The sequence below is a fragment of the Wolbachia endosymbiont of Chironomus riparius genome, assembly GCF_918315375.1.
Window position 1 is genome coordinate 317,034 of sequence record NZ_OU906733.1, and the last position, 41,891, is coordinate 358,924.

At 30.1% G+C, this 41,891-nt stretch carries 32 protein-coding genes and 4 pseudogenes; 17 read left to right on the forward strand and 19 right to left on the reverse strand.

Features of this window, described 5'->3' with window-relative positions; all coding sequences use genetic code 11:
* From NL275_RS01600 to NL275_RS02715, 4 genes are all read left to right on the forward strand, one after another.
* On the forward strand, window positions 1-307 hold a 307-nt coding region (locus tag NL275_RS01600), incomplete at its 5' end, for a hypothetical protein (RefSeq protein WP_253299782.1).
* Window positions 308-377: 70 nt separating this feature from the next.
* On the forward strand, window positions 378-815 hold the full coding sequence (rnhA, locus tag NL275_RS01605) for a ribonuclease HI (protein ID WP_253299783.1): 438 nt from the start codon (window positions 378-380) through the stop codon (window positions 813-815).
* 52 nt (window positions 816-867) lie between these two features.
* A complete protein-coding gene (locus NL275_RS02710) occupies window positions 868-2,259 on the forward strand; it encodes a YhdP family protein (protein ID WP_370107054.1) in 1,392 nt (463 codons plus the stop codon).
* A 235-nt stretch (window positions 2,260-2,494) separates the two neighbouring features.
* Window positions 2,495-3,715, forward strand: coding sequence for an AsmA-like C-terminal domain-containing protein (locus NL275_RS02715; protein ID WP_370107056.1), 1,221 nt, complete (start codon window positions 2,495-2,497; stop codon window positions 3,713-3,715).
* Here the strand turns inward: NL275_RS02715 and NL275_RS02745 are convergent.
* The 5 genes and pseudogenes from NL275_RS02745 to NL275_RS01640 form a co-directional block, all read right to left on the reverse strand.
* A pseudogene (locus tag NL275_RS02745) lies at window positions 3,698-6,267 on the reverse strand (PD-(D/E)XK nuclease family protein). The gene NL275_RS02715 and the pseudogene NL275_RS02745 overlap by 18 nt on opposite strands.
* Window positions 6,268-6,413: 146 nt before the next feature.
* Window positions 6,414-7,706 (reverse strand): hypothetical protein, encoded by a 1,293-nt coding sequence (locus tag NL275_RS01625; protein WP_253299786.1) that lies wholly within the window; start codon window positions 7,704-7,706, stop codon window positions 6,414-6,416.
* A 98-nt stretch (window positions 7,707-7,804) separates the two neighbouring features.
* Window positions 7,805-8,962: a 2-octaprenyl-6-methoxyphenyl hydroxylase gene (ubiH, locus tag NL275_RS01630; protein WP_253299787.1), complete on the reverse strand. Its 1,158-nt coding sequence runs from the start codon at window positions 8,960-8,962 to the stop codon at window positions 7,805-7,807.
* A gap of 267 nt (window positions 8,963-9,229) precedes the next feature.
* On the reverse strand, window positions 9,230-9,439 hold the full coding sequence (locus NL275_RS01635) for a hypothetical protein (protein WP_253299788.1): 210 nt from the start codon (window positions 9,437-9,439) through the stop codon (window positions 9,230-9,232).
* Between the two features lie 47 nt (window positions 9,440-9,486).
* Window positions 9,487-9,846 (reverse strand): hypothetical protein, encoded by a 360-nt coding sequence (locus tag NL275_RS01640; protein ID WP_253299789.1) that lies wholly within the window; start codon window positions 9,844-9,846, stop codon window positions 9,487-9,489.
* Window positions 9,847-10,069: 223 nt separating this feature from the next.
* Here NL275_RS01640 and nuoE point away from each other — a divergent pair, with 223 nt between their 5' ends.
* The 4 genes from nuoE (at window position 10,070) to bamD (ending at window position 14,326) form a co-directional block, all read left to right on the forward strand.
* Window positions 10,070-10,570, forward strand: a complete 501-nt coding sequence (gene nuoE / locus NL275_RS01645; RefSeq protein ID WP_253300225.1) for an NADH-quinone oxidoreductase subunit NuoE — start codon at window positions 10,070-10,072, stop codon at window positions 10,568-10,570.
* A gap of 249 nt (window positions 10,571-10,819) precedes the next feature.
* Window positions 10,820-12,019: a tRNA guanosine(34) transglycosylase Tgt gene (gene tgt, locus NL275_RS01650; protein WP_253299790.1), complete on the forward strand. Its 1,200-nt coding sequence runs from the start codon at window positions 10,820-10,822 to the stop codon at window positions 12,017-12,019.
* 109 nt (window positions 12,020-12,128) lie between these two features.
* Window positions 12,129-13,442, forward strand: coding sequence for an ankyrin repeat domain-containing protein (locus tag NL275_RS01655; protein ID WP_253299791.1), 1,314 nt, complete (start codon window positions 12,129-12,131; stop codon window positions 13,440-13,442).
* A 206-nt stretch (window positions 13,443-13,648) separates the two neighbouring features.
* A complete protein-coding gene (gene bamD / locus NL275_RS01660) occupies window positions 13,649-14,326 on the forward strand; it encodes an outer membrane protein assembly factor BamD (protein ID WP_253299792.1) in 678 nt (225 codons plus the stop codon).
* Between the two features lie 7 nt (window positions 14,327-14,333).
* On the opposite strand, the gene NL275_RS01665 is transcribed toward bamD, so the two are convergent.
* Window positions 14,334-17,039, reverse strand: coding sequence for an FAD-dependent oxidoreductase (locus tag NL275_RS01665; RefSeq protein WP_253299793.1), 2,706 nt, complete (start codon window positions 17,037-17,039; stop codon window positions 14,334-14,336).
* Window positions 17,040-17,109: 70 nt separating this feature from the next.
* Here NL275_RS01665 and NL275_RS01670 point away from each other — a divergent pair, with 70 nt between their 5' ends.
* Window positions 17,110-17,712, forward strand: a complete 603-nt coding sequence (locus NL275_RS01670; RefSeq protein WP_253299794.1) for a hypothetical protein — start codon at window positions 17,110-17,112, stop codon at window positions 17,710-17,712.
* A 243-nt stretch (window positions 17,713-17,955) separates the two neighbouring features.
* Here NL275_RS01670 and NL275_RS01675 read toward each other — a convergent pair whose 3' ends face one another.
* The 7 genes and pseudogenes from NL275_RS01675 to NL275_RS01705 all read right to left on the reverse strand — a co-directional run bounded on the left by NL275_RS01675 (window position 17,956) and on the right by NL275_RS01705 (window position 23,919).
* Window positions 17,956-18,096 carry a hypothetical protein gene (locus NL275_RS01675; protein WP_253299795.1) on the reverse strand — a complete coding sequence of 47 codons (141 nt, stop codon included), beginning with the start codon at window positions 18,094-18,096 and terminating at the stop codon, window positions 17,956-17,958.
* Between the two features lie 140 nt (window positions 18,097-18,236).
* Window positions 18,237-18,416, reverse strand: a complete 180-nt coding sequence (locus NL275_RS01680) for a hypothetical protein (RefSeq protein WP_253299796.1) — start codon at window positions 18,414-18,416, stop codon at window positions 18,237-18,239.
* Between the two features lie 319 nt (window positions 18,417-18,735).
* Complete coding sequence (locus NL275_RS01685; RefSeq protein WP_253299797.1) at window positions 18,736-20,331, reverse strand: ankyrin repeat domain-containing protein; 1,596 nt, start codon at window positions 20,329-20,331, stop codon at window positions 18,736-18,738.
* A 505-nt stretch (window positions 20,332-20,836) separates the two neighbouring features.
* Window positions 20,837-21,246 (reverse strand): annotated as a pseudogene (locus NL275_RS01690) (hypothetical protein); the annotation flags it as partial.
* 379 nt (window positions 21,247-21,625) lie between these two features.
* Entirely contained in the window at window positions 21,626-21,772 is a 147-nt protein-coding gene (locus NL275_RS01695) for a hypothetical protein (RefSeq protein ID WP_253299798.1), read from the reverse strand.
* A gap of 333 nt (window positions 21,773-22,105) precedes the next feature.
* Window positions 22,106-23,005: an Rpn family recombination-promoting nuclease/putative transposase gene (locus NL275_RS01700; protein ID WP_253299799.1), complete on the reverse strand. Its 900-nt coding sequence runs from the start codon at window positions 23,003-23,005 to the stop codon at window positions 22,106-22,108.
* Between the two features lie 104 nt (window positions 23,006-23,109).
* Window positions 23,110-23,919 carry a hypothetical protein gene (locus NL275_RS01705; protein ID WP_253299800.1) on the reverse strand — a complete coding sequence of 270 codons (810 nt, stop codon included), beginning with the start codon at window positions 23,917-23,919 and terminating at the stop codon, window positions 23,110-23,112.
* A 317-nt stretch (window positions 23,920-24,236) separates the two neighbouring features.
* Between NL275_RS01705 and mutL the strand changes: the two genes are divergently transcribed.
* On the forward strand, window positions 24,237-26,057 hold the full coding sequence (mutL, locus tag NL275_RS01710) for a DNA mismatch repair endonuclease MutL (RefSeq protein ID WP_253299801.1): 1,821 nt from the start codon (window positions 24,237-24,239) through the stop codon (window positions 26,055-26,057).
* A gap of 4 nt (window positions 26,058-26,061) precedes the next feature.
* Here mutL and NL275_RS01715 read toward each other — a convergent pair.
* A pseudogene (locus NL275_RS01715) lies at window positions 26,062-26,685 on the reverse strand (patatin-like phospholipase family protein); the annotation flags it as partial.
* On the opposite strand from NL275_RS01715, the pseudogene NL275_RS01720 reads away from it, so the two are divergent.
* From NL275_RS01720 to NL275_RS02655, 5 genes and pseudogenes are all read left to right on the forward strand, one after another.
* Window positions 26,682-27,051: pseudogene (locus NL275_RS01720) on the forward strand (phage tail protein); the annotation flags it as partial. The pseudogenes NL275_RS01715 and NL275_RS01720 sit on opposite strands and share 4 nt — an antisense overlap.
* 290 nt (window positions 27,052-27,341) lie before the next feature.
* Window positions 27,342-27,905 (forward strand): hypothetical protein, encoded by a 564-nt coding sequence (locus NL275_RS01725; RefSeq protein WP_253299802.1) that lies wholly within the window; start codon window positions 27,342-27,344, stop codon window positions 27,903-27,905.
* A gap of 224 nt (window positions 27,906-28,129) precedes the next feature.
* Window positions 28,130-28,213, forward strand: a complete 84-nt coding sequence (locus NL275_RS02720; protein ID WP_370107218.1) for a hypothetical protein — start codon at window positions 28,130-28,132, stop codon at window positions 28,211-28,213.
* Between the two features lie 100 nt (window positions 28,214-28,313).
* Window positions 28,314-28,604, forward strand: a complete 291-nt coding sequence (locus NL275_RS01730; RefSeq protein WP_253299803.1) for an ankyrin repeat domain-containing protein — start codon at window positions 28,314-28,316, stop codon at window positions 28,602-28,604.
* Window positions 28,605-28,637: 33 nt separating this feature from the next.
* The gene (locus NL275_RS02655) at window positions 28,638-28,772 is read left to right on the forward strand and encodes a hypothetical protein (RefSeq protein WP_256468530.1); all 135 of its coding nucleotides are present in this window, start codon (window positions 28,638-28,640) and stop codon (window positions 28,770-28,772) included.
* A 119-nt stretch (window positions 28,773-28,891) separates the two neighbouring features.
* Here the strand turns inward: NL275_RS02655 and NL275_RS01735 are convergent, their stop codons facing one another.
* The 5 genes from NL275_RS01735 to NL275_RS01755 all read right to left on the reverse strand — a co-directional run bounded on the left by NL275_RS01735 (window position 28,892) and on the right by NL275_RS01755 (window position 39,784).
* Window positions 28,892-30,271, reverse strand: coding sequence for a PleD family two-component system response regulator (locus tag NL275_RS01735; protein ID WP_253299804.1), 1,380 nt, complete (start codon window positions 30,269-30,271; stop codon window positions 28,892-28,894).
* Entirely contained in the window at window positions 30,243-30,533 is a 291-nt protein-coding gene (gene tatB / locus NL275_RS01740; RefSeq protein WP_253299805.1) for a Sec-independent protein translocase subunit TatB, read from the reverse strand. The genes NL275_RS01735 and tatB overlap by 29 nt, the downstream gene beginning before the upstream one ends.
* On the reverse strand, window positions 30,526-35,199 hold the full coding sequence (locus NL275_RS01745) for an NAD-glutamate dehydrogenase (protein ID WP_253299806.1): 4,674 nt from the start codon (window positions 35,197-35,199) through the stop codon (window positions 30,526-30,528). Before NL275_RS01745 ends, tatB begins: the two co-directional genes overlap by 8 nt.
* A 28-nt stretch (window positions 35,200-35,227) precedes the next feature.
* A complete protein-coding gene (gene clpB / locus NL275_RS01750; protein WP_253299807.1) occupies window positions 35,228-37,789 on the reverse strand; it encodes an ATP-dependent chaperone ClpB in 2,562 nt (853 codons plus the stop codon).
* A 903-nt stretch (window positions 37,790-38,692) separates the two neighbouring features.
* Complete coding sequence (locus NL275_RS01755) at window positions 38,693-39,784, reverse strand: OTU domain-containing protein (RefSeq protein ID WP_253299808.1); 1,092 nt, start codon at window positions 39,782-39,784, stop codon at window positions 38,693-38,695.
* Between the two features lie 134 nt (window positions 39,785-39,918).
* Here NL275_RS01755 and ychF point away from each other — a divergent pair, with 134 nt between their 5' ends.
* Window positions 39,919-41,013 (forward strand): redox-regulated ATPase YchF, encoded by a 1,095-nt coding sequence (gene ychF, locus NL275_RS01760; protein ID WP_253299809.1) that lies wholly within the window; start codon window positions 39,919-39,921, stop codon window positions 41,011-41,013.
* 367 nt (window positions 41,014-41,380) lie between these two features.
* A partial coding sequence (locus NL275_RS01765) for a dihydrodipicolinate synthase family protein (protein ID WP_253299810.1) occupies window positions 41,381-41,891 on the forward strand: 511 nt, incomplete at its 3' end.

Below are 41,891 nucleotides of genomic sequence, written 5' to 3' on the forward strand. Positions count from 1 at the left end.
AGATAAATTAAATTTACCTAATCAAGATAAATCTACTGTTGTTACTGTAGGTAATATGCAAAAATATTGCGAGAACGCACCAAAATTAGAAATAGATTATACACAAAAACAGAAATGTCCTCAAAATATTTTAAGGGAACGTCAGAATCAAAAATATTCTTCATTTCCTGTGAAAACAGTAATGGGAGAGCAAAAAAAAGGTTTAAATGATAAAAAGCCCAATGATCAAGGTCAGACCGTTAGTTGGGATAGTTGGACTAGAAAATCTAATGAACAGAAAGGTACAACCTTTATTTTCAGAGGATAAATAAGTTAATTGATATTGTAATTGTACTTAGTATAATTTTAATGTTATTAACTTAGTTTTTATTACAAGAGTGGTCAAGAAGGAAGTAACAATATACACCGATGGAGCATGTTCAGGTAACCCTGGTCCTGGAGGGTGGGCAGCGGTTATATTACTCCCAACACAAAGAGAGAATATTTTTGGTAGTGAGGAAAATACTACAAATAATAAAATGGAATTGATGGCAGTAATTAATGGGTTAAAAGCATTAAAAACTTCTTGTAATATTAATCTTTACACGGATAGTACTTATATTAAAAATGGTATAACAGAATGGATAAATAAATGGAGAATAAATGGTTGGAAGACAAGTAATAAAAAGCCAGTAAAAAATACCGAGCTATGGAAGGAGTTATATAGTGTTTCTTTACAACATCAAATTAATTGGCATTGGGTTAAGGCTCATAATGGTGATAAATACAACGAGGAAGCCGATTTTCTAGCAAGAAAAGCCATTGGTAATGCTTAAAAAAATTGCCATATTATTTTTCACAATTTTTTTTCTAACATCTTGTCTTATATTGTACTTAAAAATTGATGATTCTACGGAAATCAATGTTAATTATATTAATTTTTACTTAAAGAATAAAATATCTAATAACTCTAATGTAGACATCAAAAATACTTCTCTTATCTTAAAGACGAATAATAAGGAATCATGTTTAATAATTACAGGTTTAGTAGTAAAAAATTCTGATTTTATTATCAAAATTCCTAAGCTTTTCATATATTTCAAAATGAGCTCTTTATTGAGAATGAAAGTTAATTTCTCTCAAATTTTGATTGATGAGGCATATGTACATGTGAATAAAAAAACTAACTTTAAAGCAGTAAAGTTTGATTTAAAAAATTCATTGCAGATTGCATCAAAATTTTTTTTAAAATTGAACCAAAATGCAAAGATTGAATTTACTAATGTTGCTATTAATAAAGGTACAGAAGATGAAATTTATATTGATAGATTTCATCTAAGTAAAAAAGAAAATTTAAGTATTAATATTCGTACACGAGATAATAAAGAAATACTAGATAACTTAGTAATTACAATAAAGAAGCACAATAATTTATTTCACTTGTATGGAGATTTTCACAACCTTAAATTAGGATTATTTAGTAATTTTTCTTCATTGATTGAAAGCAATAAATTAAGTAAAGACACAGAATTTAAAGGTGATTTTTTACTAAAAATTAATCAGAAAAATGAAATTTTAGCAGGGGATTTAAACATATTCAGTGCTAATACGAATCCAACAATATTAAATAATGTGAATGTAAAACTTACATATTACAATAATATTATTAGTGTAAAAAATTTTCATTTAAAATTAGCAGATATATATATTTCTTTAATAGGTAAAGTAAATCTTGGAACAGAAAATGCCTTACTTAGAGTTAATATTAATAAATTTACTATAAAAGATTTGTGTTCATATGTGCCAGATGAATTGCTAAGTAATGAATTTAAAAATTGGCTTTGTTATAATGTTGATGGTGATATTTTAAATACGATCATAGCCTTTAGCGGCAAAGTTAATAGCGGCAGTCTATCAGACGCTCAAGTAACTGCTGATGTAGAAAACGGTAGTATAAAATTTGATGATGATTTTGCACTAATAGAAAAATTAAATGGTAGCTTGAAGATAAAAAATAATAATCTTGATATTACTTTCGATCATGCTCAATTTCAGGGTTTTAATGTGATTGAAGGTGAAGTTCAAATGAATTCTTTCAACAAAAATGATGCATTATTAATTGTACGTGGTCAGGCGTTAGGTAGTGCATATTCATTATATGAACCCATTAAGTTTAAGTTAGATAAAGTTGTAGAAATTAAAGAAACTAATTTGAGTGGAAATGTAAATTCTAAATTCAATATTCAAGTTTTAACTTACACGCTGACAATAAAAAAGTAGAATTTTTGGCTAATTTTGACATAAAAATTGATGATTTGATTATTTATAATGGGAGTATTGGTAAACATGATGTGAAACTTAACTTTGGTAATGATTTTATAGACTTAAATAGTAGCGGTATAATAAACAATAAGCAGCTACTATTGATTTTAAAGAGCATAATAAAAATTTTTCTTATAAAATTAAAGGCGATTTACCAGCTCAGATATATCAAGATATAGATGGTTATATAAGTGTGAATATAGAATCAATGGTCGATTCAAATAATGTAGGGTTTATCAATGGTGATATAGATTTGTCTGATCTTATTTTACATTCAAGTTATCTAGGATGGAAAAATCGCTCTGAAGATCACAATAAAATTATATTTTCTGTGAATATGGTAGGTGAAGATAAATTTTTATTCAATAAATTAGATATTACAGGAAATGATATAGATATAAAGTTGAATGGAAAATTAGAAAATGAAAATTTATTTTTAAGATCTACTATCTTCAATTTACCTAATAATAATTTTAATATAGAGGTTGAGCTAAATAAAAAGAAAACTACTGTAAGTATCGATGGTGAAAAGATTCATTTGGGTGATATTTTAGGGTTTTTTACTAAGAGCAATAATGGTTCAGAGAGGGACATAGGAGTTAATATGCGTGTTGATACAATACTTATGAAAGATGATATTATCATTAATAATGCTGAATTAAATTTAACTTGTGTTCAAGGTAACTGTAATGGAAGTCATTTTACAGGAAAGTTTTTACAAGATGAAAACAGTAATATATTAGCAAAATATAGTGAAATAGGCTTCGAAATTTATGCAGATGATGCAGAAATGCTTTTTCGTTCTCTTGGTATCAGTAATTCAGTTAAAAATGGGAAACTATCTTTTTACCTATCCCCTCAAAGAGGCGATACAAAACACTATGGTATGGTATCTATTAGTAATTTCTACATTAAAGATGCACCTATACTTACCACTTTACTTTCTATGTCCTCACTTCCTGGTATTGTAAATACTCTTAAAAAAGAAGGTATATATTTTTATAGATGTAATATACCTTTTACATATAGCAATAGTATTGTTGAAATTGAGGAATCGTTGCTTGAGGGAACAGAGTTAGGTATGATTACTAGTGGTAATTTAGATATTAAAAATAGTAGATTTAATGTTACAGGTCAAGTTATACCAGCTTATTCAATGAATAAGTTTTTATTAAAAATACCTATAATTGGAAAACTTTTGACAGGTGGAAAAAGTAGAGGAGTTATCGGAATAGACTATAAAGCAAATGGAGATAGTAACAACAGTAATGTTTCTGTTAATTTTATTTCCTCTTTAACACCAAGTTTATTAAAAAGAATGTTGGGAATTTTTGACCGTATTATGATAAAGACTAATCAAAATATCAAAAGTTATATACAAAAGGAAAGTAAATCTTTACAACCACTCCTTTAATCTTTCTAGGTGTGTATAATTATTAAATTTGAGAAATTGATACCAGTATGGTGATGCAATAAATGCAGTATCTTCATTTAAATATTTAGATAAAAAAATAGGTATAATCTCTTGAAATTCTATCATTCTTTCTTTATATTTTTCTAATGAGGTGATTTTTATTTGATCATAATCGAACTTCCAATAAGCAAGTTCTGATGTTTCTTTTCTAGTTATATACTCCACTGCTAAAGCTTGCAAAATTAATTGTGGAAAAAATCCAGACATCACTTCATCATGAGAAGGTATTGCTCCAAATTTATAGTCTATTATTACTATTTGATCACCTGATAAATACTCAACCCTGTCACATTTTGCTGTAATTAAAATTTCCTTTAAAGCTGGAAAGGAAAATTTTTTTTCTACCTCGATATATTTACTTCTGGTTTTATTCAGTTCAATGAAAGATTGAACTATCTTTTGCAACCTTACCCACCACATACTTGAAAAGTTAAATTTACTAGAGAAAAATTCATTTTTTGCTATCTCCATGCAATCATTGCATGTGTTTTGTAAGTATTTTTCAAAGATACTATGCACCATAATGCCAAATTCTAATATAGATGGCTTAGAATTTAAGTTACGAAGTTTTTTAAGATTAAGTATGTATTCAATGTAAAATGAATAAGGGTTGCGAATTAACTTTTCTACTGCACTGCAAGACATTTCTTGCATTTTTTTTCTTCTTACTTGAGAACTTGGCTTTGGCATAGGTTGTTTGCATTGTAATACATATTCAGGTTTATGAAGCATTTTTACCCACTCTCTATAAGCTTGTTGCTCCCGAAAAAACATTTCAATGCGTTGTAAAAAAATTGATTTTCTCTGATTTATAGATCGTGTGATATAAACCTTATGTGTGCAAAATAAATTATATAAAGTGTATAAAAAATGCCCTTGCTCTTCTTGAGTAGAAGGAATTTCATTCATTAAAGAACATAAAAATGGATTTTTAAAATTGAGTGATTCATTAAAATCAGCAACTATAATAGTACTTGTTTTATGTAAACTAAATTTATTTATCTTGGAGAAAAAATTCTTTTAAGAAATAATGTAAGGATTTTGCTATATAAATCTAAAGAGCACCTAAAGTTTACATCTTCACATGCATTTATAAAGTTAGACATATAATTTCTCACTTCATTACTTAAATGTGAGCCAGAGAGCATTTCTATACATTTTAAATGCGTTATAGCTATTTTATAAATAGAATGATTAATAATATGGATTAAAGGATTAAATATTGCTTGTAAAGTATTGATTATATATATTATATCTTCTTTATATTTTATCTTTTTGTTCTTGTTAATCATATAAATGATCTTTTTTAAATCATTTACATTAAAATTACGCAGTATCTCTATTTCAAATTCTGATATAATTTTATTATATTTTTCTTTAGTATAATTAAAAGTTATTAGGGGGTGTTTTAGAAGTGAGAGTAGTTCTATGCTGTTCCAATTTGAAGTGAGTGTATTAATGCTGTAAAGTAAAAGCATTATATACTGATAGTTTTCTATATTACCTTGCTTCAGTAAGCATTCTACGCGAGTTGCAAGCAACTGATTATTAGTGAATAATGAAACATCTTTCAAGCCTTCATTTCTGGTAATTAAAGAAATAACCTGTGCTTCTTCTTCTACAGAATCACAGATAATAATTTCAATGTTACTGCAATTATTTTGATTTTTAACTTTACTTAGATCAGATGTTGTATCAAATATTTCATCAATAATTTGATCCGATTTTTTACTTAAGGAGTGAACATCATTTCTACTTATTTTTAGGTCACTCAACAAATTTTTAAGACAGTATTGATAATGTTTTTTATCAAGCTTTTGCCAATCTTTTTCTCTAATCTTAAAATTAAGATTGGGTAAAATAATTTGTCCATTAGGTAAGTTATATATTCGCTTGATCAAGGATTTACAATTCTCATTTCTTCCAATTCCAACAAAAATAATATGCTGATTTTCCTTTAATGAAACTATCATGTTATTTATGTAATTATTCTTATGTTCTAGGATATCTATTACTCCAATTTCTTTTAAAGTTTTACTCCAATTCTTTCTAAGTAAATCTATGAAATTATCTGTTTTTCTTGAATAATCACCACTATTATCTGTTACATTAAAAATTTGAATTGTATTCAATAGTGATGCAAGATCATACGCTAAATCGATGGAAAAGTTATCATTATTTTCCTCATTCCACTTTAGAATAAATTTAATCAATAAGAGTATTCGCTTTATTGGGTTGATTACTTTAACTTCATCGAGATTTAATATCAAATCTTCTTCGTCAATATTTTCTAGTGAAACAATTTCTGGTAAAATTATGCATTTTTTAGTATTATAATTTTTAAATGCATTCAATAGTGCTAATATATCTGACTTGTAGGGTAATATTATTTTTAACTCAGGTAATTCTGTTTCTTTATATGACGATAGTATGTGCTCAACTAGTGTATAAAAAAAAGATTCATCTGTATTGATAGAAAAAGTTTTGCCCACTCAAATATCTTAATTAAGAAAGTATTCTATTGTATATAACTTAATCTCAAAGATAAACGTTTCAAAATTGTAGCAGAAGTGAAGAAGGATACCACTGTAGTGGTATCCTTCTTCAGTAGACTATTACTTTAGTAAGATGATAAAAATTAACCTAAAAAGCAGCTGTCTTGTACTGGAGTATCAAGTAACAATTGATGTGTTGTAGCAAATTCACTGACATGCTTATCATAGTTTTTGAAATTCTCAATCATCGAATCAGCAGTGGTTTTTAGATGTGATGTATCTACATCTTTACTCATTTCATCTAAGGAGCTTTTAGTACACTCAGCAAATTTAAGAGTATCTTTTAAGCCTTTTTCAATGTCTTTAGTGATGATTTTTAGATCCGAAAGGACTGCTTGCTTCTTATTCAACAAGGTTGTTTTAATAGCGTTAGTTATGTATTCTAAATCTAAATCAGAGTGCTTACTAGCAAATTCAGATATCTTAAGAGAAGCATTTTTTAAGCTATCTTTAACTTGGTTAGCACTATTTTTGAAAGGTACAATAAGATCATTCTTGATATGTGATATATAATCATCAATCTGCTTAGTAATGCTATTTAAGTCTGCATTAACAAGTTTCATATTAAATTTTTTTGATGAAAAACAGTCAGAACTACTCTTTTCATGTTCATTTAATAAATCAGTCAATCTTTCTAGTTGTTTAGGATATATTTCTGCATGTATCTCTCTAAGATCTTGAGGACTCAAGGAACTTTTATAATGTTTTATATAGTTTTTAAATTCGTGATTCGTCATATAATGAATGTTTATTTTAAATTGATTTTCTATATCTTCTTTAGTTTTTATCTGAAGCTTTCTACAATTTGCACCATATGTATCAGTGAAAGAAGAAAATTTATCAGAAATATTAAGTAGTTCTGATCCAATCTCATCGGTAATTTTTGTCAAATCTGTAAGTAAACTAGATAATTCAACTTTATCTGTTGAAGATTCATAGTTTTGTAAGTCTGGATTTGTCTTTACAGCAGTATCAAAGTATTGTTTGGTGTCGTCAACTTTAGATAAATTCTTGTAGCTTTTTTTTATTATGTCACCAATATGACAAAAATTTACACAAAGATCATTTTGTGCATTTGATACATTATGTTGTATCATTTCACTTATTTTATCTGTACCTTCAGAAGGATTATTATTTAATTTTTCTAACTCCAGAACAGCATCTTTTAATCTATCTTTCACTTGTTTAGCAGTGTGCTCTAAACCAACAATCACTTTGCTGTCGAGAAGTTCTAGACAATTGTCAATTTCCTTAGAAATTTTTTCTATCTTCACACTAAAGTTACCCTTGGTTGACTTATTTTCTTCTTGTAATACTATAGATCCAAAAGCATTTGCAGCCGTAATTATTCCTTCACCCACAAGGTATTCTCTCATAATTTTACTCCTTTATAAAAAACTAAGCCTACAAATAAACTGTGAAAAATAACTTAAGCAGGAAGAATCGACTACATGAAATATTTTTTTCAATTGAATTAAAAAAAACCCATTGCGTGTTGAATAAAGCGTTTTTTAAGCAAACTAGAATTTTCAACTATCATTAAACCAAAATTCCTTAACACCTTAATGCAAAATATTCTGTTAGAAAAAACTCTATTTAATCCATCAGTTGCTAGTGCCATGCTAACATTATCAAATAACCTATCACGTGAGATTTTTTGCAGTAAGTAATTACTTCCTATATCAATACCCGACACTTTTGCATTAGCTGCATGCCTTATTACACTTTCTACATCTCTTATTCCAAGATTTAGTCCCTGACCTGCAACTGGATGAATTGCATGCGCTGCATCGCCAATTAGTAAAACCCTATTTTTGTATAATCTCTTTACAAAAGAAAAACTTAAAGGATACACTCCTCTTGTACCTAATAGCTCAATTTCACCTAAATAAGAACCAAATCTTTTTTTAAGCTCTACAATAAACTCCTCATCAGATAAACTCATAAGCATTTCTGCAATTTCACAACTACTTGTCCACACTATTGAAGAAAGATACCCGCCCTTCATTGGTAAAATTGCAAATGGACCATCAGAAAAAAAACGTTCCACTGCCAAATTTTCATGATGTAATTCATGTTTTACATTGCATACTATACTACTTTGCTTGTAATTAAATTTTATTTTTGGCATAGAAAACAATTCTGGTATTTTAGAACTTTTACCCTCAGCGCAAATAAATAACTGAGACGTTAACTTTTTTTGATCATCAAGAGCAACTTCTACGTATCCTGAATCACAGGTAACTATTTGATATGAGTGAGGAGAAAATATATTAAGTTGATTTAAAAAATGACTATTAATTGTATTCCATATTATAGCGCTATCAACCACATATCCCATCGGCTCTTCGCCAATCATTTTATGGTCATAATGTACAGTAAATGGACTATCTGCATCTAGTATACATATATCAAGTATAGGTTCAGCTTCTTTCTCTATGAATTGCCAAATGCCTAATTTTTCTAAAATTTTCTTTGAACCTTGCGAAATGGCAAATGCCCTGTTATCACAAGGAATACGTGGTAAAGTATCTTTCTCAATCACTGCAGCGGATATAGAATTTTGACTCAATCCAATTGCAGTAATGAGCCCAATTAATCCTCCACCTGAAATAATTACATCATAGTTCATTTTATTTACATTCAGTTTCAAACTATATTTGATATTTTTTTTAAAGTAAATTAAATGATTTATACTCCTTCATGATATAGTAAAATAAACTCATTCCCCTTTTTAAGTAATATACTTACCATTACGGGTAAAAATATTCATAAAACCAAAAGTTGCAATTCTTGGTTCTTCAGATTACAATGGTGAAGTAATATTCAGGCTAATACTACAGAGAGAGTATTAGCTTTGTTAAGCAATTTTCGCAAATGATTTTCACTGCACTTAACTCTATAAAATTACACCCCCCCTAGCCCCTCTGTTTCTAATGGTTTCCTCTAGGCCAGAATCTGTTACAGAGCTATTAGGATTTTCTGAATCTTCATGCGGTCTATTTACTTCAATAGCATTTATTCTCCCTTCTAATTCTAAAATTCCAATAGCATTGATAACCTCTTCTAATACTGGATTTTCTTCATCCGTTACCGAACTTGTTGACAACGTTTCTGATATACTATGTTCTGGTTTAATATTTATTTCAATTCCCCCTAAATCTCTAATCTCCTGACCTGATGAAATGGTACAAGTGTGACATCTGTTAGTCTTGTTGGGATTCTTTCTGTTTCAGTTTCCCCTAAATTCCTAATCCTCTCTTCTAATTCTCTCAATAAAGGATTATTTAGCCTTGTATTACCCTGAGAATCAAAAAAAATCACCAAATCAAGTGGAGTAATTTTATCATCGCGTCCAGGAATTTCGATTAGACTATTAATCTGGCCTCCTTTTGCCAATGATTCAATAGTTTCTGATAATTCTTTTCTATAAGATTTTATCTCTTCCTCTTTACTTAATATTACTATCGTTGAAAGTATTTCTATAAATTTTTCTTGATTGTTTGTATTATTCATAATTTTACCAATACTATTAATAATATATATTATATATATAAAAAATTAATTTTCAAGATAAAATATTATTTTATTTACTCCTCTAAATATTTGCTAACATGGTTTGCTTTTTTACATTTGATCTAGATAAAAAACATGAGTGAAAATATTTAGAAAACCAAAAATTGCAATTCTTGGTTCTTCAGATTATACTACTGATATAAAGTCCATACTAATTCAATACATGGTAGAAAAAGAAGCCCAGTTTAGTTTCACAGAAAAAAATCTACAAAGAGCAAAGGAATTTATAGCAATGTATCCAAAAGGTAGAGAAGGAAGTGCTGTTATGTCTTTACTATACTTGGTGCAAGAAGAACTTGGATGGGTACCAGGATTCGCTATGCGTTATGTTGCTGATTTACTACATGTACCTCATATTCGCGTGTATGAAGTAGCAAATTTCTACACTATGTACAACCTAAAGCCTGTAGGTAAATACTTAATACAAGTGTGTAGAACTACACCATGTTGGTTATGTAATAGCGAAGAAATTCTAAGTACTATTAAAAATAAATTAGGAATTAATATAGGTGAAACAACAAAAGATAATTTATTTACTCTCAAGGAAGTCGAATGTTTGGGTGCATGTATAAATGCTCCCGTTGTACAAATTAACAATGATTTTTATGAAAATCTCACTTCTGAAAAAATAGAAAAAATTATAACAGAACTTTCAAATGAATAATAATAGACATGTTATAAAATCATCTGTCATCCCAGTACGTGACACTGGGATCCATCTTGTTTTTATCACGGACATTATTTTAACATACATTCCTAGAATCCGTTTTCTATTTTATAATTTGCGAATATTTTCATGCTTAGATCCCAGCGTCACGCACTGGGATGACAAGAAGATGGATAGTAAAATGACAAGAAGAGAGATACTGGAAATGATGTCAGATAGGAATGATCTTTCACCAAAACAATGGTTATGCAAGAAATAAAGGAAGAATTTTCGTTTAAAATAACCAAGCAATCAGGTTCTGCAAGAATTGGAACAATAAAAACTCCTCATGGGAACATAGAAACACCAGCATTTATATTTTGTGCAACAAAAGCTGCTATTAAAGCTGCAGATATCGAAAGAATTAATGAAGCAGGTACTCAAATTATACTTTCCAATACTTATCATTTAATGCTTCAACCTGGAGAAGATACAGTTGCAAAACTCGGTGGCTTACATAAAATGATGGGATGGAATAAGCCAATGTTAACTGATTCAGGTGGATATCAGATATTTAGTTTAGGATATGGATCAGTTTCAGATGAAATAAAAGGAATAAGAAACAAGCAAAAAACACTAATAAAAATCAACGAAGACGGTGCAATTTTTCGTTCATATATAAATGGTAAAATTTATTGCTTAACACCTGAAAAATCAATACAGATTCAGCAAAAATTAGGTGCAGATTTGATTGTCGTATTAGATGAATGTACACCTTTTCATGTAAGTAAAGAATACACAGAAAAATCAATGTTAATGAGCCACAAATGGGCTGAACGTTCTTTAAATGAATTTAAAAAAAATGACTTAGGCAATCAGGCTTTATATGGTATCACCCAGGGAGGAATATACCAAGATCTACGAAAAGAAAGTTGCAATTTTATCAATAATTTACCATTTTTTGGTCAAGCAATAGGTGGCTCGCTTGGCCAAAGCAAACAACAGATGTATGACGTGGTTTCCTTTACTACGGAGCAGTTAAAAAAAGACAGACCTACTCATTTACTTGGTATTGGAGGCATTGTAGATATTTTTCATGGAGTAAGCTTAGGTATTGATACGTTTGATTGCGTTCATCCAACTCGTTTAGCAAGACATGGCGGAGCATTAATTAAAATAAAGAGTAGAAATTCCGTTTCTTCTCGCAATAAAGAGCACATTAATTTACGTAACCAAAGGTTTATGCTAGATGAAGGTCCAATTGAAAGTGATTGTTTATGTTTTACATGCAGCAGATATTCAAGAGCTTATATACATCATTTATTAAAAGCTAGAGAAATATTAGCTCACACATTAATCACTATTCATAACGTTTTCTTTATGAACAAGCTGATGGAATCAATAAGGCAGGCAATCTTAAATGATAGATTGAATCAGGAAAAAAATAACTGGATTGGTGCTATATAATAAAAATCTTTCTAGCGCAGAAAAACTACTACTAAATTGGGTTGGCTTTTTACTTTTTTTTCATCAAGGTATGCCTAAATAAAAAGTAATTAATTATATATGGAAATTTATGTTAAGGCTAAATGAATTTATACAATTATTCAATAAGGTAAATGACGATAAAAAAATAAGTCAAGACAAATTAATAAAAAAAATAAAAAGTAAATTAAAAAGACTTGATACTAATAATTCATATAAATTATGGAAAAATGATGATTTTAATATAAATTATAGATTTACAGTAATAAATGAGCAAAATGAACAAAAAGCCTATACATTTTTACATATTGCTACTATTGGTAATTGTCAAAAAGTCATTCAATTTCTATTAAATAAAGAAGCACAAATTGATGTACAAGATAATGACGAAAAAACTCCTTTACACTATGCTGTCAAAAATCACCGCACAGAAATAGCAGAACTTTTTATAACAAAAGCAGCACATATTATCGGTAAATACATACTTGACATACAAGATACAGGAGGTATGACTCCTCTGCACGATGCTGTTGCTTCTGAACAAAAGGGAATTATAAAACTCTTAATACAAAATGGTGCACATATTGATATAGAAGATTTTCAGAATAAGAGAACTGCATTGCACCATGCTGCTATAAAAGGCAAAGATCAGTTTATAGAGCTACTATTAAGCAATGGAGCACAGGTTAATAGGCCAGATAAACATAAAATGACTCCTTTACATCTTGCTGTTATTTCGAAAAATATAAAGTCAGTAAATGTTCTATTAGCAAAAGGAGCACAAATAGATTTGCAAGATAGTAAAGGCAAGACTGCATTAGATTATGCTAGGGACAATAATCTGGAAGATATAATAAAACTTTTAGAAAAAGCAGAAGTAAAAAATAATAGAACTGAGTCGAGACATAATAGTGTGTTTGAGGTAGTAATGAAAGCTGTACAGCAAAAACAAACAGATACTGAGACACAAAGCAATAAAGAGGAGAATGGAAGCATAAGTATAATGACAAAACAAATTCCACACCAACATAAACCAACTCAAAATAAAGAAGGCAGTACAAGTAATCTATATCCTACTCACATTAATGATGTAACAAACGATAAAAACAATGAAGATCAAGGTAATAATCTTTCATTAACAATCAGTAAGAAAGATAATAAAAAAATTTGTTCTAAAACACTAATGTTAACTATAACTTTAACTGCAACTATAGTCCTTCCACTAATACTTAAATACTATTCGGAATTAGCTATTGTTGAAATAGCTGCAACCACTCTAGTATTAACACTGTTGGGATTAGGTTTCACTTATATACTACCTAATACCAGTTTAGATGTAACTGAATGCTGTAAAATATCTTCTTTCAAAACAAATGATAGAGCTCAGGAAAATTATAAAATGTAGGCTTGAGCTAGATTGACATGTCAGTAGTACTTTGTAAAATTTACATAATATTTAGGTAGAGTAAATTGCAATCAGCTACTTATATAAATTATACTATATTTTTATAGTTTTTTGTAAATGTGCTGTAATATGAACAAAATTATACAAAAATTAATTTATTTTAATAAAACTTAGGTATATACTTTACGTTTGATTCTATAATATCTATGCATAAAATTATATCTCTTATTTTTCTGATTTGCTTATCTGTACAATTACCAGCAATTTCTGCTGAAAAGAATGAGGTTGATTTATATGAGGAGGCAGTTGAGCTTTTTAACCAAGATAAATATAAGCAAGCTATCCGAGCTTTTCAACAAATTGAAGATTTATACCCCATTTCTTATTGGGCAATGAAGGCAAAGTTACTATCTGGCGTGTCCAATTATAATATGGGTGATTATAGTAATGCTGCAATTGACATGAATGAATATATAGATACTTATCCAAACAATGATAACTTATTTTATGCATACTATTTGAGAATGTTATCTTACTATATGCAAATTAATAAAATACAGCTTGAACAGCAAATTGCATACAAAACCTTAGAACTGGCTACGGAATACATGAACCTTTTTCCGGATGGTGAATATATAAATGATGTAAATGAGAAAGTAAAATTAGTTACACAACATATAGCAGCCAAAGAGTATTCTATAGGTAGCTTCTATTTTAGACGTGGTGAATATTTGGCAGCAATAAAGCGTTTTAAGAATATAATTGATTATAAAAATTCTCATTATTTATTTAAATCTCTAAAATATTTAGTAGCAGCTCACTTAGCTCTTGGCCTTGAATTAGAAGCTGAAAAGTATGAAACCATGTTAGCTAACATTAGCTAATTTTTATTTAAAAAATCTCAGTAGGACTACCAGTTGGACCCATAAGAACTATTAATTCACCCTCCTTTAAGTATTTGCATAAGTTAGTAGAACCCCCAGTTTCAAGTACAATAGTAGAAATTATTCCTTTCTCCTTATCTACTTCACTACCAGTGACAGCTATACCTTCCATAGCAAGTCTTGTGTTCTTAGCACTTTTACTATTAATTTCAAAATTCTGTAATCTAAAAAATTGCCCAGGCTTAAAATTTCTTGCAGCAAGTGGGGCTTTAATCGCTATCTCAATCACTTTATTAGTCAAATATTGAATTTTTACAACTTGTGCCGTGAATTGCTCTTTAATTTTAGAAAAGAATTCTTCATTGCTTTCTAGTTTGAGATTTCTTATTTCATTTAAAAGCTGCGAAATAATTGGGTACCCATTTTTTGCACTTGCCATAGCTTTAACAACACTACCACTATATGATGGATGTAAATCTCCAAAAAAGCTGATTGTTTTATCTCCTTTTCTATAAACTAATATTCTATCTTTATTTGCCATTTTCGGTGAAAACACAGGCTCAACTTCTTTTCCTGATGAATCTAGATGAACAAAATATCCATTCTTTACTTTAAAATGTTTTTTATCTTCAGTTGCAATAACGGTATTTGGTTCAGTGCCTGCTGCTACAAAAATTGAGCGTGCTTTTATATGTTTTATTTCACCAGATTTACTATGTACTAGCTTGAGCAATTTAGCACTATTATATTTATCTACAATCACTTCAACAGGAAAGAGATTTTCAATAAAATAAATCCCTTCTGACAATCCATTTTGTACTTCTTCGCTGTTTAGTCTATAGCTTGGTGCATCATTTAATTCTTTTCTATATATAACTTTAACCCCTCCCCATTCCTGAATTAACTCCAGTATTTTAGGTTCTTTATTATTTTGCTTAGCAAATTGATATTCTTCTCTAATTAATTTAGCATGTAATATAAATTCATTTGCAATCTCACATTCCTCTTCCGTCCATTCTTTTTCAATGTAATCTTTTCCGTACTTATCAACCAATACTTCATATCGTGAAAGGAATTTTTCTATCTGTACGGGATAGTATGCTAATGTTTCTGTTGCTGTATCAATTGCAGTAAGACCACCACCTATAATTACTATAGGCATACGAACTTGCAAATTTGCTATTGAATCAAATCTCATAGCACCAGTAAGTTGTAGTGACATCAAGAAATCTGATGCCATGTTAGCTAACATGTTTTTCATTTTTATCATTCTAGGGTTACCCGAACCAAGGGCTAAGGCGATGTGGTCAAACCCCAAATCAAAAGCATTATTCACAGTAACCGTCCCTCCAAAATTAATTCCCCCATAAAGTGAAAAATTTTCACGTCTTTCTAATAGTAATCTAATGATTTTTAAGTAATTTTTATCCCACCTAGAAGTAATGCCATATTCTGCAACTCCTCCAAATCCACACGCTACTCGTTCACTTAATTTTTCATATCTAAAATTTTTAATCAGCTGCAAATTATCAATTAATGGCTCAATTTTTAATCCATCAATACCAACAACATTGTGACCATCGTTCAACAGGTGATGCGCTAAACTAAAACCCGCAGGTCCAAGTCCAATAACCAAAACATTTCTTCTCGTATTCTTTCTTGGAAATGGACGTTGAAAATTCAAAGGATTCCAACGACTAAGCAGTGAATATATTTCAAACCCATATGATAAATTAAGTACATCATCAAGAACCCTAGTTTCAATCATCGGAACATTTACAGGTTCTTGTTTCTGATATATGCACGAATTCATACAGTCATTACATATTCTGTGACCAGTTGCAGCACATAGAGGATTGTCTATCATAACAATTCCTAAACTTGCTATGCTGTACCCTTCACTTTTCACTATATTCATTTCTGATATTTTTTGCTCTAAAGGACAACCATGTAACTCTATGTTTAGTGGAGATTTTTTAAAAGTTTGATCACTATTAATTAAACCTTTTGAACAACTATCTTTATTTTGTTTATGACAAATTATACAATAATTAGCATTATCTAATACTTCATCTAAATTAGTTTTTTTATTTGTTAGATCAAATCCGTAACGTCTTTTTATTTTATCTGAATAGAGTACCTCAACTTCATCAATCTCTTTTTTAGAGCATAATACAAGATTTTCATAGTCAGTTTTTCTCTTTACACTAAATAATATGCTTTCTTTATTTTTCACTCTCCACGCTGCGTATTGTGCTGCAAAATCTAGTTCTATCTGGAATCGCTCTGGTTCTTCGAACCAAATCATAACCTGTTCAGCAAATTTTTTTTCTGTAATTGGTAAATCAAAGAAATTATTTAATTTATCAGTAACATAATCAATGTTTATTTCTGAATTTGCATATTTCTTTAATGCATAGCGCTGAACAAACACTCTTTTACATTTATATATTAAAGAAAAATCAATATGTTTTTTCCTTAATTCTTCTACTTCTTTTTCAATAGAAAAAAGTTTAACAATAAATTCTTCAAGTAAATATGAAAGATCTATTATTAACTCACTGTTTCCAATTTGCTTTTTTCTTGCTTCAATTAATGAATTAAATAAATCCTCATTGTACGAGTTAATATAATCTAAAAATACTTGATCTAATTCGATCAATCTATCACGAGAATATAGATTAAGAAATGAAATATTAAAATTTATGTTCATTCATATATTTACTTATTTTTTATATTTTACTTGTACCTTAGGTTAATTGTAAATGATTAAAGGAATTGTTATGGTAGATATTTTTTCGATAGACAGTCTTGGAGATTTGATGGATTTTACATTAGAGTCAAAAAATAATTTTAATATAGATACAGAAAAAATTGCTCGTTCGGTTAATAAAGACTTACAAGATACTGCTTTGAATATGTTACCTGTAAACTCAATTCTTTGTAAAGGAACTGCTATGGTAGATACTTCTTTGATAGATAATCTTGGAGATCTGGTGGATTTTGCATTAGCATCGCATAAGTTAATCGAAAATAATCTTAGCACAGATATGGAAAAAACTGTTCATTCGGTTAGCAAAGGATCACAAGATACTGCTCTGAATAATAATCATAATAGTATAAATTTGGAAAACTTTGCTCAGCAAAATATTGAAGATTTACAAAATACTCCCTTAAAGATAGATGAATTAGCTAAGAATAATATAGATATAGAAAAACCTGCTCAGCAGGAGCATGAAGAATTACTATATATTTCTCGGAAGTTAGGTGTACCCACCAATAGTAACATTGACCTAGGCACAGAAAAAATTTCCCAGCAAAACTTTGATACCTCTCCTTTAGAAAAGGATGTAACATTTTCAGACAGAATAGGTCCAATTTTATAACATCACTAAAGTAATAAATTTACTTAAATAATCAGATTATATAAGTATCTATATATGATCTGATTTATAGTTCCTTTCTAATCATTTTTAAGTGTTCTTTCATAACTTATCTGTAATTTTGGTTTTTTATAAAGGAGTAAAATTATGAAAGAATATCTTATAAATTAAGGAATATCTATCTTGGCTGAATTGGCTGAAAAAGCTTTGGAATATATAATGCATACTTAGGATATATTGCCTACATTATCGCCCCATACTCATGCCAAGTTGGCTGACATTTAAATTACTCATCGATGTACATGCTCTGTGCATACTGTGCATTTTGATACTATTTTCAATTATTTCCTTAACTGCATCAGTATTACCCGATATTATATTATTCAACAATTCTTTTTTAGATGTTGACGTTCTTAAATGAACAGGTAATTCATGTTCTGGAGCTGATGATGTTGTATCATCATTAGCTCCACTGCGGGGGAAACGTCATGGAACTAAATTAGGCCTGAGTTAGGCTAAGAGCAGGATCAATTAAAACCCATGCTCAGGTTTACCAGACCAGTAATTATGTTAAATCTCATGTGGAACTTTCTACCCTGACATTTTTTCTGTTTCTCAACTTTTTCCCATTCAGATCTAATTTTTTCTACTATTTTTTTGAATTCTTCTACTTTCAGCCCAGTTAGCTGCTTGAAAACATACGACATCTTTGATGCTTTTACTTAACTTATTGTCATTTTTCTTCCACTAAAACCTTTGTTTCACCTCTTTTTCTTCTCTTTCTCAGAGAGTTTAAAGATGTTTATTGATTTAGATATAGGTAAAATACAGTTAAGAAAAAGTAAACAAACTGAGCTGAGTCTTACATGTTTGCCAGTGTTATGGCTCTTTTTACTTAGTGATTACTTCGTTACCAATACATTACTGCTTCAGGTAACTTTCACTTGGATTATAGCTATATGAAACAGTACCATTTTACTCTGAAAAAGTGATGCTGTTTAGTTAAATGTTGATTATAATATACTGCTAAATTATATCATGGTTAATTATAGTAGTATCTTGCTCCATATTTATTGGATTTACATAAGGTATTGAGTGATCTATAACCGATGAAACTTTAGAGTGAGACCCTTCTTCCATAAGGTTTTTTACAAAGCATTTAATTAACAAATTGCGCATAGCATCCATGATATTGCAGTCATTGTTTGTAACACAATTATTGTAAGATGGATTATTACCGCATTCAGGTTTTAAATCTGTAATAGGAGGTTTATTATCATCTGGTTTTAAATCTGTAACAGGAGGTTTGTTCTCATCTGGTTTTAAATCTGTAATAGGAGGTTTATTATCATCTGGTTTTAAATCTGTAACAGGAGGTTTGTTCTCATCTGGTTTTATATTAGAATAGTCTAATTTAAAATTTCCTTGACTGTCTAGATGAGACATATCTTCTTTTTTAAGGTAAGCTTCTTTCCTAACTTTAACGTAGGGACTGAAGTTCTTATTATAAAATCCATGATTCATTACATTACTTGGTGCATGACCATTTTTATCTTGGTTATTAATATCAGCTCCTTGATCAATAAAAAACTTAACTACTTCGGGATCTTCATTGTAACACATTGCAAGCAACAAAGGAGAGGAAACAAGTGAATTTTTAGCATCTAGCTGAACACCTCCTTTGTCATATATATACTCAACCACTGGTAAACTCCCTCCTCTAGCAGCGCGGTGTAGTGGAGTGTTATTCACGTAAGATTCGTTAGACAGATCAAATTCTTTTTTTTCTACAAGATACTTTACTACATTTAAACAATCTGTCCGAGCAGCAAGGTTCAAAGCATCTAGCTGTTCGTTATTAAATTTTTCTTTAATACCTTTAATACCCTTAATATCTTTAATATTTTCAAAATTACAATCTTTTAGATTATGCAATATACTATTTTTATTATTATCTTTGTAACCATCTACTTTTAGGTAAGCTAATTTATTAGTTTTAATATCTGGGCTTGAAAAAGAATTACAACTAACTGAACTCATCCAGTCCTTAGGTGTTTGATTTCTATCATCCTTAGCATCAGGATCTGCTCCTTGGTCCATCAAAAACTTTACTACCTTAGGATTTTGGTTGTAACAAGCAGCATAATGTAAAGGTGTGCGACCTAATGAGTCTCTAGCATCTGTATTGATATCATCTCCTCCCTTTTCAAACACATATTTAACCACTGGTAAACTGCCTCTTATAGCAGCAAGGTGTAGTGGAACTGCATTTATCTTATTTGTTCCATCTCCTAATAAAGGTGGAACAGTATAATTTGATGATGTAATATCAAACTCTTTTTGTTCCACTAGATTTTTTACTACATTTAAGCAATCTGTCTGGACAGCAATACCCAAAGGATTAAAACTTACTCCATCTATAGTTGTTTTAGCATTTTTAATATTTTTATAACTGTCAATATACTTTTCATTGCACTTGTATATATTTTGTGCTAGAGGGGCATTGCTTAATAATAAATTCCTTGTCGATGCACCACCAACTAATGTTGATTCATTTCCATCTTCAACACTTTGTATTCGCTCGTTACTTGATAAGGAATTTTCATTGTTTACATTAGTCATAAGTTCTCCAACTTTGATTTAAAAATATCATTTACTAAAAGATTTATATATTATATAGTATAATACTTTAAAATTTGTAAATTTATACTATAAGTATTATCAATTTAGCCAAGAGAAACAAAATTTGTTTTATGGTAAAGTCAATTAGCTCACAAGTCTGATATTTAATTATAATATTGTGTCATTTACAGACAAATAAGTACTATGAGTATTGTTCTTTTGACTTTCTTAGTTTTTTTCTTGAAAGGCATATTTCCATACTCTGTAATCCTCTTATCATTACCAGCAAACAGATGTAGAAGAAAAGAGGGCGGCTATTGCGAAGTATTAGAGGAAATGATAATTTTTACTAAGAGCAAGCTAAAAATTTTTCCTTAGAAAAATAAGAGTATCTCATTTAAATGTATATTTCAGGATGGTTTATATTTGCACTGAACAAGAATAAAACTAAAAAGAAAGCAAGTTACAAACAATATAAGTAGTATGAATATAGACCTACTGTAAATCAATGGAGGAAGATTGAGTGAGATGAGGTAAGCAATAACCCATGTCTCAAATTCACAATACCAGAGATAATATTGAATCTCATATTATATTTTCTCTGAAAATTGCGATAAATATTTCTTGAAATTTTTGATCTCGCGGATCTTATTTTCCACTCGCATTCTGAACAATCCCAAATTTCGGTTATGCTCTTCTTGTTCCACCGTTTTACGGTATTTTTTATACGGAATCACGGCATTAATATGAAGTTTTTGCCAATCTTGATAATCAGAATCTGCGTCTATCTTTTAGCCTCTGCGTTGGATATTCTGTGACAATCTTCAAAATCCTATCCAGTGTATCTTTTTTTATGGTAATCTTTCTCGCCAACAGTGACTCCATTTTCTTTAAAAGTCGGCAAATTTGGCATGACATTTCTTTTGTTTTTCGACTTTTTTCACTCCAGATGAACTTTTTTAACTATTTTTTCGAATTCAGCTACCGTCAGACCCATTGTATCCCTGTAAGCTTATTTTATACCCTTTTTACTATAACAACACCTTCTTCCCACCTCTTTTTGCAGAAGTTCTAGCTTTATTTTTAAATCAAAAGTATTCAAGAGCTAAGGCCTATTCTCTAAAAAATACGCGAGAGATTTCATATTCAAGGTGAGTTTTGCAAGAAGATCTACAGCTTCTTTGCGAGTAGATGTTTTTTTAAAGTCTTCATTCAGCTGCTATCGCCGATGCAGACTTCTCTTGATAGCCAAATATATTATTTTCGAGAAATAAGAGCCTGATATTAGCTTTAGCTACATCTGTTGGTTCATTCTTATACTGATTCCTTTTATTGCTCCGCCACCTTTTGGTAGTTCAAGCTTTTGTGCATTAATAGAAGATGTACTGGATTTTTGCGAACTATTGTTAGATGAAGTATCCTTAGATTGAGTATATTCCATATTATTATAAATGCTGTTTTAAGTGAAAACGCTTTTATTGCGTGTAATAGACCCTCTACAAAATTTAGAGGTTTTTTATCGTATTTTTAAAAGATTTCCTTTTTAGAGTGTTTTGCAGAAGCAAAACCGTACATGAAAATTTGATGTTTTTCTAAGATCTAATTTTGTGTATATTATATATATACAAGATTAACAAAAAAAACGTCCAAATTATTCTGTAAAATTTCATTGAAGAAATGTGACTTCTTCGCTGTTAGAAACTATTATTTTCTCTTAATCTCACAAAAAAAACCTTCTCTCTAATTTCGTCATCTCTTAGCTACATAGATACATTTAGAAAGTTTCTTTCTCTTGAAGTTGGATGATTTCATCTATAGAAAGACCAGTAAACTTAGCAATACTATTAATGTCAACCTTATTAGCCAGCATAGCCTTTGCTACTTCTATTTCTCTTACTTTTCTACCTTCTTCTCTACCAATTTGAATACCCTTTGCTTTAGCATCATCAAGTTTTTGTTCAAGAATGGCTTGTTCATCAAGAATACGTTTTATTTCTTGTTCATAGGCAATAAACTCTTTCTCTGACCAATTAAACCTATTTAACTCTTCATAGGCTTTTTTAATGATTACATCACTTCCTATTATTCTTTTCAGATCTTTTTCACTGGTTTCATCTGCATACTTGAAGTAATAAATCCATTTCTCAACGATATTTTTTAATTCATCTTCTTTTGTTTTAGAAAACTTAGGCAGTTCAATAAATATAAAATAAAAGTCTTTTAAATCATGTTCATAACTATTACGATCAAGAATGATATGGTCAGACTTATATTCCTCTTTATCAGGAAAAAGAATACAGTCAGCTATAGCAATGAAGATAATTTCTTTTAGATTATGATATTGATCTCCTTTGTCAGCTTGTCTTGAGTAAGCTTTAGCAGCATAGTATTGCGCACGTTTTTCAAAACCTTTAGTCTTTGCAACTTGCATTTCACAAATATATTGAACACCTGTAGAATCTCTACATAATACGTCAACAATACTTTGTTTCTTAGAGGCAATATCAGGATCTTGAATAGTACTTAAGAATTCAACTTCTTGTATCTCATTGACTCCAGTAAACCCTAGAATATCATTTAGAAAATGAATAAGAATGTCTTTATTTTTTTCAGTACCAAAGACGCGTCGAAATGCGACATCATTTTTGGGGTCGAGAAACTTGGAGATAGCCATAACTAAATCTTATAGAAGATATTAATAATTATATATTATAAGTATAAAATATTCCAATGTTTTAATTGAAGTTAAATAAGTTTGGTAGAAATTCATTACTTTTATTATCTTACTCTTCCTTTCTTATCTTCTCTTTGTGAATACATCTCTTTAATCATTCTTTGATAGTTTCCAGGAGCTTCCTTAAAAGTATTGTTTTCCTGTTTCATAACAATCTTACTCTTATTATCTTCAACAAATTTTTCAAAGTCAGCATTTCTCTTATCGTTATGATACTTACCACCGAAATTAAAAGAGAATTTCAATAGCGGATATTTTATTGCAAGATCTTTTATTTTTTTAGTACAATCATTACAAGAACTTTGATTAATATTAAAGTGTAAAACTTGATTTTTTCCTTGATTTTTAATTGATTGTTTTTCCTCCATTATGTCAATTCCTCCTGCTTCTGCATCTCGTTGAAACCTTCCACCATGTGCTCCTGGTTTTGTAATTTCTTCATCTCTTAAAGCTTTAAAATTATCCGCAGTACCTGAGTGAAAATTTTCAGCAACTTTAATACCCTCTACAGATAATATACTTGAAGGAAAATGATGATACGCATATTGCTCGTCCTGAAGCCTTTTAACGTAAAGGCCACTTTTAGTAGTAAATGATGCAACTATATTTTGAATATAAAGGTAATTATAACCTTTTTTTTCATTAACATTGAAAATACTGGAATGACATTCCATTCTGTTTTCTTTAAGTTCTATTTCAAGCTTTTTACTACGTCGTTTAAAATCCCTTGGCTTATTTTTAATTTTTTCTGTGTTAATATAAACCGTTTCTACATCAGTGCCATTTGAATTAATTTCATCCACCTTTTCAATTGCCAATTTTGAGTTTTCTTGTTGCAGTTTTTCTATATTCACGAAACCCTCAGCTATACTATTTTAGTATACAGCGCTAAAAGTAAAAAATACCTTAAACACACGTAATGAATCCAAGTGTGCTTTTTCTGAATTTTATTTTAAAATGTTGAGCAAATTTCTTAACATCACTAATTCACAAAATGTATCTGCTCTTGCATATGCTTCGTATTGTAAATATTTAATGTTTTTGCATGTAATATTATTTATAGCAGGCGATTAGCTTTGATTAAATTCTTAATTGATGCAAAAAAACAGAGAGAAAATTGCAAAATCACATAGATAATATAAACTTTAAATATTGTAGAACTAAAATACAAATGGCAATTGTCTTATTAGACCAAAAAACCATAAATCGCATAGCAGCGGGAGAGGTGATAGAAAGACCGGCAAGTGTGGTAAAAGAGTTGGTAGAAAATGCCATTGATGCGCAAAGTACAAAAATAGAGATAAACATAGAGGCTGGTGGACGTAACTTTATTAGTGTCACTGATGATGGTAATGGAATACAAAAAGATGATATTGAGCTGGCATTTATGCGTCATGCAACATCTAAGTTGAGTAGTGATGACTATTTAATAGAGATAAAACACCTAGGTTTTAGAGGAGAAGCTTTACCTTCAATTGCTGCAGTAAGTAGAATAAAATTATCATCCAAAGCGATTGGAAATGGAGAAGCATGGTCAATAGGTTATGCAAGTGGAGAAAAGACAGAAGAAATAACTCCTTACCCACTTGTACAAGGTACTAACATTGAAGTTTACGACCTGTTCTTTGCTACACCAAATAGATTAAAATTTTTAAAGACAGAAAGAGCTGAGACTCAACATATTGTTGATATTATCAATAATTTGGCAATGATTAATTATCACATAGCATTCACTCTTACATCAGGAAATAAGAAGCTTTTAGAGTATGCAAGGCAAACTACATTATTTAGTAGACTATGTGAAATAGAAAAGGAATTTGAGGATAATTCTCTGGAAGTTTGTGAACAAGAGGATGGAATTAAGCTTACAGGACATATCTGCAAACCAACTACAAACAGAGGTAAATCTGATATGATTCATACCTTTGTTAATCAGAGACCAATAAAAGATAATTTACTTATTGGTGCAATTAGATATGCATATCACGACTTAATACCAAGTGGCAGATATCCATTTGCAGCACTACACCTGAAAATACCTTACGATCAAGTAGATGTAAATGTGCATCCAAATAAATCGGAGGTGAGATTTCAGAACAAAAAGCTAATATATGAAGTAGTGAGAAGAGGTTTAATAAAGGCATTATCGACTAGAATGAGTAAAGAGCAGAAATCATTAAATCCTTTTGATGAGTTTATAAAAGGTTCCACACTTGAAATAGATAGAACTATTAATGAGAATAGAAGCAATATAGAAAATAGGTTTTATGAAAAAAGACCAAGTTCTCTGGAGAATGAATTGATGAGAAAATTTGCATCTCCAGCAAAATACCCTTCTACAACAGAACTTAAAGAAGAAAGTCCAATTTTAGAACAAAGACAAGTAAAGAATAACGAGCAAACAGAATTAACCAAAGAGTACCCATTAGGGTTTGCACGCTGTCAAGTATATAATACTTATATACTTGCACAAACGAAAGATAACTTAATTATTGTTGATCAACATGCAGCACATGAGAGACTTATATACGAAAGTCTAAAACAAAAGTCGAATATAAAGAAACAATCATTACTTATTCCCGAGTTGGTAGAAGTTAAGAATGAAGCTGCAATGGAAATGATAGAAAAATACAGAGATACGTTATTTGAAATGGGTTTTGATCTTGAAATTAACTCAGAAAATAAGGTAACAGTGAAAGCAGTACCAGCAATATTAGATGATATAAATGTAAAAGAAATGTTACTAGATATAATAGATAGGTTATTGGAAGTAGAAGATGTTCTATCTATAGAAGATAGAATAAATAAGGTTCTGGCTACAGTAGCCTGCCATGGATCAATCAGAGCGGGAAGAGGAATGAAACTCGAGGAAATGAATGAGCTATTGAGACAAATGGAGAATACGCCATATTCTGGTCAGTGCAACCATGGAAGACCTACTTATATAGAGCTCAAACTCAATGATATTGAAAAGTGGTTTGAAAGGAGGTAAATCCTTATTTAACAACTCTTTTTTCCTTTTGAAAATCTCTCTGACAAAAACTGTCTATTAACTGTTGATTACACTCAATCATTATCTGTGCTTCTTGTTGAAGGTACTTAATGTTTTGAGGCTTAATATTATCCATATCAAGTGCTGCTATCTTTAGTTTTGATTGTATTCTGATATATTTGTCACTCATTACTTGATTCAACTGATAATTTACTGCGTCTAAACTTGAAGCAAACATTACATTGATTAATGGTTTTATCCAACCTATTTTACCAAACCTTTTTGAATTAATATATTTTATGTTTTTCATTGATCTACCAGTTCCTATTGATAATAGTGTAATATCATCATTTGGAAATAATCTCTTACTACTAGCATATGCACAAGCAGCTGGGTTATTGGCAAACACTCCTCCATCTATTAGAACTCTTTCTATTTGATTAACCTTCAAGTATTTAGGGGAAAAGTATGTTGGTGCTGCACTTGTTGCTCTCAATGCATCCTTTAGCTTTATAAAATTTTTATCTTCTCTCCAGCTTTTAAAAAAGAATGGGCAGTTATTATGTATATCATAGCTAGTCAATAGTAAATGACTTACAGTATCGGCAATTGTAGTTTTTCCAAAGTGAGGAAAAAAAGATAAAACTGACGTTGATGAGAAAAAGGTTACGAATCTTTAAGGCAAAAACAAACAGGTTAGACGTATTAATCAGAGCGAATTTATATGATATAAGAACGTCAGCAATTGGCAAGGTGAAGCAAACAAGAAAAGGAGTAAAAATGGGAAAACATGAGTTTATAGGAGCATTTGCAGCAGTTATGCCAAGAGGAAATAGAGGTGTTTTTAAGCGTGAAGGAAAGGTAGCTTTGGCCAATACAAGAAGTAAAATTGGCACTGAAATCATAGGCTTCAAGGATAATAGAGAACATTGTTAATTATGAGATTGAGAGAGTGTTTGAGAAATATTTTAAACATGAATTAAACTATATTTAAAAATGTGACAGAATTTTAGACAGATTTACATAAAGCGATCTGTACTACGCTAAAAAGAGAAATACCTGCGATACAAACGTGCAAAGTTTATCCAGCAATACGCACAACAATCATAGCACCAGCAGTATTTGTAGAACTTAGCGGTTTTGAAAAAGGAAAGTTCAATTTCATGTAGATATTCAGAAATGCGCCCATGCCTTGTAATATTTAAAATAGCACAAATTTCTTCCTACTCTTTAGCTCCATTATAAAGAGCTCTAACTATTTGTTTGTACAAAGCTGTTTTTCTCATGAATAAATCTGAGAATATTCGAGTAAACTCTTCAACTAAAAATCCACCTTTTGTAAAGCAAAGCTTTTTAATATTTTCTTCAGCGCTATGTTTGAAATTTACCTATTCTAAATACTTTGGAATTCCACCTGTAACTGCAAGTATCTTAAATTTTTCATATGCTGAAATATTTTTTGGCCAAAATTTATTACAATCAAAAAATAATAATCCCCCTAGTGTTAAATTCAATGATACTCTTCCAACAAAACCAGTGCTACTAAGTATGTTTTTTTCGATCCATGATGAAGCTGACCCACATATAATAAAAATTAGCTTGTTATTATTTTTCAGCTACGTATCCCAAAAATTCTTTATTTTTCCTAGAAAAGTTCCATCTTTCGATCCCATCCAAGAAATCTCATCAAACAATAATAATATTTTTCCTGATTGTACACGTTCACCAACTGCCCATAATATATCACTCCAGTCGTCATATCTGGCAAAAGGTGTGTTGAATTGTCTAGCAATTTGCCTAAAAAATTCATCAATGTGCTTTTTTAGCGGCAAACCTATAAATGAGTAATATTGCTCAAAATACTTACCAAACTCTTGAATTAAACGACTTTTTCCTATAGGACGTCTTCCTTTGACTATTACAAGAGATGCTGTAGTTGCTTTAACTCAGTTTGCCTGCTAATAAATGATGGAGACATAAACTATAAGTCTTTATCTCTATCATAAACGATAAAGTTATCAATAGAAAAAGGAGGGAATGTTAATGCTAAAAACCAAAAAAGAGAAACACCATTGCATAGGGCTGCACATAAAGGAAAAGTAAGGAATGTAAGAGAGATAATAAAAGCTTGTGGAGATGTAAATGCAATAGAATAACGACAAATCTACACCACTGCACCATGCAGTTATACTAGGATCTAGAGGAAATACAAAGAGTCTAGTAAAAGAATTAATTTAAGCTGGAGCAAATATTAATGTGCAGAACAATCAGAAGAGAATTCCATTACATGAAGCAGTATATATAACAAGAGATATAGAAAGTATAAGAATGCTAATTCGAAGTGGATGTGACGTAAATATAGAAGACGATCTTGGATATACAGCATTATGTCATGCAAAAATGGGAAATGACGAAAGAGTAGTAAAAATGTTAATAGAAGCTGGTGAAAAAGTTTGTGATGATGAAAGAATTTGTGATGGAGAAAGTATAGAGCTAAAAAGAAAAAAGATGAAGAAAAAGATGAAGAAAAAAAGGATTGAGATTTAAAAAGCAATTTTTTATAAATAAGGAGAAAAAGCTATGGAAAAGCAATGCATTGAGCAAGAGATTTTATCTTTAGCAAGTAAAACATCAAAAGAGCTGAGAAAAATGTATGGGTCAGCATCACAGTCAAAAGTTATGAATATTGGAATTATTCTGATAATGGTAATGTAGACAGCATAAACGATAATGTCAACCTAGATAAAACAAACCCTAACTTATTATACGATCATGATGATATACTAATTAGTTTAAAAAGCATAAAATGTGGCTAAGGCTGCATAATGTTGGTCTCATTTTGAAGTAATTTTAGCAACCACTATATTTCTACCTCTATTTTTTGCTTCATATAAACACACATCAGCACGTTCTATAAGTAAATTAATATTTCGTAGATCAGAAGTTTCCACCTCCGCAACTCCAATGCTGACAGTTTTTGTCACCACATTACCTAGTAATAAAAAAGGCTTTTCTATGAAAGAGCGTATTCTTTCTGCAATAATACATGCCTGTGATATACTAGTATCAGGCATTACAACAACAAATTCTTCACCTCCAAATCTAGCTAATAAATCTGTTAGTCTTATGCTTTCAGAAATCCTTTTCTGTATTTGTTTTAAGAGTTCATCCCCTACAGTATGTCCGAAGTTGTCATTGACCATTTTGAAATGATCTATATCCAGCATCATCAAAGACATACTTCTATTCTTCGCTATAGAGTCCTCGATAATGTTCTGTAAGTGCTTATCAAAATATCTCCTGTTGTAACAGTTAGTTAAGGGATCTTTTATAGACATTTCCGCATTGTAGAATAAATTCATCCTAAGAGCATCTTGATACCTTTTGCGCTTTATTTGGGAGTTCACTCTAGCTATCAATTCATTTTCCTCTAATGGAACAGTTAAATAATCATTTACACCTATTTCAAAAGCTTTTATTAATTTCTCCTTGCTATAGTCTTCATCATATAAAATCAAAATTGGAATGTAACGTGTTTCTATTGTACTACGAAGTTCAGAACATAATCGCAAACTGTCAATCTCATTAAATTGCATATTAGATATAATTAAATCGTAATTACCTTTAATATCAGAGAGATCTTGTGGATTGCTGAGTACTTTTACTGACCAAAAACACTGCTTTGATAAAATTCCGTATATTTGATTAGCTTGAGAAACATCTTCATCTATTAGTAATATATGACTGTAAGAAGTTTCATTTGCGTACTCTATTATACTCCTATCAGTTATACAATGCACTTCTGAGTTAGTTTTATCTCTGAGTCGCAACTCATCTATCACAAATTTTAAACGAGTTAATGACTTAATTCTTGCAGATAAAGCAGTTTTATCTATTGGCTTGGTTAAAAAATCATCTGCACCTGAATTAATACCTTGTATTTTACTCTCTATATCATGTAGTGCAGTTACCATAACAACAGGAATATGTGCTGTTAATGGGTTGTTTTTTAATTCCTTACAGACCTGAAACCCATTTAATTTTGGCATCATAATATCAAGAAGTACAATATCTGGTTGCTGATTTATTACTATATCTATTGCCTCCTGACCATCACAAGCAGTAATAACTGTATAATACTCCTCAGTAAGGGTAGCTTTTAAAAGCTTGACGTTAGATGATATATCATCTACTACAAGGATTTTCGCTGTCATTCTTTTGATTAGAAGTATTATCTATATTGTAAGCAGGGTAAGATTTTCCATCTTTGCCAATTATATAATTTATTTCTTCAGTATCACATAATTCTTCAATCACTGAGTTTTTTAACAATTGCTTAGCTTTAAACCTTATACTCATAACATATCTATACACCGCTTTAACAAAATTAATAAATTCTGGCATTTTTTCTTTATCAAAGGCAATCACACCTACCAAAGCTACAACTAAAATTTCCGTAAAACCTATATTAAACATTTTCTTTATAAAGCAAAAATTTTATTCTCTTAATTATAGATATTAACCTACTTACATCAAACTTATAAGCAATAATTTCATTTAAAAAGCTATTATAATTCTCTATATGCTTTTTATTCATTTGAGCCCAAAATACAACTAAATTTTCTTTATCTTTATATTTAAGAACCTTAATTGTAAAATTATAATGACAGTCGCTTAAATCATCTAACATATCATTAATAGCTCTACGTTCCCAATATGATAAGTGATTTTTTACCTGCAAAGCAGTTTTTCTAATTACATCAAATTTAAGTAACACATTTAACTCAAAGTATACTTTACTGACTTCAAGTACAGAAACTGATGTGTGTTCAGCAATCAGTAAAATGTCCAACGTAAAAGCAGAAACACCTAAAATAGCAATCTCTCTAGCCAAACCTTCACTTATATCTAGTTTTAGTAAATTCTCTAATTCATTATTATAGTCTTTTAATGAACGTTCATCTAAAGCATTGGTCAAATCCTTATTCAAATTTTTAATCGTATCGTGAAACTTCATTAACTCAATCAATTCTGAAAAACCAAATTTGTTAAAATTTTTTGCCAACCAAAATGAAGCTCTGCAAATAAAATTTTGCAAATTTTGAACTATCTCTAAGTATACATTAATAGTCACTACTTTTTCTAATCCCTCAATTTCTCCCCAAAGTTTATCTAAATCATATAAATTACTTATTAATATATATATGCTAGTTACCTCATGTACCTCAATTCCTGTGTTTTCAACAAAATTATTCATAAAAACACACCCCATTCTATTTACTACTTCATTAGAAATACAGGTAGAAATGATTTCTCGACACAGTTGATGTTTTAATATATAGTTCTTGTATTCATTAACCATCCTTTTAGGAAAGTAATTTAATAGATATTTATCAAAGAGAAAGTCTTTTTCAGGTAAATCAGAATTTATAATTCTATTTTTTATATTCGTTCTAGTATAAGACATTAATACAGACAGTTGAGGAGAGTTGAATCCTTTTGACATTTTCATTATTTCTTCATCATTAGGAAGAAATTCTATGTTTCGATTTAAAAGCCCAGATTTTTCAAGGCTCAGAAGTAATCTATGATGTTCTTCTAACTTATCTTTTGCTTGCATTACTTCAAGAACAAGCGCTTTTGTCTCAATACTATTATGGCTATTCAGAACTTTAAAGGTCACTTCATCTATCATACTACTTAATATTTCGTTTCTTTCCTCTAAAGAAATATCTTTTTTCTTTAGAGCTGAAACAAATGCAATTTTAATATTTACTTCTAAATCAGAACAGGCAACTCCCGCTGAATTATCAATAAAATCTGCATTAATATACCCACCTTTATCAGCATATTCTATCCTACCAAGCTGCGTACATCCTAAATTACCACCCTCTATAAACATGGAGGCTCTAATATCCTTACCATTTATTCTTAACATATCATTAGCTTTATCACCAGCGCTACTATGATCTTCACTTGTTGCCTTAATAAAAGTACCTATTCCTCCATTCCATATAAAATCTACTTTTGCTTTCAATAGATACTTTATTACATCACTTGGAGATAATTTATCTTCTTTAATAGAGAAGCTCTTTTTCATCTCTTGAGAAATATTAAGATACTTATTGCTGCGCTCAAATATTCCACCACCAGGAGAAATCACCTCTGTATCATAGTCCATCCAGTTTGAAAACGGTAATTCAAAAAGACGTTGACGCTCTGCAAAGCTTTTTTCTGGATCGGGATTTGGATCAATAAAAATATGAATATGATTGAATGCTCCAATCAAATGAATTTTTTTTGAAAGCAGCATACCATTTCCAAACAGATCACCAGACATATCACCTATTCCAACAACAGTAACATTTTGATGAATATCCTTATTCATTCTCCAAAAATGTCTTTGCGCTGCAATCCAAGCACCCCTTGCTGTAATACCCATCTTCTTATGGTCATATCCTGCAGACCCTCCAGACGCAAATGCATCACCTAACCAAAAATTATACTCAGAAGCTATTTGATTAGCATAATCAGAAAAAGTAGCAGTTCCTTTATCTGCAGCAACTACTAAATATGGATCATCTTCGTCGTACCTTACTACGTTTTCTGGAGGAATTACTTTTCCATCCACTACATTATCTGTAATATCAAGCATACCTTTAATAAAATCCTTATAGCATAAGACACCTTTCTCTCTTAATATTTTCATATCCTTGTAGGTATGCTTTATAACAAAACCACCCTTCGCTCCAACAGGGACAATAATCGCATTTTTCGTCATTTGTGCTTTCATTAAACCTAAAACTTCAGTCCGAAAATCTTCAGTTCTGTCTGACCACCTTAAACCACCACGTGCTAACTTTCCTCCCCTTAAATGCACTCCTTCAAATATACTTGAGTAGACATATAATTCGCGATATGGGCAAGGTTCAGGTAAATTAGTTATCTTACTTGAATCAAGTTTCATGGAAAGATAGGATTTATCATCTTGATAATAGCTGGTTCTCACTACAGACATAATTAAATTTAATATTGAGCGCAGAACATAATCATGAGAAACATTATCAATTTCCCTAAGAAAATCCTCTATTTTATCTTTAAAAATCTTTGTAGTTTTTAATCTATCAATAGAAATCTTGGGATCAAATCTTGCATGAAACAGCTGTATTAAATGCTTTACTATTTTTGGATATTCTGAAATTACCTTTTGAATATATTCTTGATTATAGCTAAATAATATCTGTTTTAGATAAGCACTTAATGCTCTTATCAACAGTACTTCTTTCCATTTTAAACCAGCTAAAATAATCAGACTATTGAAATAATCATTCTTAATTTCTCTTGTAAAGACCTTAGTAAGGGTTAGCTCAAATTGTTCTTTTAAAATAATATTGTTCACCAAGTCATCAACTGGTGATAGCAAAAAACTATGTATCCATATACCATCACCTACTTTTATATTATAACCATTATGGGAAAGTACTTTAGTACCTAAATTTCTAATAATTTTTAGTATCTTTGATAATTCTAACCCACCTTTTTCTGGTGTATATACTTTTAACTGGTAATTAAGATTATTAAGAAGCTTTAGATTCACCTCGCTAGAACCTTTTTTTTTCACTATTTCCAATTTTTTTATATCGTAATATGCATCTTGAGGCTCAAACTTTTCTTGGTAACTCATTGGAAATAGACTACAGTAGCGAATGAAAATACCTTCAACAGTACCAAATGTATTATATAAATTATCTAGAAAGCGATCTTCCCAATTTTCTGTAATATTTCTCAGTTTACTCTCTATTCGTAAAACTTCATTATCAGAAATATTAAAACTACTAACCCTTAAAATTATATGTAATTTCATTAAATCATACTCATTTATGATATGATGATTGTAGATATCGGAATCTTTAGCATTTACCTCATCTTTGAGTATATCACGTATTTTAAACATCAAATTGGAATTAGCATAACGCATGGGTATTAGTATTATGCAGCTAACAAAGTTTCCTAGATTTCTTAAAAACAACTTAACCCTTGGCTTTATAGCGAGAGACATAATTGAAATACAAATTTCAAATAATGTGTCTTCATTAGATTGAAACAATTCATCGCAAGAGAACATTTGTAAAATAGAGACCAAAGCTTTATTGTTGTGCCCACCTATAACGAAGCCTGCTCTTTTTTCTATTATTTTTATCTTATCCTTAACTATTGGAATAGTTCTAATATCCTGAACTTCAGCTACTGAAGTAAATAAACCAAAAAAACGTTTTTCTTGTATCAACTTCCCTTGATTATCAAGCTCCTTTATTCCTATGCAATTCATATATGTACATCTATGCACTATAGAGATTAGGTGTGATCTAATTACATATAATGAACTCAACTTCTCAGATGAAATATTTGTATTTTTATATTCTTTACTAACTCTAAAAAGACCAAGACTTGCATCATCATTGACAACTAAATTCCCATTATTATGTGCTGTACATTCTTGGTAGCCTAGGAATACAAAATTATTATTCTTTAACCAATTAAGAAAATCGTTATGTTCTATATTGTGTACATCGTTCAATTTTTGCAGCATCAACTGCCAATCCTTAACGCAATAGGTAACAGCTTGTAATGTTGTCTTTAAAGATTGTGTTAATGTGTCAATAAAGGTGTTACTTATACCTTTAATAACTATGTATATAACTGACTCTTTTATGCTATCATTCGCTTCTTCCAAAGGAAGAATGTCATACATTAAGTTATTCTTTCTCTTAACATTGATTATACTATTACTATAATAACATACGGTTAAACCATGTGATTTTATATTAGCGATCACGGAATCAACTAAGAAAGGCATATCATCATTTACCATCTTAAGTATGGTAAAATTCCCTTCTAACCCTGGTATCCCCTTGGTACTGTAAACCTTAAACTTACTTTCATTTTTTTCTTTTTGTAAGATAAAGTCATAAGCATCTTTTGCGATGTACAATAAAAATTTATTATTTATCTTTAAACTACTATTATAAACAAAATTATAAAAATATTTAATAAACTCCTTAAGTTTTTCATTTTCCTCTTGATCAACAAGATTTAACAGCGAGTCAATGACTCTATTGCTAATATTATAATCGACACACATAAAAACAAAAAAACACCTATAGAAGAGCTTAAACTTTTTTAACTAAGATTTGGTTATCAAGAGTGTATACTATTAATTTATCATTTTCTACTACTTCCCCTGATAAAATTAGCTTAGCAAGATTATTTTGAATACATTCCTGAATTACTCTCTTAATAGGTCTTGCTCCATACTCAGGATCATAGCCGACCTGTGCCATTAAGTCTTTAGCATCTTGCAACAACTTTATGCTCAATTTACGTTTAGCAAGAGTTTCTTGTAAATAAGAAAATTGGACATCAATAATTCTATAAATATCGTCCCTGGTTAAACTATGAAATGTAATGATTTCATCTAATCTATTTAAAAATTCAGGTCGAAACGTAGATTTAACTACTTGCATTATTTCACTTCTTGTCGAATCTATTTCTCCCTTGAGCATTATTTCAGCACCAAGATTAGAAGTTAAAATCAATATAGTGTTGCGAAAATCAACTAACTTACCATGGCTATCTGTTAATCTACCTTCATCTAGTATTTGCAGTAATAAATTAAATATATCTGAATGAGCCTTTTCTACTTCATCAAATAAAATAACCTGATATGGTCTCCTTCTCACTGCTTCTGTTAACCTTCCGCCTTGCTCATAACCAACATATCCAGGAGGTGCACCTATTAATTTTGAAACAGAATGTTTTTCCATATATTCTGACATATCGAAGCGTAAAAGCGCTAATTTATCATCAAACAGAAATTCAGCAAGAGATTTTGCAAGTTCTGTTTTACCAACTCCTGTTGGACCTAGAAATAAGAATGAACCAAAAGGTTTGTTTACATCTTGTACACCAGAACGGGAACGCCTCACGGCATTACTCACTGCTTCTATTGCTTCTTTCTGCCCTATTACCTTTTTTCCTATTTCACTTTCCATATTTAGAAGCTTTTCTTTCTCACTATGCATCATGCTTTCAACTGGAATACCTGTCCACTTAGAAACAATATTAGTAATATCACTTTCGGTAACTTCTTTTTTTAAAAAATCACTCGATACTTCTTCCTGATTTTTCAACTCATTTTCAAATGTAGGAATAATTCCATACATTAACTCTCCCGCCTTAGCTAAATTTCCACTTCTTTGAGCTAATTCCAAATCTTTTCTAGCATTATCTAACTTTTCAGCTGTTTCTTGTATTTTGGTTATCTTACTCTTCTCTATTTGCCACTTAGTATTTAAATCAGCAAACTCATTGCTTAACTTTGTAATCTCTTCATTTATTTTCTTTAAGCGCTCTTGAGAATTTTTATCACTTTCTTTTTTTAAGGCCTCAGCCTCAATTTTTAATTGAATGATTTTTCTATCAAGCTCATCAATCACCTCAGGCTTACTATCCATTTCAATTCTAACTCTGCTTGCTGCCTCATCTATTAAATCAATTGCTTTATCAGGCAAAAATCTATCAGTAATATATCTGTTAGATAAAATTGCAGCAGCAACTATCGCACCATCAGTAATTCTAATACCATGATGTACTTCATATCTCTCCTTTAATCCTCTCAAAATAGAAATTGTATCTGTTTCTGATGGTTGAGATACAAAAATAGGTTGAAAGCGCCTTGCAAGCGCTGGATCTTTTTCTATATGTTCTCTATACTCATCCAAAGTTGTAGCGCCTATACAATGAATTTCTCCTCTTGCTAGTGAAGGCTTAAGTAAATTTGAAGCATCCATTGCACCACTAGTTGCTCCTGCTCCAACTAAAGTATGCAATTCATCTATAAACAATATGATTTTTCCTTCTGCTTTTGAAATTTCATTAATAACCGCTTTTAATCTTTCTTCAAATTCTCCTCTAAATTTAGTACCAGCTATCAGAGCTCCTAAATCTAAAGATAAAATTTTTACATTATGTAAACCAAGAGGTATATCATTCTTCACAATTCTGTTTGCAAGTCCTTCAACTATTGCTGTTTTTCCAACACCAGGTTCACCTATTAGCACCGGATTATTTTTTGTACGTCTGAGCGAAACCTGAATAGTTCTACGTATCTCTTCATCACGGCCAATAACAGGATCAAGTTTACCTTGCATTGCAAGTTCTGTTATATCTTTTGTATATTTTTTTGTAGCATTTAGCTTTTCTTCGCTATTTGGCGAATCTGCTATACTTCCTTTCCTCATCTGGTCAATAACTGAATGTAATTTTTGTGATGTTACGCCACTTTCTACTAAAATTTTACTTACATCACTATCTTTCTGTTCTACAAGCCCCTGTAATAATCGTTCAACAGTAACAAAAGTGTCCTGATTTTTTTGCGCAATGGCAATTGAATCCTCAAACACTTTTGCCATTTCTCTTGAAAGCTGAAGTCCTCCACTCCCTGAACCTTCAACTACTGGAAGTTTTTTTAGTAGATTTTTTACACCATCAGAAACATTCTTTGTATTTCCGTCGCAAGCAGAGATTAAATCACTTATTAACTCTGAATCATCGTCAAGCATCACTTTTAACAGATGCTCAGGCATAAAAACTTGATGTCCAGAACCTAGTGCATTAATTTGAGCACTTTGAATTAAACTCTTCGCTTTTTCAGTAAATTTATTTAAATCCATATTTTTCTACAATCTAAAATTATGTTAATCAGTATTTGCTAGATATAGAACTATAAAAAACGCCACATAAAGCAAAATAATCATCTACAGAACTACTTCCAAATATATCAATTACTTGTTCCATTTTAAAGATGATTATTTAGAAATAATTTTTTTAGACATAAATTCACAATGCTAAAAATTAAAAATTCCTTAAAAATATCAAAGATTAACATATTGATGTTTTTATTTGCTTTTTATATTTTGCGTTAGTAGTAATAGCTATTTTGATAGGGAGAAAGTATGGATACTAACACAATAAAATATAATCTAGTACAATTAATGCTAGCAACAGTTCCTAATATAACAACCTGGTTGATAGAAGATGTAATTACAATCCAACATATATAAATTCTGGCGCTTCATATGCAAATTCAGGGGGGAATTTGAATTACACTACAGTAGAGATAAAACAAACTGAAATCAGAGATACGGGAACACAAACAAGTATACAGTCAAGATGTACAGAAATATGATTATAAAATGACAGATGTAAACATAAAGCACATTGTTAATGATCAAGATATGGCAATTAGAAGACTAAAACAGAATATTGGTGAAGCTAGGTAAAACAATTTGAATCATAATCATCTCCTTAACCAACAAAAATTCTGTAGGACTGTCTATATATTCAAAAAATATACTATTTACTGATGGTAAAATACAATGAAATCACGTAACATGCATAAACCCCGAGTTACCAAAATATTTTTTAATAAGTAAAGTAAGTAATCCTGTGCTTATTCATTACTTCAGCACAGGAAATCTGAATTTACCTCACTTGTATCAGACTATTCTGAGAATAATTTGGATTTAGTGCACGATGCTCTTCTAATATATGTGCTTGCTGTGTATGACAGTTTATTAAATTGGAAGCTCTTTTTTTTCAACAGGATTTGGTACATCTATTTCTTGCATATTATAATTTAAATGAGAAGCTCTTTTCCCTTCAAAGTAATCAACACATTCATCGATAACATCCTTAATTTCATTACTAGTGTTTTTTGCTAATAACTTATTAAATACTTCTTTAACTTCCGCTTTCAATGGAGAAGTTTTTTCCACTTTAAGAAATTTTAAAACTTCTTCTACTTGCATATGCTTTGCTAATTCAAAGTCTTTCTGAATAAGTTCTTTATCTCTATTAAGTAATAGTTCAATCTGAATAAGTTCTTTATCTTTATTAAGTAATGGTTCAAAATGTGCGCTACCTGAGTTTATTATATGCAAAACATTATCATCATTATAGTCTATTTCACTAATACTTTTAGAACCATCTTTATAAGAAATTAATTCATCTGCCCATATAGACTTGGTTTGTTCATTTTCATCAATATAATATTGCTTCTCTATAACATGTAATTTAACACCGTATCTTTCACACAGTATTCTGCCTTCAACATAAGAGTCACCCCACCTATCATTATTCAAAATCTCTTTCGTATATAAAGTTATAGTTTCACTACGTTTATTTCCATCTTTATCACAACTATTGGCAATAGCATACGTAAACCATTGCTGTGGGTCTTTTGATGCAAAAGTTTTGCAATCTTCACGCAATTGCTCAACAGTCACTTTTATTCCCTTTTGTTGCTCTAAGCTTTGTCTAAATGAATCAAAAAAACAACTACCGTTACCAATTGCTTTGCCCGTATAAAAAACCTTAGGATATGAATTTTTATTTTCATCTCCTTTTAATCTTTTACTTTCTCTTTCTTCTATATAAGAATCGTCTTCATGTGCTCTTTTATTTATATTTTTTGTAATATCACGCAAATAATCACTGTGATAAAAATTTACTTCACGGTCTGAGTTATTGTTATAATCTTGTATGTCTTTTTCTTTGAAGCTGAAATTTATATTCCTATCATATTTAATTCGTAATTTTAATCTTTTCATAGGATTATCACTTCTATGATTTCTTTTCATTATGCTTGCTTTAGTAGTTTTAGACATAACTATACCTCATATTCTAAGTTATACATTAAAAGTATATCTATTAAATTATACATGAATTATTAACAGATGCAATAAAATTTACACTGTACAAAAATATAAGAATAGTTATATTTTAACTTTATATAATAAATATGAGTCTTAATTGTGGTATTGTTGGGTTACCAAATATTGGAAAATCAACATTATTTAATGCGCTTACACAATCAAATTTAGCCGAAGCTGCTAATTACCCTTTTTGTACAATAGAACCAAACATAGGGAAAGTATCAATAAAAGATCAGCGCTTGAAGCAAATTTCATCGATCTCCAATTCAGAGAAAATAATCTATAATCAGCTAGAATTTGTTGATATTGCAGGTCTTGTTAAAGGTGCAAGCAAAGGAGAAGGACTTGGAAATAAATTTTTAAGCCACATACGAGAAGTTGATGCCATTGTTCATCTATTAAGGTGCTTTGTAAATGATGATATAAATCATGTGCATGATACTATAGACCCAATATTAGATGCTGAAGTGGTTGAAATGGAGTTAATTTTAGCTGATATCGACAGCATAGAAAGAAGATTTCCTCAAATGGAAAAAAAAGCAAAAATTGGTGATAAGGCACTAAAAGCGCAATTAGATTTGATGCAAGAGGTTCTAGATTTATTAAAAGCGGGCAAACCTGCAAGAAGCTTAAAACATGTAAATCAAGAAGAAATGAATTTGCTTCAGTTATTAACAACAAAACCTGTTATGTATGTCTGCAATGTTGAAGATACAAATGTTATAACTGGTAATGAATTATCTAAGAAAGTAAAAAAAATGGCTGATGACAATGAAAGTAAATTTTATTGTATTTCAGCAAAGCTTGAAGCAGATATTGCAAATCTTGAAAGTGAAGAAGAAAAAAATAGTTTTCTATTAGAATTTGGCTTAAAAGAATCAGGTCTAAATGCAATAGCACGCATCATGTATGAAGTATTAAATATGATAACCTTTTTCACTGTTGGTCCAAAAGAAGCGCGAGCATGGCCAGTGGGATTAGGGTCAACAGCTGATCAAGCAGCGGGAGTAATTCACACTGATTTTGCAAAAGGTTTTATAAAAGCAGAAACAATAAGCTTTGAAGATTATATAAAATATGGAAATGAATCAGCCTGTAAAGATGCAGGAAAAGTTCGTTTTGAAGGAAAAGAGTATGTCGTTCAAGATGGAGACATAATGCACTTTAGATTTAATCTATGAAATATATCTGAAGCAAAATTTATAGCTGCTCACTTTAACGAAATACCCGTTTTATTCCAGATTAATCAAAACATAAGGCTCAATAAACTACAAAAGACAATAGACGATTATCAATCAGAGTTTAACAATAATTGTACCAATTACTCCAATAATATTGACCATATTTTGTCATACATACAAGTTTCACAAGCTGCAAATGATATTTTATAGTTAAGAAATACACCAGAGTATGTATATACTCTGGTAAAATATCTATTTATAGCTATTTCAATCGAAACTCAAATGAGATAGTATTATATTTGTTTATAAATATATTAGTTGCACACAGTAACGCAATTTACTAAGGAGAAAATAGAGCAACAATAACATGTATAATTTTCTGTGGACTGCTTGTGTTACACCATTCAATCACAATGGAGATAGTATAGATTATCATAGTTTGAATAATTTACTTGTAGTACAAGCTCAAAATGAGAACGGCATAGTATTGCTTGGTAGTACAGGTGAAGGTTTATCACTCGCTGATAAAGAAAAACATGAATTGATTAAATTTGTATGTAAGCTTAATCTCAACATAAAAATCATAGTTGGTGTACCAGGAATTAACTTTCATCAGACGTTAGAGTGGATGAATTTTTGCAAAGACATGCCTATAGATGGTTATCTTATGACAACACCTGTCTATACAAAACCTGGTATAATAGGACAAACCCTATGGTTTGAAAAGCTACTTGAAAAAGCACATGTTCCAGCTATTCTTTATAATATTCCATCAAGAGCAGGAATAAGGCTTTATCCTGAAACCGTGAGTAATCTACTTGATCATGAAAAGTTTTGGGCGATTAAAGATTCAAGTGGCAATGTTAAAACTCTGATTG

Bases quoted from the DNA above. Each gene is read 5' to 3' on its own strand.
- NL275_RS01625 (WP_253299786.1), bottom strand. From the start codon at position 7,706: ATGAGAGAATACCTTGTGGGTGAAGGAATAATTACGGCTGCAAATGCT.
- ubiH (WP_253299787.1), bottom strand. From the start codon at position 8,962: ATGAACTATGATGTAATTATTTCAGGTGGAGGATTAATTGGGCTCATT.
- NL275_RS01640 (WP_253299789.1), bottom strand. From the start codon at position 9,846: ATGAATAATACAAACAATCAAGAAAAATTTATAGAAATACTTTCAACG.
- nuoE (WP_253300225.1), top strand. From the start codon at position 10,070: ATGGTAGAAAAAGAAGCCCAGTTTAGTTTCACAGAAAAAAATCTACAA.
- tgt (WP_253299790.1), top strand. From the start codon at position 10,820: ATGCAAGAAATAAAGGAAGAATTTTCGTTTAAAATAACCAAGCAATCA.
- NL275_RS01655 (WP_253299791.1), top strand. From the start codon at position 12,129: ATGTTAAGGCTAAATGAATTTATACAATTATTCAATAAGGTAAATGAC.
- bamD (WP_253299792.1), top strand. From the start codon at position 13,649: ATGCATAAAATTATATCTCTTATTTTTCTGATTTGCTTATCTGTACAA.
- NL275_RS01665 (WP_253299793.1), bottom strand. From the start codon at position 17,039: ATGAACATAAATTTTAATATTTCATTTCTTAATCTATATTCTCGTGAT.
- NL275_RS01670 (WP_253299794.1), top strand. From the start codon at position 17,110: ATGGTAGATATTTTTTCGATAGACAGTCTTGGAGATTTGATGGATTTT.
- NL275_RS01680 (WP_253299796.1), bottom strand. From the start codon at position 18,416: ATGTCGTATGTTTTCAAGCAGCTAACTGGGCTGAAAGTAGAAGAATTC.
- NL275_RS01685 (WP_253299797.1), bottom strand. From the start codon at position 20,331: ATGACTAATGTAAACAATGAAAATTCCTTATCAAGTAACGAGCGAATA.
- NL275_RS01695 (WP_253299798.1), bottom strand. From the start codon at position 21,772: ATGGAATATACTCAATCTAAGGATACTTCATCTAACAATAGTTCGCAA.
- NL275_RS01700 (WP_253299799.1), bottom strand. From the start codon at position 23,005: ATGGCTATCTCCAAGTTTCTCGACCCCAAAAATGATGTCGCATTTCGA.
- mutL (WP_253299801.1), top strand. From the start codon at position 24,237: ATGGCAATTGTCTTATTAGACCAAAAAACCATAAATCGCATAGCAGCG.
- NL275_RS01725 (WP_253299802.1), top strand. From the start codon at position 27,342: ATGAATAAATCTGAGAATATTCGAGTAAACTCTTCAACTAAAAATCCA.
- NL275_RS02655 (WP_256468530.1), top strand. From the start codon at position 28,638: ATGGAAAAGCAATGCATTGAGCAAGAGATTTTATCTTTAGCAAGTAAA.
- NL275_RS01735 (WP_253299804.1), bottom strand. From the start codon at position 30,271: ATGACAGCGAAAATCCTTGTAGTAGATGATATATCATCTAACGTCAAG.
- tatB (WP_253299805.1), bottom strand. From the start codon at position 30,533: ATGTTTAATATAGGTTTTACGGAAATTTTAGTTGTAGCTTTGGTAGGT.
- NL275_RS01745 (WP_253299806.1), bottom strand. From the start codon at position 35,199: ATGTGTGTCGATTATAATATTAGCAATAGAGTCATTGACTCGCTGTTA.
- clpB (WP_253299807.1), bottom strand. From the start codon at position 37,789: ATGGATTTAAATAAATTTACTGAAAAAGCGAAGAGTTTAATTCAAAGT.
- NL275_RS01755 (WP_253299808.1), bottom strand. From the start codon at position 39,784: ATGTCTAAAACTACTAAAGCAAGCATAATGAAAAGAAATCATAGAAGT.
- ychF (WP_253299809.1), top strand. From the start codon at position 39,919: ATGAGTCTTAATTGTGGTATTGTTGGGTTACCAAATATTGGAAAATCA.